The 57,671-nt window shown below is 30.2% G+C and carries 56 protein-coding genes and 3 pseudogenes (2 of these 59 cut by a window edge); 50 read left to right on the forward strand and 9 right to left on the reverse strand.

What is annotated here, in order from left to right:
• Positions 1-377 carry the start of a branched-chain-amino-acid transaminase gene (gene ilvE, locus L8V85_RS05445; protein ID WP_133319507.1) on the reverse strand. 538 nt of this gene lie to the left of the window's left edge, so 377 of the gene's 915 nt are visible here — the first part of the coding sequence; the start codon lies at positions 375-377; the stop codon falls past the left edge of the window.
• A gap of 100 nt (positions 378-477) precedes the next feature.
• On the opposite strand from ilvE, the gene L8V85_RS05450 reads away from it, so the two are divergent.
• The 11 genes from L8V85_RS05450 (at position 478) to L8V85_RS05500 (ending at position 11,345) form a co-directional block, all read left to right on the forward strand.
• Positions 478-684: a tautomerase family protein gene (locus L8V85_RS05450; protein ID WP_133319508.1), complete on the forward strand. Its 207-nt coding sequence runs from the start codon at positions 478-480 to the stop codon at positions 682-684.
• Complete coding sequence (gene bcp, locus L8V85_RS05455) at positions 681-1,142, forward strand: thioredoxin-dependent thiol peroxidase (protein WP_263659520.1); 462 nt, start codon at positions 681-683, stop codon at positions 1,140-1,142. Before L8V85_RS05450 ends, bcp begins: the two co-directional genes overlap by 4 nt.
• Positions 1,136-2,209 carry an epoxyqueuosine reductase QueH gene (locus L8V85_RS05460; protein WP_263737622.1) on the forward strand — a complete coding sequence of 358 codons (1,074 nt, stop codon included), beginning with the start codon at positions 1,136-1,138 and terminating at the stop codon, positions 2,207-2,209. Before bcp ends, L8V85_RS05460 begins: the two co-directional genes overlap by 7 nt.
• 68 nt (positions 2,210-2,277) lie before the next feature.
• Entirely contained in the window at positions 2,278-2,718 is a 441-nt protein-coding gene (fabZ, locus tag L8V85_RS05465) for a 3-hydroxyacyl-ACP dehydratase FabZ (protein WP_039619275.1), read from the forward strand.
• On the forward strand, positions 2,718-3,509 hold the full coding sequence (gene lpxA, locus L8V85_RS05470) for an acyl-ACP--UDP-N-acetylglucosamine O-acyltransferase (RefSeq protein ID WP_263737647.1): 792 nt from the start codon (positions 2,718-2,720) through the stop codon (positions 3,507-3,509). The genes fabZ and lpxA overlap by 1 nt, the downstream gene beginning before the upstream one ends.
• Positions 3,502-4,731 (forward strand): ATP-dependent Clp protease ATP-binding subunit ClpX, encoded by a 1,230-nt coding sequence (gene clpX / locus L8V85_RS05475; RefSeq protein WP_263737623.1) that lies wholly within the window; start codon positions 3,502-3,504, stop codon positions 4,729-4,731. Before lpxA ends, clpX begins: the two co-directional genes overlap by 8 nt.
• A gap of 2 nt (positions 4,732-4,733) precedes the next feature.
• On the forward strand, positions 4,734-5,771 hold the full coding sequence (locus L8V85_RS05480) for a rod shape-determining protein (protein WP_012662095.1): 1,038 nt from the start codon (positions 4,734-4,736) through the stop codon (positions 5,769-5,771).
• Entirely contained in the window at positions 5,761-6,504 is a 744-nt protein-coding gene (gene mreC, locus L8V85_RS05485; protein WP_133319511.1) for a rod shape-determining protein MreC, read from the forward strand. The genes L8V85_RS05480 and mreC overlap by 11 nt, the downstream gene beginning before the upstream one ends.
• A gap of 89 nt (positions 6,505-6,593) precedes the next feature.
• Entirely contained in the window at positions 6,594-7,565 is a 972-nt protein-coding gene (locus L8V85_RS05490) for a catalase (protein WP_263660462.1), read from the forward strand.
• Between the two features lie 97 nt (positions 7,566-7,662).
• Positions 7,663-10,926, forward strand: coding sequence for a carbamoyl-phosphate synthase large subunit (gene carB / locus L8V85_RS05495; RefSeq protein WP_263737624.1), 3,264 nt, complete (start codon positions 7,663-7,665; stop codon positions 10,924-10,926).
• Positions 10,923-11,345: a Sua5 YciO YrdC YwlC family protein gene (locus L8V85_RS05500; protein ID WP_133319514.1), complete on the forward strand. Its 423-nt coding sequence runs from the start codon at positions 10,923-10,925 to the stop codon at positions 11,343-11,345. Before carB ends, L8V85_RS05500 begins: the two co-directional genes overlap by 4 nt.
• Here L8V85_RS05500 and L8V85_RS05505 read toward each other — a convergent pair.
• Positions 11,342-12,376, reverse strand: a complete 1,035-nt coding sequence (locus L8V85_RS05505; RefSeq protein WP_263659513.1) for an isoaspartyl peptidase/L-asparaginase family protein — start codon at positions 12,374-12,376, stop codon at positions 11,342-11,344. The two genes, L8V85_RS05500 and L8V85_RS05505, sit on opposite strands and share 4 nt — an antisense overlap.
• Before the next feature lie 462 nt (positions 12,377-12,838).
• Between L8V85_RS05505 and L8V85_RS08425 the strand changes: the two are divergent.
• From L8V85_RS08425 to bioD, 5 genes and pseudogenes are all read left to right on the forward strand, one after another.
• Positions 12,839-13,342 (forward strand): annotated as a pseudogene (locus L8V85_RS08425) (cache domain-containing protein); the annotation flags it as partial.
• Positions 13,343-14,032: 690 nt separating this feature from the next.
• Positions 14,033-14,557, forward strand: a complete 525-nt coding sequence (locus tag L8V85_RS08430) for a methyl-accepting chemotaxis protein (protein ID WP_375154850.1) — start codon at positions 14,033-14,035, stop codon at positions 14,555-14,557.
• 61 nt (positions 14,558-14,618) lie between these two features.
• Positions 14,619-14,966: a DMT family transporter gene (locus L8V85_RS05520; protein ID WP_087699708.1), complete on the forward strand. Its 348-nt coding sequence runs from the start codon at positions 14,619-14,621 to the stop codon at positions 14,964-14,966.
• The gene (locus L8V85_RS05525) at positions 14,966-15,280 is read left to right on the forward strand and encodes a DMT family transporter (RefSeq protein WP_087699706.1); all 315 of its coding nucleotides are present in this window, start codon (positions 14,966-14,968) and stop codon (positions 15,278-15,280) included. The genes L8V85_RS05520 and L8V85_RS05525 overlap by 1 nt, the downstream gene beginning before the upstream one ends.
• A 7-nt stretch (positions 15,281-15,287) precedes the next feature.
• Positions 15,288-15,860 (forward strand): dethiobiotin synthase, encoded by a 573-nt coding sequence (gene bioD / locus L8V85_RS05530; RefSeq protein WP_263737625.1) that lies wholly within the window; start codon positions 15,288-15,290, stop codon positions 15,858-15,860.
• Here bioD and L8V85_RS05535 read toward each other — a convergent pair.
• Positions 15,834-17,102, reverse strand: a complete 1,269-nt coding sequence (locus L8V85_RS05535) for an adenosylmethionine--8-amino-7-oxononanoate transaminase (RefSeq protein ID WP_263737626.1) — start codon at positions 17,100-17,102, stop codon at positions 15,834-15,836. The two genes, bioD and L8V85_RS05535, sit on opposite strands and share 27 nt — an antisense overlap.
• A gap of 130 nt (positions 17,103-17,232) precedes the next feature.
• Here L8V85_RS05535 and L8V85_RS05540 point away from each other — a divergent pair, with 130 nt between their 5' ends.
• Genes L8V85_RS05540 through L8V85_RS05550 form a run of 3 tightly spaced genes read left to right on the forward strand, consistent with a single transcriptional unit; the run spans position 17,233 to position 19,663 of the window.
• Positions 17,233-18,357 (forward strand): aminotransferase class I/II-fold pyridoxal phosphate-dependent enzyme, encoded by a 1,125-nt coding sequence (locus tag L8V85_RS05540; RefSeq protein WP_263737627.1) that lies wholly within the window; start codon positions 17,233-17,235, stop codon positions 18,355-18,357.
• Complete coding sequence (locus L8V85_RS05545; protein ID WP_263737628.1) at positions 18,354-18,980, forward strand: pimeloyl-ACP methyl esterase BioG family protein; 627 nt, start codon at positions 18,354-18,356, stop codon at positions 18,978-18,980. The genes L8V85_RS05540 and L8V85_RS05545 overlap by 4 nt, the downstream gene beginning before the upstream one ends.
• The gene (locus tag L8V85_RS05550) at positions 18,965-19,663 is read left to right on the forward strand and encodes a methyltransferase domain-containing protein (RefSeq protein WP_263737629.1); all 699 of its coding nucleotides are present in this window, start codon (positions 18,965-18,967) and stop codon (positions 19,661-19,663) included. Before L8V85_RS05545 ends, L8V85_RS05550 begins: the two co-directional genes overlap by 16 nt.
• A gap of 3 nt (positions 19,664-19,666) precedes the next feature.
• Here the strand turns inward: L8V85_RS05550 and L8V85_RS05555 are convergent, their stop codons facing one another.
• The 5 genes and pseudogenes from L8V85_RS05555 to surE all read right to left on the reverse strand — a co-directional run bounded on the left by L8V85_RS05555 (position 19,667) and on the right by surE (position 22,657).
• The gene (locus L8V85_RS05555; RefSeq protein WP_263728636.1) at positions 19,667-20,488 is read right to left on the reverse strand and encodes a CPBP family intramembrane glutamic endopeptidase; all 822 of its coding nucleotides are present in this window, start codon (positions 20,486-20,488) and stop codon (positions 19,667-19,669) included.
• Between the two features lie 13 nt (positions 20,489-20,501).
• A pseudogene (locus tag L8V85_RS05560) lies at positions 20,502-20,809 on the reverse strand (hypothetical protein); the annotation flags it as partial.
• Positions 20,799-21,254, reverse strand: a pseudogene (locus L8V85_RS05565) (GNAT family N-acetyltransferase). The pseudogenes L8V85_RS05560 and L8V85_RS05565, both read right to left, overlap by 11 nt.
• Entirely contained in the window at positions 21,238-21,891 is a 654-nt protein-coding gene (locus tag L8V85_RS05570; protein WP_220566570.1) for a ThiF family adenylyltransferase, read from the reverse strand. The pseudogene L8V85_RS05565 and the gene L8V85_RS05570 overlap by 17 nt, the downstream one beginning before the upstream one ends.
• On the reverse strand, positions 21,884-22,657 hold the full coding sequence (gene surE, locus L8V85_RS05575) for a 5'/3'-nucleotidase SurE (RefSeq protein WP_133319525.1): 774 nt from the start codon (positions 22,655-22,657) through the stop codon (positions 21,884-21,886). Before surE ends, L8V85_RS05570 begins: the two co-directional genes overlap by 8 nt.
• A 121-nt stretch (positions 22,658-22,778) precedes the next feature.
• On the opposite strand from surE, the gene pepE reads away from it, so the two are divergent.
• Both pepE and dcuC read left to right on the forward strand, forming a co-directional pair.
• A complete protein-coding gene (gene pepE, locus L8V85_RS05580) occupies positions 22,779-23,483 on the forward strand; it encodes a dipeptidase PepE (protein WP_263737630.1) in 705 nt (234 codons plus the stop codon).
• Between the two features lie 9 nt (positions 23,484-23,492).
• Positions 23,493-24,785, forward strand: coding sequence for a C4-dicarboxylate transporter DcuC (dcuC, locus tag L8V85_RS05585; protein WP_220566573.1), 1,293 nt, complete (start codon positions 23,493-23,495; stop codon positions 24,783-24,785).
• A 24-nt stretch (positions 24,786-24,809) separates the two neighbouring features.
• On the opposite strand, the gene pepT is transcribed toward dcuC, so the two are convergent.
• Positions 24,810-26,036 carry a peptidase T gene (pepT, locus tag L8V85_RS05590; RefSeq protein ID WP_133319528.1) on the reverse strand — a complete coding sequence of 409 codons (1,227 nt, stop codon included), beginning with the start codon at positions 26,034-26,036 and terminating at the stop codon, positions 24,810-24,812.
• A gap of 156 nt (positions 26,037-26,192) precedes the next feature.
• Here pepT and L8V85_RS05595 point away from each other — a divergent pair, with 156 nt between their 5' ends.
• From L8V85_RS05595 to xseA, 29 genes are all read left to right on the forward strand, one after another.
• The gene (locus L8V85_RS05595; protein WP_133319529.1) at positions 26,193-26,999 is read left to right on the forward strand and encodes a cytolethal distending toxin subunit A/C; all 807 of its coding nucleotides are present in this window, start codon (positions 26,193-26,195) and stop codon (positions 26,997-26,999) included.
• Between the two features lie 2 nt (positions 27,000-27,001).
• Positions 27,002-27,805: a cytolethal distending toxin subunit B family protein gene (locus tag L8V85_RS05600; RefSeq protein WP_133319572.1), complete on the forward strand. Its 804-nt coding sequence runs from the start codon at positions 27,002-27,004 to the stop codon at positions 27,803-27,805.
• A 9-nt stretch (positions 27,806-27,814) separates the two neighbouring features.
• Entirely contained in the window at positions 27,815-28,387 is a 573-nt protein-coding gene (locus L8V85_RS05605) for a cytolethal distending toxin subunit A (protein ID WP_133319530.1), read from the forward strand.
• A 108-nt stretch (positions 28,388-28,495) separates the two neighbouring features.
• Complete coding sequence (locus L8V85_RS05610) at positions 28,496-30,796, forward strand: site-specific DNA-methyltransferase (protein ID WP_263737631.1); 2,301 nt, start codon at positions 28,496-28,498, stop codon at positions 30,794-30,796.
• Entirely contained in the window at positions 30,796-31,713 is a 918-nt protein-coding gene (locus L8V85_RS05615) for a hypothetical protein (protein WP_263737632.1), read from the forward strand. The genes L8V85_RS05610 and L8V85_RS05615 overlap by 1 nt, the downstream gene beginning before the upstream one ends.
• 267 nt (positions 31,714-31,980) lie before the next feature.
• Entirely contained in the window at positions 31,981-34,827 is a 2,847-nt protein-coding gene (locus L8V85_RS05620; RefSeq protein ID WP_263737633.1) for a DEAD/DEAH box helicase family protein, read from the forward strand.
• On the forward strand, positions 34,824-35,921 hold the full coding sequence (lpxB, locus tag L8V85_RS05625; RefSeq protein ID WP_263661980.1) for a lipid-A-disaccharide synthase: 1,098 nt from the start codon (positions 34,824-34,826) through the stop codon (positions 35,919-35,921). Before L8V85_RS05620 ends, lpxB begins: the two co-directional genes overlap by 4 nt.
• Positions 35,922-35,930: 9 nt before the next feature.
• Positions 35,931-36,416, forward strand: a complete 486-nt coding sequence (gene greA, locus L8V85_RS05630; protein WP_039619215.1) for a transcription elongation factor GreA — start codon at positions 35,931-35,933, stop codon at positions 36,414-36,416.
• A 3-nt stretch (positions 36,417-36,419) separates the two neighbouring features.
• Entirely contained in the window at positions 36,420-37,148 is a 729-nt protein-coding gene (locus tag L8V85_RS05635) for a UDP-2,3-diacylglucosamine diphosphatase (RefSeq protein WP_220566581.1), read from the forward strand.
• Entirely contained in the window at positions 37,148-38,101 is a 954-nt protein-coding gene (locus L8V85_RS05640) for a chemotaxis protein (RefSeq protein WP_133319535.1), read from the forward strand. The genes L8V85_RS05635 and L8V85_RS05640 overlap by 1 nt, the downstream gene beginning before the upstream one ends.
• A gap of 2 nt (positions 38,102-38,103) precedes the next feature.
• On the forward strand, positions 38,104-40,410 hold the full coding sequence (locus tag L8V85_RS05645; protein WP_220566582.1) for a chemotaxis protein CheW: 2,307 nt from the start codon (positions 38,104-38,106) through the stop codon (positions 40,408-40,410).
• Positions 40,411-40,414: 4 nt separating this feature from the next.
• Positions 40,415-40,933, forward strand: coding sequence for a chemotaxis protein CheW (locus L8V85_RS05650; protein WP_133319537.1), 519 nt, complete (start codon positions 40,415-40,417; stop codon positions 40,931-40,933).
• On the forward strand, positions 40,933-41,559 hold the full coding sequence (gene serB, locus L8V85_RS05655) for a phosphoserine phosphatase SerB (RefSeq protein WP_263676223.1): 627 nt from the start codon (positions 40,933-40,935) through the stop codon (positions 41,557-41,559). Before L8V85_RS05650 ends, serB begins: the two co-directional genes overlap by 1 nt.
• On the forward strand, positions 41,556-42,527 hold the full coding sequence (locus L8V85_RS05660) for a transaldolase (protein WP_263737634.1): 972 nt from the start codon (positions 41,556-41,558) through the stop codon (positions 42,525-42,527). The genes serB and L8V85_RS05660 overlap by 4 nt, the downstream gene beginning before the upstream one ends.
• A gap of 46 nt (positions 42,528-42,573) precedes the next feature.
• The gene (locus L8V85_RS05665) at positions 42,574-43,110 is read left to right on the forward strand and encodes a 50S ribosomal protein L25/general stress protein Ctc (protein ID WP_133319540.1); all 537 of its coding nucleotides are present in this window, start codon (positions 42,574-42,576) and stop codon (positions 43,108-43,110) included.
• A 1-nt stretch (position 43,111) separates the two neighbouring features.
• Positions 43,112-43,651 (forward strand): aminoacyl-tRNA hydrolase, encoded by a 540-nt coding sequence (gene pth / locus L8V85_RS05670; protein ID WP_263737635.1) that lies wholly within the window; start codon positions 43,112-43,114, stop codon positions 43,649-43,651.
• Positions 43,652-43,654: 3 nt separating this feature from the next.
• Positions 43,655-44,716: an LptF/LptG family permease gene (locus tag L8V85_RS05675; RefSeq protein WP_220566586.1), complete on the forward strand. Its 1,062-nt coding sequence runs from the start codon at positions 43,655-43,657 to the stop codon at positions 44,714-44,716.
• A gap of 17 nt (positions 44,717-44,733) precedes the next feature.
• Positions 44,734-45,939 (forward strand): diaminopimelate decarboxylase, encoded by a 1,206-nt coding sequence (gene lysA, locus L8V85_RS05680; protein ID WP_263737636.1) that lies wholly within the window; start codon positions 44,734-44,736, stop codon positions 45,937-45,939.
• Between the two features lies 1 nt (position 45,940).
• A complete protein-coding gene (locus tag L8V85_RS05685) occupies positions 45,941-46,702 on the forward strand; it encodes an HAD-IIA family hydrolase (RefSeq protein ID WP_263737637.1) in 762 nt (253 codons plus the stop codon).
• A complete protein-coding gene (gene pheA / locus L8V85_RS05690; protein ID WP_070255253.1) occupies positions 46,699-47,772 on the forward strand; it encodes a prephenate dehydratase in 1,074 nt (357 codons plus the stop codon). Before L8V85_RS05685 ends, pheA begins: the two co-directional genes overlap by 4 nt.
• Positions 47,762-48,853 (forward strand): histidinol-phosphate transaminase, encoded by a 1,092-nt coding sequence (gene hisC / locus L8V85_RS05695; RefSeq protein ID WP_263664590.1) that lies wholly within the window; start codon positions 47,762-47,764, stop codon positions 48,851-48,853. The genes pheA and hisC overlap by 11 nt, the downstream gene beginning before the upstream one ends.
• A 14-nt stretch (positions 48,854-48,867) precedes the next feature.
• Positions 48,868-50,553 (forward strand): flagellar basal-body MS-ring/collar protein FliF, encoded by a 1,686-nt coding sequence (gene fliF / locus L8V85_RS05700; RefSeq protein ID WP_133319547.1) that lies wholly within the window; start codon positions 48,868-48,870, stop codon positions 50,551-50,553.
• The gene (gene fliG, locus L8V85_RS05705; protein ID WP_039619192.1) at positions 50,553-51,581 is read left to right on the forward strand and encodes a flagellar motor switch protein FliG; all 1,029 of its coding nucleotides are present in this window, start codon (positions 50,553-50,555) and stop codon (positions 51,579-51,581) included. Before fliF ends, fliG begins: the two co-directional genes overlap by 1 nt.
• Before the next feature lie 4 nt (positions 51,582-51,585).
• Positions 51,586-52,398 carry a flagellar assembly protein FliH gene (fliH, locus tag L8V85_RS05710; RefSeq protein ID WP_263737638.1) on the forward strand — a complete coding sequence of 271 codons (813 nt, stop codon included), beginning with the start codon at positions 51,586-51,588 and terminating at the stop codon, positions 52,396-52,398.
• On the forward strand, positions 52,395-54,224 hold the full coding sequence (gene dxs, locus L8V85_RS05715; protein WP_263737639.1) for a 1-deoxy-D-xylulose-5-phosphate synthase: 1,830 nt from the start codon (positions 52,395-52,397) through the stop codon (positions 54,222-54,224). Before fliH ends, dxs begins: the two co-directional genes overlap by 4 nt.
• Before the next feature lie 81 nt (positions 54,225-54,305).
• Entirely contained in the window at positions 54,306-54,719 is a 414-nt protein-coding gene (gene perR / locus L8V85_RS05720; RefSeq protein WP_133319550.1) for a peroxide-responsive transcriptional repressor PerR, read from the forward strand.
• Positions 54,720-54,747: 28 nt separating this feature from the next.
• Positions 54,748-55,905 carry a hypothetical protein gene (locus tag L8V85_RS05725; RefSeq protein WP_263737640.1) on the forward strand — a complete coding sequence of 386 codons (1,158 nt, stop codon included), beginning with the start codon at positions 54,748-54,750 and terminating at the stop codon, positions 55,903-55,905.
• Between the two features lie 7 nt (positions 55,906-55,912).
• Positions 55,913-56,614, forward strand: a complete 702-nt coding sequence (gene ubiE / locus L8V85_RS05730; protein ID WP_263659776.1) for a bifunctional demethylmenaquinone methyltransferase/2-methoxy-6-polyprenyl-1,4-benzoquinol methylase UbiE — start codon at positions 55,913-55,915, stop codon at positions 56,612-56,614.
• On the forward strand, positions 56,611-57,671 hold the 5' portion of the coding sequence (xseA, locus tag L8V85_RS05735) for an exodeoxyribonuclease VII large subunit (protein ID WP_263659777.1). 103 nt of this gene lie beyond the right edge of the window; the window shows 1,061 of its 1,164 coding nt (coding positions 1-1,061); the start codon lies at positions 56,611-56,613; its stop codon lies beyond the right edge, outside the window. The genes ubiE and xseA overlap by 4 nt, the downstream gene beginning before the upstream one ends.

Raw genomic sequence — 57,671 nt, forward strand, 5'->3', positions numbered from 1 at the left:
CCCCATTCCCAAGCAGCAATAGCTACCCTAACAGGAGCTTTAGCATGATAAACTCCCATAGTACCATCACCTAAAAAGATTAATGGTCGCAAATAGGTGTTATTTTGAAAATCATTTGCTCTTAAAAGTTCAACTTGTGCATTTTCAAGTTCTTCTTGAGAAAAAGGAGAATTAATTAAAGTAATTTTTGCAGACTCTAAAAGTCTTTTGGTGTGTTCTTTTAATCTAAAAATTGCTAAACCATTTTGTGTTTTATAAGCTCTTGTTCCTTCAAAAACTGCATTTGCATAATGTAATGAATGTGTTAAAACATGAATTTTTGCATCATCAAAATCAATGATTTTTCCATCCATCCAAATTTTTTTTGCCCTAATCATAACTAAGCCTTTTTGTTGAAAATAAAACTAATTTTATCAAAAATATACTAATAATTACTAGAATATAGTAAAATTATTATATTTGAAACAAGGAAAAATCATGCCAATTATAAATATCAAATTAGCTAAACCAGAATTTAGCAAAACACAAAAAGAAGAGCTAATAGCAGATATTACAGAACTTTTACATACAAAATACAACAAGCCAAAGCAAAATATAGTGATTATGTTAGAAGATATTGAGCCATATAATATTGCTTTTGGTGGCGAAAGTGTAGAAAAATTAAGATTGAAAGATAAAAAATGAAAGAATTGCAAATTGGTGATAAAGCTCCTGTGTTTGAACTTTTAAATCAAGATGGAGTTAAAATTTCTTTAAGTGATTTCTTGGGTAAAAAAATTATTTTGTATTTTTATCCAAAAGATAACACCCCAGGTTGTACCACACAAGCTTGTGAATTTAGTCAAAGTTATGAGGATTTTTTAGAGCAAAATGCTGTGATTATAGGTATTAGTCCAGATAGTGTTAAATCGCATGAAAATTTCATAAAAAAATATGATTTAAAACACACTTTATTAAGCGATAGTGAAAAAGAAATTTGTAAACTTTATGGTGCTTGGGGTTTAAAGAAAAATTATGGTAAAGAGTATGAGGGGCTTATAAGATCTACTTTTGTGATTGATGAAAATGGAAAAATCTCAAAAATTTATAAAAATGTAAAAGCTAAAGATCATGCTTTTAAGGTATTAAAAGAATTATGCTAGTGCATATTTGCTGTAGTGTGGATAGTCATTATTTTATACAAGAATTAAGCAAAACTTATCCTGATGAGAAAATTATAGGTTTTTTTTATGATCCAAATATTCATCCTTATAGTGAGCATGAACTTAGATTTTTAGATGTTAAGCGTAGTTGTGATAAATTGGGTGTTAAGCTTTATAAAGGTGAATATGAGTATGAAAAATGGCTTGAGAGTGTAAAGGGTTATGAAGACGAGCCTGAAAAAGGTGCAAGATGTCAAATTTGTTTTGATTTTAGAATGCATAAAAGTGTTGAATTTGCTCAAAAAATTGGTGAAAAAAAACTTACAACAACCCTTTTAACATCCCCTAAAAAAGACTTAGAGCAGCTAAAATTAGCTTTACAAAAAGAATGCGATAAATTTGGTATAGAGTTTTTGGCACCTGATTTTAGAAAAAATGGAGGCACGCAAAGACAATTTGCCTTAGCTAAGCAAGATATGCTTTATCATCAAAATTATTGTGGGTGTATTTATGCACTTTCTAAACAAAAAGGCCAAAAAGCTTTTATAGATGAGCTTATGAGTCCTGTAAATAAACAAATATTACCTTCAAGCATAGAAGAAAAGATAAAATTTTACAATCAAGTAAAAAAATTAGAAAAAAAGGGTGTTAAATTTGAAATTCAAAGAGAGAAATTTTTAAATTATCGCTTACTAAGAGCTTTGATAAAAGAAAACAAAAAAGCCATAAAAACTCATGTTTTATTTTATTCTCATTTTAAAAATTCTTACACTAAATTTAGTATTTTAGAAGAGGATTTAAAGTACTATAAAAGTGCAAAGGATGAGATTAATTTATGGAGTTTTGATTATTTAAATAGTTTGTGCAAAATGCGATTTAAAAATTTTGAAGATTTTTTACAAAATCCTTTAAAAATAGAGCAAGAAATCAAAATAAGGCAAAAGCATTTTGGTGCTTATGATCTTTCGCCGGTGGTTATTGTTGAAAATATTATTAAAGGCGCTTATGAATTTATAGCAAAAAGTGAAATTTATTTTGATAGTAAAGAAAAGATTGTGAAGTTATAAAACTTAACTAGTTTGTTAATATTTTTTTTGTAAAATCTGAATTTTGAATATATTTTAAGGCTAAATTTATGATAGATGTAATGCAAATTCAAAAAATTTTACCACATAGGTATCCATTTTTACTTGTAGATAAAATCGTAGAATTAAAAAATAAAGAAGTTGTTAGAGGTTATAAAAATATTAGTATAAGCGACCATGTTTTTATGGGACATTTTCCAGATCATCCAATTTACCCGGGTGTGTTAATTTTAGAAGGTATGGCACAAACTGGAGGGGTTTTAGCATTTGAAAGCATGGATGATAAGGTAGATCCAAGCACTAAAGTAGTGTATTTTACAGGTATTGATAATGCTAAATTTAGAAATCCAGTGCGTCCAGGTGATAGGCTTGATTATGAGATGAGTGTGGTGAAAAATCGTGGAAATATGTGGATTTTTCAAGGAAAAGCTTTTGTTGATGGACAATTGGTTGCAGAAGCTGAACTTAAAGCTATGATAGTAGATAAATGATGAGCAAAATTCATCCAAGTGCTGTTATAGAAGATGGAGCTATTATAGCAGATGGTGTTGTAGTAGAGGCCTATGCCTATGTTGGAAAAAATGCCAATATAGGTGCAAATACTATCATCAAACAAGGTGCAAGAATTTTACCTAATGTAAGCATAGGTGAAAATTCTAAAGTTTTTTCTTATGCCATAGTTGGAGATATCCCACAAGATATATCTTATAAAGATGAGATAAATTCAGGTGTTATTATAGGAAAAAATGCAGTTATTAGAGAATTTGTTACTATAAATTCAGGTACAGCTAAGGGCGATGGTTTTACAAGAATAGGTGATAATGCTTTTATAATGGCTTATTCTCATATTGCACATGATTGTTTGCTTGGAGATAATATTATTTTAGCAAATAATGCTACTTTAGCAGGTCATGTGGAACTTGGAGATTATACTGTGGTAGGTGGACTTACTCCAATACATCAGTTTGTTAAGGTAGGTGAGGGGTGTATGATAGCAGGTGCTAGTGCGCTTTCTCAAGATGTGGTGCCATTTTGCTTAGCTGAAGGAAATCGAGCAAGCATTAGAAGTTTAAATTTAGTAGGCATTAGAAGACGCTTTGATAAAGAAGAAGTGGATGTTTTAAGCAAGGCTTTTAAATTTTTATTCAGACAAGGAAGTTTAAAAGATAATGCTTTAAGTTTGCTAGAAAATACTTCTAGTGAAAATGTGAAAAAAATGTGTAATTTTATCTTAGAAACAAAAAGAGGAATTCCTATATATAAGGAAAAAAATCATGGTTAAAAGATGTAGTTTTTGCAGTGAAATAGAAACAAGTGAAAGAAGAATTTTAGTAAATGATTATAATAATGCCTTTATATGTGAGTATTGTGCCGAAAGTGCTTGCAATATTTTCTTTGGAGAGGAAAAAGAATTAAAAAATAAAGAAGTTGATAAAGAAAATTTTAAAGATATTACTCCTAAGGAATTAAAAGCATATTTAGATAAATATGTTATCGGGCAAGATAGAGCTAAAAAAATCTTTAGTGTAGGGGTGTATAATCACTACAAAAGGCTTTTTAGATCTGACTTAGAAGATGATGATACAGAATTAGCAAAATCAAATATTTTATTAGTAGGCCCAACGGGAAGTGGAAAAACTTTACTAGCACAGACTTTAGCTAGATTTTTAGATGTTCCTATCGCAATTTGTGATGCGACTTCTTTAACTGAAGCAGGTTATGTGGGAGAAGATGTTGAAAATATCCTTACTCGTCTTTTGCAAGCTGCTGATGGAGATGTGCAAAGAGCACAAAAAGGGATTATATTTATCGATGAGATAGACAAAATCGCAAGAATGGGTGAAAATCGCTCCATTACAAGAGATGTAAGTGGTGAGGGCGTGCAACAAGCCTTACTCAAAATTATCGAAGGATCTTTGGTAAATATCCCACCAAAAGGCGGTAGAAAACACCCAAATCAAGACTTCATACAAATAGATACAACTAATATTTTATTTGTGTGTGGCGGGGCTTTTGATGGTATTAGTGATATTATTAAAAGAAAATTAGGCGATAATGTCATGGGCTTTTTTACTGATGATAAAAAAGATGAAAAAGAAGCTTTACTTCAAAGACTAGAGCCTGATGATTTGGTGCATTTTGGGCTTATTCCTGAACTTATAGGAAGATTACATGTGCTTGCTTCTTTAGAAGAGCTTGATGAGGAAAGCATGGTACGTATTTTAACTGAGCCAAAAAATGCCATTATTAAGCAATATCAAAAACTTTTTGCTATTGACAATGTGGAATTAAAATTTGAAGATGAAGCGCTAAGAGAGATTGCTAAGCTTTCGCTAGAGCGTAAAACAGGTGCTAGAGGTTTAAGAAGTATTATTGAAGAAATGATGGTAGATTTGATGTTTGATTTGCCAGAGTATAATGGATATAGCATAGTAATTACTAAAGAAGTGATCAAAGAAGGTGCAAAACCTTTATTTATAAAAAATAAAAAAGTTAAAGGCTGAGAATGATTTTAGATCAAATAATTGGATTTTTTTCAAGCGATATGGGGATTGACTTAGGTACTGCAAATACTTTAGTTTTGGTAAAAGATAAAGGTATAGTGATTGATGAACCTTCGGTTGTTGCAGTAGAGCGTGAAAGATATGGTAGGGTTAAAATTTTAGCTGTTGGAAAAGAAGCTAAGGAAATGGTAGGAAAAACCCCAGGTAATATCGAAGCAATCCGTCCTATGAAAGATGGTGTGATTGCTGATTTTGATATGACTGAAAAAATGATCCGTTATTTTATAGAAAAAACTCATAGAAGAAAATCTTTTTTAAGACCTAGAATTATCATTTCAGTTCCTTATGGATTAACCCAAGTAGAAAGAAAAGCGGTTAGAGAAAGTGCGTTAAGTGCGGGTGCTAGAGAAGTATTTTTGATAGAAGAACCTATGGCAGCAGCTATTGGTGCAAATTTACCAATTAGAGAGCCTCAAGGGAGTTTGGTGGTAGATATTGGCGGTGGTACTACTGAAATTGGTGTTACTTCTTTAGGCGGTCTTGTGATTTCAAAATCTATCCGAACAGCTGGTGATAAGCTTGATACTAGTATAGTAAATTATGTAAAAGAAAAATACAATCTTGTCATAGGTGAAAGAACGGGCGAGGAAATCAAAATTGCAATAGGCTCAGCAGTTCAGCTTCCAAAAGAGCTTTCTATGGTAGTTAAAGGACGCGATCAAGTAACAGGATTGTTAAATAGAATAGAGTTAACAAGTGAAGATGTAAGAGAGGCTATGCGTGAGCATTTAAAAGAAATTGCTGATGCATTAAAAATCGTTCTTGAAATGATGCCGCCTGATCTTGCAGCTGATATTGTTGAAAATGGTGTTGTTTTAACAGGAGGCGGAGCTTTAATACGCGGTCTTGATAAATATTTATCTGAAATTGTAAAACTTCCAGTATATGTAGCTGATGAGCCACTTTTAGCAGTGGCAAAAGGCACAGGTAAAGCTTTGGAAGAAATTTCTTTATTGCACCAACTAACGAATGAAGAGTAAAATTCTTAGTGTTTTAATTTTATCTTTTTTAGTGTTTGTTTCGTTTTATTATGGAGATATAATAAAACGAAATGTTTTAGATTTAAATATTGCTATTGTTAATCAGTTTTCTCAAAGCATTAATCTTTTAAAAGATAAATTTAATGAGCATTTTAATCAAGCTCAAGAAATTAAAAAATTAAGAGAAAGAAATGCTGAACTTGAAAAAAACAATATCTATATGAAAAACTTTGCCAATGAATTAAACAATATTTTAAGTGATAAAAATTCAAGTTTTTATTATCCTAATGTTAGTTTAGTTAAGGCAACTTCTTATGCTCAAATTAGCGATTATCATAAGGTTTGGCTTGATGTGGATTATAAAGGAAAAATTAAAGGCTTAATTTATAATGGCTATACAGCAGGCATAGTTATAGAAAAAAATGGTAGAGCTTTGGGACTTTTACAAGGTGATGAAGAGTGTATTTTTTCCGTATATATAGGTAAGGAACAAGCACCAGGTATAGCTCATGGTAGAAATGATTATGTTTTAGTTAAATATATTCCTAAATGGCTTGAACTTAAAATGGGCGATAAGGTTTATACAAGTGGCTTAGATGAGATTTTCTTTTCAGGAATTCCAGTGGGCGAAATTTTTAAAATAGAAGAAGAAGGCGCCTATCAAAATGCATATGTTAAACCTTATGTAAAAATGAAAGTACCAAGTTATTTTTATATGGTAGAAAATTTTTAATAAAAAGTTATTTATTTTAGTTGATATAAATTATTATTTACTATTAAATATTAGAATTATCTCCGAATTTTAAAAATTTAGGAGATTAAATGAAAAAATATATCAGTAGTTGTTTAGCTTTTTGCTGTTTAAGTGGTGCTATTTATGCAAATGAAGTGGAATATGATGCACAAAAAATAGCAGATATTTTTTATCAACTTAATGCTGATCCTAAAAATCCAAAAGCAAAAGTTAATCATGCAAAAGGCTTTTGTGCTATGGGAACTTTTGAGCCAGCTTTGTCTATTAATAAAGAAGTTGATGTGCCTTTGTTAACACAAAAAAGTTTGCCAATCCAAGTAAGATATTCTTTGGGCGGAGCTTTTAAAGATGATAAAAGCAAAACAAGAGGTATGGCTATTAGAATTACTGATCCTAAAGATTCTGCTTCTTGGACTATGGTTATGCTAAATACAGAAATAAATTTCGCAAAAAATCCTAAAGAATTCGGTCAGTTTTTTGAAATGAGACTTCCTGTAAATGGTAAAGTCGATCAAGAAAAAATAAGCAAGATGATGCAAGAGGTTGATTCTTATAGAAATTTTGCTGCATATACTGATAAAATTGGCATTAGTAAAAGTGTAGCAAATACTCCATTTTTTAGTATTCATACTTTTTATTTTAAACAAGCAAACGGAGAAAACTATTTACCAGCAAGATGGAAATTAGTTCCAAGTGAAGGTGTGGCATATTTAAATGAAGCACAAATGAAAAGTGCGAGTAGTGATTTTTTAAAAGAAGATTTCCAAAATCGTGTAAAAGCTAATAAGCCGGTTGAGTATAAAATGTATTTAGTATATGCAAATAAAAATGATATTACCAATGAAACAACGGCCTTATGGAGTGGTAAGCATAAAGAAAGTCTAGTTGGGACTTTTAAGGTTAATGCCTTGAGCGATGAAGATTGTAATTTTGATGTATATTTTCCTTCGGATGTACCTCAAGGGGTTAATCCACCACAAGATCCTTTATTTGATGTAAGAAATGAAGCTTATGCTATAACTTTTGGTAAGCGTCAATAAAATTTAGCTCTTTAAGAGCTAAATTCTTTGTTAAATTCAACTTCTAAAAAACTTATATTTGTTATAATTTGGCTAAAAATTTAGCTTAGGAAAATACATGCCAAAAAGAACAGATATAAAAAATATATTATTAATAGGCAGTGGGCCTATCATTATAGGTCAAGCTTGTGAGTTTGATTACTCAGGAACTCAAGCGGCAAAAACTTTAAAAGAGCTAGGTTATAGAGTAGTTTTGATCAATTCTAATCCGGCTACGATTATGACAGATCCTGAATTTGCTGATGCAACTTATATAGAACCAATTACCAAAGAAAGTATTCTAAGTATTATCAAAAAAGAAAAAATCGATGCGATTTTACCTACTATGGGTGGCCAAGTTGCTTTGAATGTTGCTATGGAAGTTTATGAAAGTGGCGAGCTTGCAGATGTAAAATTTTTAGGTGCAAATCCTGAAGCGATTAAAAAAGGCGAAGACAGACAAGTTTTTAAAGAATGTATGAAAAAAATCGGCATGGATTTGCCAAAATCTATGTATGCGTATAATTATGAAGAAGCTTTAAAAGCTGTTGATGAGATTGGTTTTCCTTTGATGATTAGAGCTTCTTTTACCTTAGGTGGTGCAGGAAGTGGCGTGGTGTATAATATGGATGAGTTTGCAGAACTTGCAAATACTGCTTTAGCGCTAAGCCCTATCCATGAAATTTTAATCGAAGAAAGCTTACTTGGTTGGAAAGAATACGAAATGGAGGTCATTAGAGATAAAAATGACAATTGTATTATCGTTTGCTCTATTGAAAATGTCGATCCTATGGGGGTTCATACAGGCGATTCTATTACTATAGCTCCTGCTTTAACTTTGACTGATAAAGAATACCAAGCGATGCGTAATGCTTCTTTTGCTATTTTAAGAGAAATTGGAGTAGATACAGGTGGATCAAATGTGCAATTTGCTATCAATCCAACTAATGGTAGAATGATAGTTATTGAAATGAATCCTAGGGTTTCAAGATCTTCAGCCCTAGCTAGTAAAGCTACGGGCTATCCTATAGCTAAGGTAGCTACACTTTTAGCAGTTGGATTTAGTTTAGATGAGATTAAAAATGATATCACAGGAACTCCTGCTTCATTTGAACCGGTAATTGATTATATCGTAACTAAAATTCCTCGTTTTACTTTTGAAAAATTCCCAAATGCAAGCACAGAGCTTGGCACTGCTATGAAAAGCGTGGGTGAGGTTATGGCTATAGGGAGAACTTTTAAAGAAAGCATTCAAAAAGCACTTTGCTCACTTGAGAGAAATTTAAGTGGGTTTGATACTATAGAATGTGATAAAAATGAGCTTTTAACAAAAATTCGCCAAGCTAATGAAAAACGCTTGCTTTATATAGCACAAGCTTTTAGAGAAGGTTTTAGCACACAAGAGCTTTTTGAGCTTTGCAAAATAGATCCTTGGTTTTTAAACCAAATCAAAGAAATAGTGGAATTTGAAAATCAAATAGATATGGATATTTTAAGTAATAAGCAACTATTAAGAAAAGCCAAAACCTTAGGTTTTTCAGATAAAAAAATCGCTAGCTTGATTAATCAAAAAGATAATCTTGAGTTAAGTCAAAATGATATTTATTATGCAAGAATTAAACATAAAATCATCGCTCAATATAGTGAAGTAGATACTTGTGCAGGAGAATTTGAAGCACTGACCCCGTATTTATACTCAAGTATTAATACAAATGAAGCTACGCAAGTAAAAGAAAGTAAAGATAAAAAAGATAAAAAAGTGATGATTATAGGTGGTGGACCAAACCGCATAGGACAAGGCATTGAGTTTGATTATGCTTGCGTGCACGCTTCTTTTGCTCTAAAAGATATGGGTGTAAAAACTATAATGTATAATTGTAACCCAGAAACGGTTTCAACAGATTATGATACAAGCGATATTTTGTATTTTGAGCCAATTGATTTTGAGCATTTAAGAGCGGTTATTGATAGAGAAAGACCCGATGGAGTGATAGTGCATTTTGGTGGTCAAACTCCGCTTAAATTTGCAAAACGCCTTAGCGCTTTTGGGGCAAAGATTATAGGAACAAGTGCAAGGGTAATAGATTTAGCTGAAGATAGAAAGAAATTTGCTAAATTTATTGAAGATCTAGGTATAAATCAACCTAAAAATGGCACAGCCATAAGTGTAGAAGAAGCGATTATAAAAGCAAATGAGATAGGTTATCCTGTGCTTGTTAGACCAAGTTATGTTTTGGGTGGTCGTGCAATGCGTGTAGTGCATGATGAGAGTGAGCTTAGACTTTATATGCAAGAAGCAGTAGATGTGAGTGATAAATCTCCGGTATTAATCGATCAATTTTTAGATAATGCAACTGAGCTTGATGTAGATGCAATAAGTGATGGAAAAGAAGTTTATGTAGCAGGTATTATGGAGCATATTGAAGAAGCAGGAATTCACTCAGGCGATAGCGCTTGCTCTTTACCTGCTGTAAATATTGATGAAGCTATGCTTGAAATGATTGAGCAAAAAACAAAAGATATTGCTTTAAATTTAGGTGTAGTAGGACTTTTAAATATACAATTTGCTATTTATGATAATAAACTTTATATGATAGAAGTAAATCCAAGAGCTAGTAGAACCGTGCCTTTTGTGAGCAAAGCCACAGGAATTCCTTTAGCTAAGGTTGCAACACGCGTGATGTGGCAAGGAAATTTAAGAGAAAGCTTGAAATTTTATGATACCTTTAAAGTGGTAGAGGAAAAAAACGGAATTTTAAGAGCTAAAAAGCCAAAACATATTAGTGTAAAATCAGTGGTATTTCCTTTTGCTAAACTTAGCGGAAGCGATCTTGAGCTTGGACCTGAAATGCGCTCAACCGGTGAAGTTATGGGGGTAAGTAAAGATTTTGATAACTCTTATGCAAAAAGCCAACTTGCTTCTTCAAATTTCTTACCAGAAAGTGGTAATGTATTTTTATCACTAAGAGAGCAAGATAAAAAATATGCAGTAGATTTAGCTAATGAGTATATTAAGCTAGGATTTAAAATCATTGCTACGAGTGGAACTTATAAAGTTTTACAAGAAGCGGGCTTGGAGTGTGAGTTTGTGCATAAAATTTCTGAAGGACGCCCGAATGTAGAGGATAAATTAAAAAATTCTCAAATTCAACTTGCTATAAATACTAGCGATGAGCATAGTTTTAAAGGCGACACTAAAAAAATTAGAGCAAATATTTTACGCTTTAAAATCCCATATTTTACAAATCTAAGAGCAGCTTATGCGGGGATTAAAGCTATCAAAGCTATACAAAATAAATCATGTCTTGAAGTAAAGAGCTTACAAGAATACTTAAAAACATGATTTATCTTGCTCAAACTGATACAACAGCAGGGTTTTTAAGTAAGGACTTAAAAGCCCTTAATACTTTAAAAAAAAGGCCCTTAAAGCAAGATTGTTTAATTACTACGGCTAAATTTAGTGAGCTTAAAAAACTTACAAGAGTGCCAAATTATTTTAAAAATACTATTAGAAAATCCAAAAAAACTACTTTTTTATATCCTAATTCTAAAGCAATACGCGTTGTGAAAGATTGCACTCATGAGGAATTTTTAAAAAAGTTTGATTGGCTTTATTCTACTTCTGCAAACATTCATGGAAAAAAATTTGATCTAAATTGGGCTATGCAAAATGCAGATAAAATAGTAGATGAAAAGTTTTTTGAAAGTGGAGCCTCAAAGATTTTTAAACTTCGAGGCATTAAAAAAGTTAAACTGCGTTAATTTCCAAGCGGCCAAAATACTTTTGGCTCTTCGCCGATTTTTGCTTGTCCATGATACATTCCAAGTTTATCTTTAGTCCAAGCATAACCAACTTTTCCATTTTTATCTATTGAAATAATTCCGCCTGTACCACCAAGTTTTGCAACTTGTTTGATGGTTTCTTGGGCTGCTTTTTGCACTGAAAGTTTTTTGTATTTATACAAAGACGCAACTTCATGAGCTGCAGCTACTCTTATGTAAATATCACCTGTTCCTGTGCAAGAAATTGCTACTGAGTCATTATTTGCATAATTTCCTGCTCCTATGATAGGAGAATCCCCAATGCGTCCTGTCATTTTATTTGTAGTGCCACCTGTGCTTGTACCTGCTGCTAGGTTGCCGTTTTTATCTAAAGCTATTGCACCTACTGTGCCTAAATATGGCTCGGTGCTTACACCAAGATGAGCTTTTGCCTTATCACTATCTAATAAAACTTCCTTGCTTTTTTTAGCTTCTTGAAGTTGTTTGTATCTGTGCTCTGTAAAGAAGTATTTTTGTCCTACTATTTCTAAGCCATGTTTTTTGGCTAATTTATCAGCACCCTCGCCCGCTATTAAAGTATGGGGTGTTTTTTCCATAACAAGTCTTGCTGCTTCTATAGGGTTTTTAATCGTCCTAGCCATAGCAACTGCACCTGCTTTTAAATTTTTTCCATCCATTATAGATGCATCAAGCTCATTAAATCCATCAGAGGTAAAAACAGCACCTTTCCCAGCATTAAATTCAGGACTATCTTCCATTACTTTAATAGCGGCTATAACTGCATCAACCGAGCTTCCTCCTTTTTCAAGTATGCTTTGACCTGCTTTTAAAGATTCTTTCATTACCTTTTCTCTTTTGGCAAATTCTTCTTTGGTAAGTCCTAAGCCACTTGTTCCACCATGTATAACGATGATAGGTTCAAAATCTTTTGCAAAGACATTATTGCTTAGTAAAAATATTAAACTAGTTAATGTCAATAAAATTCTTTTACTACAGGTTAAAAATTTCATTATTTACTCCTTTTTTAAAATTATTTATTATATTTAATAAAAATTAAATATAACTAAAATTTAATTAATAAATGAGTATTTTTAGGACAAAAATTCTACTTTTTATTTTTATAGGTGTTATTTTTGAAAAATTTTTTAGAAATTAATTAAAATGTTTTTATATTTATTGCAAAATTAGGAGGTATTTTAATGTTTAAAACTATTGTAGCTAAGAAAATATCATTTTTCACAGCTTTGATTTTGGTTGTTGGATTTGGTATTTTTGTTGGACTAAATTATTATTCGTCTAAAACGGATATTCTTCAAAGTATTGTAAGTGGAAAGCAAGAAAGTGTTAAAAATGGAAAAAATTTTTCAGATTTATACTTCAATACCAAGATAGAGAATATTAAAAAAATCGCTGCAAGTATTATTGAACATAAAAATGTAAGTGAGGAATATATTGGTTCTTTTTTAGAAAAGATGTTTGGTTTTTATTCTTTTAATGCTATTTATGTTGGGTATGAAAAAGATGGTAGCTTAATTGATGTAGATATTAATTCTAAAGGAAAACATTTTATTTTAAATCAAGAAAAAGATGGTTTTGATGCTAGAGAACGCGTGTGGTATCAAAATGCAAAAAATAAAAATAAGGTAAGCATTTCAGAACCTTTTTTAGATGTCGTAACTAAAAAAATAGCTTTGTCAGTGTCAATTCCGATTGTTATTGATGGGAAATTTTATGGAGTTTTAGCAGGTGAGTTTTTTCTAGATGATATACGCAATGCTTTTGGAAGATTAAAAACTACTGCAAGTAATAATGTGTTTTTAATCAATGAAAGAAAGGAAATGATAGCTCATTCTTCTGCTAATATAGATTTTTATGAAGACAATGAAGTTAAAGAAGTGTTAAAAAATTTTGTTAATGTTGCAAGTGTAACTCCAAATGAAACTACTGATTTGATTTTATATAAACTTAAAGGTCAAGAACGCTTAGCTGTGTGTATTATGGGAGAAAATTCTTTAACTTTGTGTTCTTCTAATGCTTTGAGTGATTATGATGAGGTTTTAAACGGACTTTTAATTACCCAAGTTATATTTGGTGTGATTTTTGTCCTTGTTATTATCGTTATTTTGGGTGGTATGATAGAGCATTTTCTTAAGAAAATTATATTTATTAAAGAAGCTTTAGAAGATTTTTTTGAAAGTTTAAACTACAAAGGCGATATGAAGGATATAGATTTAAATATCAAAGGAAATGATGAATTTGCTATTATTGGTAAAGAAATCAATAATGGTATAAAAAATATCCAAAAGAATTTAAAGCAAGATAAGAAGGCTGTGTTTGAAAGTGTTCAAAAGTTGAAAGAGATAGAGCTTGGAGATTTATCTGTTAGAATTGATAATAATCCTATAAATCCTCAACTAATAGAGTTAAAAAATGTATTAAATGAATTGCTTGATATTTTAGAAGAGAAAATAGGATCAAACATCAACGAGCTTGATAGAGTGCTTGAAAGTTATAAGGCTTTAGATTTTTCAACACAGGTTGAAAATGCAAAAGGAAGTGTAGAAATAACAACAAATGTTTTAGGTTCAGAAATCAAAAAGATGTTGATTTCTTCTTCTAAATTTGCACATAAACTAACTATACAATGTGAAAAACTAGAAGAATTTATGCAAAAACTTGTTGATGGAACTTATTCTCAATCAAATTCTTTGGAAAAATCCATAAAAGCAGTAGAGCAAATAAACATTTCTATGCAAAATGTTGGAGGTAAAACTACAGAGGTTGTTTCTCAAGCTGAAAATATTAAAGAAGTAGTAAATGTGATCAAGGACATAGCAGAACAAACAAATTTATTAGCATTAAATGCTGCCATAGAAGCTGCTCGTGCGGGCGAACATGGCAGAGGTTTTGCTGTGGTTGCTGATGAGGTGCGTCATTTGGCTGAAAAGACAGAAAGAAGTTTAGGTGAGATAGAAGCTAATGTAAATATTTTAGTTCAAAGTGTTAATGATGTTTCTATATCAATGCATGAACAAACTCAAAGTATTTCACAAATCAATGATGCGATAATTCAACTAGAAGATGTCACAAAAGAAAATGTAAAAATAGCTAATTTTACTAATGAAACTACTAAAGAAGTAGGGGATATTTCTCAAGATATATTAAAAGAGGTAGAAAGTAAGAAAATTTAATACCAAGGAGCTTATTATTTTGTAATTTTGGTTATAATTTGCACTTTTAAAAAGGTAGATTATGATTGAAAGAACAAAAATAAGCTCTAATTTTGGTTGGTTTATGGTAATTTTAGGTGGTTTGGTTGAGTGTTTTTGGGTAAGTGGTTTAAAATACTCTACTGAAATTTGGCATTATGCTTTAACAGCCATTGGAGTTTGTATATCTTTTACATGTTTTTTAAAAGCTTGTGAAAGACTTGAAGTAAGTATTGCTTATAGTGTTTTTGTAGGTATTGGCACGGTTGGAGTGGTGCTTAATGAGATGTTTATTTTCAATGAGCCAAGCTCTATTACCAAGCTTACTTTAATAGCCATTTTGCTTTTAAGTATCATAGGCCTTAAAATCATTAGCAAGGAAGCTAAGTAATGGAATGGTTTTTTTTATTTTTAGCGACCGCTTTTGAAATTTTTGGCGTGATTATTATGAAACAACTTGTAAGCACTAAAAATAAGCTTTATCTTTTAGCTTTGATAGTGTGTTTTGCTTTTTCATTTGGATTTTTAAGCCTTAGTATGCAAAGCATTGCTATGAGTGTGGCTTATTCTATATGGACAGGAGCTGGAACTGCAGGCGGGGTTATCATAGGGGTACTTTTTTATAAAGAAAGTAAAAGCTTTTTAAAGCTTTTTTTAATTGCCCTTATTATTGCTTGCACTGTGGGTTTAAAAATACTTTCATAGGTTTAAAATGAAAATATACATTAGTGGTATAGACACAGATGTTGGTAAAACTTATCTAAGTGCTAGAATTTGTAAAGAATTGGGTTTTGATTATTTTAAGCTTATCCAAGCAGGTATGCCAAAAGATAGCGAGGTAGTAGCTGAGTTTAGCCCAAAAACTAAGATTTTCAAAGAAGGTGTGTTTTTAAAAACCCCTGCTTCCCCGCACAAAGGTAGGATTTTAGAAAATTTAAACTATAAAGCTTTTGATATACAAATTCCACAAAGTGATAAACTCATCATCGAGCTAGCTGGTGGGCTTTTTTCGCCCCTTGATGATGAAAAAACAATGATTGATTATATGAGTGCGTTTAAGCACCCTACGATTTTAGTCGCAAAAGACTATCTAGGAAGTATCAATCACACGCTTTTAAGCATAGAAGCACTAAAACAAAGAGATATTAAAATCCTTGCTTTAATCTTAAAAACTCAAGATACTTTTAGCAAGGATTTTATAAGCAATTACGCTAAAATTCCTATCATAGAATTTGACGATAAAGTGTGTGAAAAACTTTCAAAAATCCTTGAAAATCTCTCTTAAAGACTGCACTACATAAACAATTTCATCTTCATTTATAACATATGGTGGCATGAAGTAAATTGTATTTCCAAGTGGTCTTAAAAGCAAGCCTTTTTCTAAGGCTCTTTGAAAGACTTCAAGTCCTGCTCTTTGGTATTTGCTTTTTTGTATATCAAATGCACTTACCATGCCTAAATTTCTAAAATTTCCTAAAAAGTCAAATTCTTTTAAACTCTCCCATTGAGTTTTTATAAAAGCACTTTTGATTTTATTTTTTGTGATGATATTTTCTTTTTCAAAAATATCCAAAGTCGCATTAGCCGCTGCACAAGCTAGGGCATTACCCGTGTAAGAGTGAGAGTGTAAAAAGGCCTTTTGGCTCTCATAGCTATCATAAAATTTCTCATAAATTTCATCTTTAGTAAGCACCACTGAAAGTGGTAAATACCCACCCGTGATAGCTTTAGAAAGACATATATAATCAATACTTTGTGAGCAATAATCAAACGCAAACATCTCCCCTGTGCGTCCAAAACCTGTGGCTATTTCATCAAATATCACTTGCACACCATAATCTTTAGCAAGTTTAACTGCCTCATCTAAATACCCAAGCTCGTACATATGCATATTGCCCGCACATTGAAGTAAAGGCTCAAGTATAAAAGCACAAATTTCATGATGATGATTTTTTAAAATGCTTTCTAGAATTTCGAGTTCTTTTGTATAGTCCTTGCTTGTTGGCACAGGCGTTGTGATACTTTTTAAAAGTAAAGGATCATAGGTTTTTTTATAAAGTGCTACATCGCCAACGCTTAATGCACCTAAGGTTTCTCCATGGTAAGAATTGCTAAGCGATAAGAATTTATCCTTTTTAGAGCCATTGTTTAAGTGGTATTGAAAACTCATTTTTAAAGCCACTTCTATGGCCGAACTACCATTGTCTGCAAAAAAACATTTATCAAAAGGTAAAAGCTCACAAAGCCTTTGTGATAGCTTTATGATAGGCTCATGTGAAAAGCCTGCAAGCAAGACATGTTCTAAATTTTGAAGTTGATCTTTGATTTTTTCATTGATATATTCATTACAATGACCAAAGATATTTACCCACCAAGAGCTAATGCAGTCTATGTATGATTTTTCATCAAAATCATACAAATACACTCCCTTAGCCTTTTTTATAGGTATTAAAGGTAAAAACTCATGATCGCTCATTTGCGTGCAAGGGTGCCAAATGTGTTTTAAGTCTAGTTCTTTTAAATTCATTTTTACTTCTTTGATTTTTATTACTAATAATACTACAATTAAGCTTATGTGCTATCTTAAAAATAACAATCACTTCTTTTAACATTTTTTGTATAATTAAATATTTAAATAGTATAACAATAGGTTGAGTATGCAAATTGCACAAATTTTAGATGAGTTAAAACAACAAGATAATTTTAGAATTCTACGCTCATTAGGGCATGAGGGAAAATATGTCGTTTATAATGGGCAAAAATTGCTAAATTTAGCAAGCAATGATTATTTAAATTTAAGTAATGAAAAAGCATTAAAGCAAGATTTTTTAACACATTTAAAAGAATTTGAATTTTCTAGTTCAAGTTCAAGAAGCTTGAGTGGAAATTATGCGATTTTTGATGAATTTGAAAGCTTTTTAGAAGCTAAGTTAGGCAGAAAAATCTTGCATTTTAACAATGGCTATGCCTTAAATGTTAGCTGTTTGCAAGCTTTAGCAAGCATTAAAAATACTTTATTTTTGGCAGATAAGCAAGTACATGCAAGTATTATTGATGGTTTAAGGCTTGGCGGGGCTAAATTTATAAGATTTAAACACAATGATATAAAGCATTTGCAAAGCTTAGTGCAAAAGCATTATAAAGAATTTGAAAATATCATCATTGTAAGTGAAGCGCTATTTAGTATGGATGGAGATTTTGCGCCTATAAAAGAATTCATAAATTTGAAAAAAGAATTTAAAAATATTAAAATTTACATCGATGAAGCTCATAGCATAGGGTGTTTTAATGATGATGGTTTGGGTTATGTGAGATTTTTGGGCTTGGAAAAGGAAGTGGATTTTTTAGTTTTTACCTTTGGTAAGGCCATAGCTTCCATGGGAGCTTGCATGATAAGTGATGAAAAAGATTTTTTTATCAACAAAGCAAGGGCCTTTATATACTCAACTGCCATTGCACCTATCAATGTAACTTGGACTTTGCATGTTTTTAAGCATTTGCATGAATTTAATGCTCAAAGAAAAGAGCTTTTAGAGTTAAGCACTTGGTTTAAAAATGCTTTAGCAAGTAAAGGTGCAGTTTTAGGCGAGGCTTATGTGATATCTTTTATTTTAGGGCAAAATGCACTAGCTAGTGAAATTTCACAAAAGCTTTTAGAAAATGGTATTTTTGCACCTGCTATTAAAGAGCCAACCGTAGCTAAAAATACAGCTAGAATTCGCTTTTCTTTGCATACTGGTTTAGTGAAAAAAGACTTAGAAAAGGTTTTGGAGGTACTTTGAAAACTCATTTTTTACATGAAAATGCAAATTCATCTGAGTTGATTTTATTTTTTTCAGGTTTTTGCTCACATTTTAGCCATTTTACGCATTTAAAAAGTGATGTAAATGTTTTAATGGCGTATGATTATACGAGTTTTGATTGGGAATTTGATCTTAATAAATTTGAAAAAATCACCCTTGTTGGCTTTTCTATGGGAGTTTGCGTGGCGAGTAAAATTTTAAAAGATATAAAATTTGATAAAAAAATAGCCATAAATGGCACAAATTTACCTATAAATGATGAATTTGGGATTAAAGAAGCTATTTTTAAGCTAACGATGAAAAGATTTGCTTTGGAATATTTTAAAACAAATTTGCTTGAAAAAAGAATGAATTTAAGTGATGAATTTTACTTTGAAAAAGATGAGTATTTAAAAGAAGAACTTTTAAGCTTATATGAGTTTTGCACTAAGGATTTAAATGAAAATTTCACTTGGGATAAAGCGATAATTAGCAAAGATGATAAGATCTTTCCACCAAAACATGTTTTAAATTTTTTTAAAGAAAAGGCAATGTTTATCGATGAGCCACATTTTGCATTTTTTAAATACCACACTTGGGAAGCACTTTGCAAACTTTCATAAGAGCAAAAAACACATATAGTGCTAACTCGCCAGTGCAAAAAGCCATGGCTAAAGAGCTTTGTAAAATGCTTAGTGAGAATGATTTGAGCGATTTTAAAGCGGTATTTGAATTTGGCTGTGGGGTAGGGGTTTTTAGTAAGACTTTGCAAGAGTGTATTAAATTTAAGCATTATTTTTTAAATGATATTTATCCTTTTGAAAATCCTTGTAAGTTTGATGAATTTGGTGTTTTTGATATGAATGAGCTTAAAAATCATCATTTTTATACGAAAAAATTTGATCTTATAGCTTCAAATGCTTGTATGCAGTGGCTAAAGATAGATGAGCTTTTAGAAAATTTTGCAAGCATGCTAAATAAAAATGGGATTTTGCTTTTTTCTACTTTTGGAGAAAAAAATTTCACTCAAATAAAACAAAGCACTAATTTATCACTTGAATATTTAACTTTAGAGCAAATTAGGCAAAAGCTTTCTAAAAATTTTAAGATCATAAAAGCAAAAGAAGAATTAAAAGAGTTAAAATTTGATCATACTTTAGAGCTTTTTAGGCATTTTAAATTAAGCGGAGTAAATGCTTTGAGTGAAAAATTTTTCATAGGCAAGGCATTTTTAAAAAACTATGAAAAAGAATTTCAAAATACCTTGACTTATCATCCTTTATTTTTTCTAGTTAGAAAACTATAATCGCTAATGTTTTAAGTAAAATGGATAGGTAAAAAATATCAAATGGATTAAATTTAATCCATAGTGAAACAATACGCTCATCCATAAGCTTTTTGAGTATTTATAAGCTAAGCCATAAATCACACCTGCAACACTAGCAAATACAATCATCAAAACACCGCTTTTATAATGCACTAATCCAAAAGCTATGCTTGCGATTAATAAAGCAAGATTGGGGTGAATAAATTGTGTAAGTCTTTGTTGGAGATAACCTCTAAAAAAAGCTTCTTCTACTAAAGCAACTAACAAAAGATTTGAAAATAAAAAATATAAAATCCATGATGGTATGCTTATTTCTAGTTTGATAACACCCAAATACCAAGGCACGCACAGCAAAAGAATAGGAGATAAAAGCAATAAGCTCCATTTTAGCACTGAAGCTTTGGTGTAGTTTGTGTTTTTAAATAAAATAGGAAAAAGTATAAAAAGTATAAAAACCCCTAGTGGCTTGTCAATACTAAAGTAAAGATTAAAAGGTGCGCTATTTGTGCTTGCATAAACTTGATCTAAAACTTTGATGTTATTTACACCAGGGATAAAATGAAGAAATAAAGCTAAAGCATAGATAAATAATGCTATTTCTAATATGAAAATTTTTTTATACTGATACAATATAGCCGTTATAAAAACTAATACATTAATCACTATAAAAGTTATATCTATAATTTTAAATACATATCCCAACAAGACTGAAAAGAGTAAAAAAATATACGAAATTTTGACTTTATCAAATGAAAGCAATATCAAAGAAATAGCCAAAAAAAGATGAGTGCTTAAAGCTAACATATAAAATCCTTGTTTATAATTGATCTAGATATAGTTTTACTACTTCTTCTCTTAGGTAAAGCTTTTTTAAATCATTTACATTTATATATTTAAGACAAAAGCGTAAATTTTGTTACTTTTTATAAAACTTACAATTTGTCTATATTGTTTTAAATTCCAGTTTGTGTTTTCACTTAGCTTGATGATATTTATAATTTTTACCTTTGTAGTGAAAAATTTATTATTATCTTTTATAATACCTTTATTGAGTGTAATTAAGACATTGAAAATTTTAAAGTAGAAGCAGATAAAATGCATTTTGTTTGCTTTTTTAAAATTGTTTTATTTTCTTTTTCATGAAAAAATTTTTTAATTCTTGTTGATCTCTTATAGCAATATTTTCTTTGATAATTTTAAATCCTGCTTTTAAAAAGAAATTTTTAGCGCTAAGACTAGCAAAAGTATAAATTTCACTATAAGGGTAGTTTTTAAGAGCAAATTCTAATAAAGCTTTACCATAACCTTGATGAGCATAGTTTGCATGAGTAAAGCAAAGATCGAGTGTTTTTTCTTCTGAATTTATACTTATAAAAGATATAATTTGGCCTTTTTCTTCATAAATAAAACCTAGTTGATTTTGGAATTTTTATTCCCAAGCTTTTTGGTTTATATTAATCCAAGCACGAATTTGTTCTTTTGTATAATCGTTTTTACAAAGAGTGGATACGCTTTGCTTAAAAAGCTTGATACAAGGAGCTAAGTCTTTTATATCAAGCTTTCTTATCAAGCACTTTCCTTAAAGCCAAAGAAGCTAGAGCAAGTCCAAAAGAAGCTGTTACACCCATAAATGAGCCAAGATCTTTACAATGGGCTTCTTCATCTGAAAATACCACATCAAAATCCCCTTTAAAGCCTGATTTTCTAAGCTCATAACGGAATTTTTTAGCTAGGGCATCGCCATGTGTTTTAAATATGCTTGTCGTTTTAATACGCGTTGGATCAAGCTTTCTAGCTCCACCGGTTGATGAGATAAAAATTTGCTTTTTTAAATCAAGTAAATTAGCCAAAGCAACCTTAGCAGGTATATCATCAATCGCATCAATGATTAAATCAAATTCACTCAAATTAAAACTTTTCAAAAACTCATCATCGATTTTACTGACTATACCTTTAGCATTGTAAATACGCTCAAAAACCTTAGCTTTTTCTTCGCCTATATTTTCACTATGAAGCTGGCGGTTTTGATTAGTAGTTTCAAATTTATCCGCATCAATTAAAGTTAGATTACTAAAGCCACTTCTAAAAAGCGCATCAACACAAATTCCACCAACTCCACCAAGCCCACAAACTAAAACTTTAGTGTTTTGAATTTTGATAAAATTTTCTTCATTAATAAGCCATTTTATACGCGTGTATCTATCCATTTTTCATCCATTTTTTGAGATTTTTCATTTGTTTATAAGCTGTTAGATCAAGCATTATAGGGGTTATTGTGGCATAGCCTTGTTTTAAAAGTGCTATGTCTGAGTCTTTTTCATTTTCATGATCAAGATTAGCAGCAGCTAGCCAATAGTATTCTACACCTCTTGGGTTTGTATTAGAATGTGCTTTATAGCTATAAATTCTTTTACCTGCTTTGCAAATTTTTAAGCCTTGAAAGGCTGTTTTGCTAGAAGGAAAGTTGATATTTAAAAATTCTTTTTTATCTAAAGGAAAGCCCTTTTCAAAGATATTTTTGACTATTTTTTTAGTAAGTTTTAAAGCAAGTTTATAATCAAGCTCTTTTTGATTATCTTTGTAAAATTGCGATAAAGCAATGGCGGGAATTCCATGAAGCACAGCCTCCATAGCACCTGCGCAAGTTCCTGAGTAGGTTATATCCTCGCCTACATTAGCACCTTTGTTAATTCCACTTATGACAAGATCAGGCAAACGCTTTTTATATAAAGCATGTAAAGCTAGATAAATACAATCTGCAGGCGTGCCATCATCAAGCTTGTAAAATCTTTTACCAACCTTATGAAATCTCAAAGGCTTAGTTAGTGTTATGGAGTGTGAGCATGCTGATTTTTCACTAGCAGGAGCTACTATGGTAATTTTAGCTTTAAAATGCTTTCTTAGCATTTTTATAAGCTTTTTTAAACCCTCACTTTCATAGCCATCATCGTTTGTTATTAAAATTTCTTTCATATTTTTTCCTTTTTTTAAATTTTAACACAAGTAATACAATATTTTTTTATTACTAAATTGTTTTTTCATTTTTTAAATATTAAAATTATAGTTTTGATTAATTTTTTTAAAGGAAAGAATGATGTCAAAACTTTTACTTTTTAGCGCTTCTGGCTATAAAGATAGTGCTTATTTAAGTCATACTAGAGAATTTATAGATGATTTTTTAAAAGAAAATTCCATGAAAGATGAAGAAATTCTTTTTATACCTTATGCGGGTGTTAGAAGGACTTATGATGCTTATGAAGCTAGAGTAAAAGAAGGCTTGAAAAAAGATAATATCAAATCATTACACCATTTTGAAAATTTAAAAGAAGCGATTTTAAATGCAAGGGTTTTTTTAGTAGGTGGTGGCAATAGTTTTATGCTTTTGCATAAATTATATAAAAATGATTTGCTTGAAGTGTTAAAAGAGCGTATTGAAAAAGGGGCTTGTTATATAGGTTGGAGTGCAGGCTCAAACATAGCAGGTCTTAGCATAAAAACAACTAATGATATGCCTATTGTTATGCCAAAAAGTTTTGATAGTTTAGGGGTTTTTCCTTATCAAATCAACCCACATTTTATTGGCGGGAAAATTCCTGGACACAACGGAGAAAGTAGAGAAGAGCGTTTGGAAGAGTTTTTATTAACTAATCCAAAAGACATTGTTTATGCTATACCGGAGGGTTCTGCATTAAAAGTGCAAGATGATAGCTTAAAAATCATAGGTCATCATGATGTGTTAAAGCTAAGTCATCCTTTTAATGTAGAATATTTAAAAGTCAATCAAACAACTAAAATCTAAAGGAGAAAAATGCAAACTTTTTATCTTTTAGCTGCGATTTTTGGTATTGTGGCTGTGGTTTATTTGCTTATTAAAAAAGTGGAAACAAAAACAGCTTTAATTAGTGTTGGTTTTATCTTGTGCTTGATTTCACTTAAGCCCATTGAAGCTTTGAGTGCTTTTACGCATGCTATGGTGCAACCTGCCTTGATTAAGGCAATTTGTGCGAGTATGGGTTTTGCTTTTGTGATGAAAGTGACTAAATGCGATAAACATTTGGTTAGATTACTTACAACACCTTTGAAAAATGTAGGATTTTTCTTAATCCCACTTGCTTTTATGGTAACTTTTTTTATTGCTATAGCTATACCTTCAGCGGCAGGATGTTCAGCTGCAGTTGGTGCGACTTTAATACCGCTTTTAATGGCTTCAGGTATAAAACCTGCCATGGCAGCAGCAACAGTGCTTTGTGGAACTATAGGAGGAATTTTAAGTCCAGGTGTTTCTCATACGGCTTTGATTTCTGAAATTTCAGGGAAAAATATACAAGAAATTGTTTTAACTCAAACTCCAAATGCATTAACAGCAGGAGTGATAGTGATGATTTCTTTGATGATTATGGCAGTGATTTTTAAAGATTATCAAAAAGGGCAAGTTTTTGAAGTGGCTAATCAAAACAAGACTGAAGATAATATTGAAAAAGTAAATGTATTTTATGCGCTTATGCCTTTAGTGCCTTTGATTGTACTAATCATAGGCGCAAGTCCTTTAAATGATTATGAGTTTTTAACATGGACAAAACAAGTTGGAGTTGCTGAAGCCATGCTTTTAGGGGCGATTATAGCTTTGGTGGTAACTATGAGTAAGCCTGATAATATTTTTAAAGAGTTTTTCAATGGCATGGGAAAATCTTATGCAGAGATTATAGGGATTATCATAGCTGCTAGTGTTTTTGTTGCGGGTTTAAAAGCATGCGGTGTAATTGATATTATCATAGAATGGCTTAAAAATGAACAGCATTATGTGCGTTTTGGTGGAACTTTTATACCATTTTTAATGGCTATGATTACAGGTAGCGGTGATGCTGCTGCTATGGCATTTAACAAGGCTGTAACTATTCATGCTCAAGATCTTGGTTTTGATCAAGTTAAACTTGGTACTGCAGTGGCAATGTCAGCAGTGCTTGGAAGATACCTTTCGCCTATTTTAGGAGCTTGTATCATCGTTTCAGCTATAGCCGGGGTTAGTCCTTTAGAAATTGTTAAAAGAACTGCTTTAGGTTGTGTTGTTTCGGTGGTTGTAATTGCTTTTGTGTTATTATAATTTTAAGCCTTAAAAGGCTTAAATTTATTTTGCGGCTAGGATGATGATTTCTTGTATAACTTTGCTCGCTGCTTTTAAAGATTTAACAGGTAAATACTCATAAATAGAATGAAAATTATGTGCTCCAGTAAAGATATTTGGACAAGGTAGGCCTTTTTCTGAAAGCACCGCTCCATCGTATCCTCCACGCATAGGAATGATTTTAGTTTTGATATTTAAATTTTCATAAGCTTGTAAAGCAAGTTTAATAGGCAAAGATTTGGTTGTTTTTAGACTATTAAAGACATTTTTATAACGATCGTTAAGCTTAATGTTAATTCTTTCTTCTCCATATAGCTTTTTAAAACTATCGTTTAAATCTTGTAAAAATTGCATTCTTTGTTTGTATTTTTCATCATCAAATTCTCTAATATCTATTTTTAAAATAGTTTTAGCGCTATTTCCCTTGAGTTCTTTAACCCAAAAATATCCTTCTTTATTTTCTGTGTATTCAGGTGCTTCGCCATTTGGAAGCATAGAGATAAATTTATGTGCTAAAAGTAAAGAATTAACTAATTTTCCTTTAGCACTCATAGGATGAGCAGATTTTCCTATAAATTCTACTTCACAATCTCCTGCATTCCAATTTTCATAAATAAATTCTCCTATCTCACAACAATCTAAACAATATCCAAAATCAGCATTAATTTCTTTTATATCAAAAGCTTTTGCTCCTCTTAAACCTTGTTCTTCATCAGGTAAAAAGCAAGCATAAATATCACCATGCTTAATATCAGGATTTTTAACAAAAAATTCAAGCATATCCATAATAGCTGCAATGGCTGCTTTATCATCAGCTCCAAGCAAGCTTGTGCCATCAGTGTGGATAATATCATCTCCTATGTAGTTTTTAAGCTCTTTAAATTCACTTTCTTTCAAATAAAGATCTAAGTTTTTATTTAAGCATATATCTCCACCTTGATACTTAGTGATTTGTGCTTTGGTGTCATTAGTTTGTTCCATACTTGTATCTAAATGCGCAAAAAAGGCTATTTTAGGAGCATTTGGAGTGTTTGCTGGTAAAAGAGCTGTGGTGATGGTGTTTTCTCTTCTTTTGATGTCTTTTAAACCTAGTTCTTGTAATTCTTTTTCAAGTAATTTTGCAAGCTCCATTTGATTAGGGCTTGATGGCATAATGCCTTTGGCGCCATTTTCTCTACTTGTAGTGGTATTAATCTTAGTGTAATTTATAAATCTTTGTACAATATCCATAATTTTTCCTTTTTAGATTAAAATTAATAAAATTATAACAATTCATTTTTAAAATATTTGATTAATCTAAGAAGATTTTATTAAATGATATTTTCTATCAAAATTTATTTAAAATTATGATAATATATTTAAATTTATATTTTTTAAGGAGAGAATATGCAAAAACTTAGATTTATGATGATATTGAGCGTATTTATAACTTTTTTTGTTGGATGTTCTTCTAAAGAAATCAATCCTTTAGGGCGTTCTTTTGGAGAATTTAGCGATGGAGATCCTTTGAAAATAGGTAAAAATCCAACTCCACCGGCTAAACAAAAAACACCAACTTTAGTGGAAGGTAAGAAAATCCCAGCTATACCACTTGAGCCACCTCTTATGAAAGTCAATACTTTTAAAGGAGATAATGCTGTAAAAGGACCATTACCAAGACTTACATCAAGCAATGGATTTACTTCAAATGCTTTGTATGAAAATATAGGATTTGTAAGCGATTTTGTAACTATTATGAACCCAAATGGAGCTGCACTAACGGTTTGGGCTTTAAATCCAGGCAATTGGATATGGGGGTATAATTTATTTGATAGTAAATCTTTTGGTGATGCAAGAGTGTGGCAACTCATTGAATTTCCAAATAATACTGTGATGATTAAAAATGCAAAAACTTTAACTTGCTTAAATGCTTATGGTAATGGTATAGTGCATTATCCTTGCGATCAGACAAATTTTGCACAATTTTGGAGATTATATCCTATGAGTAATGGTGCTTATCAAATTCAAAATTTTGCAACACAACAATGTATACAAACGACAGTTGGAAATGTAATGGAGGAATTTTATTTTGACTATTATAGTATTTATTTGACACCTTGTTTGAAATCAAAAGAAAAAAATTTAGATAGACAATGGAGCATTAGTGCGCCTGCTTTTCAAACAAGATCGCCTTATGCTTATACGGGAGAGTGATGATGAAAAAGATAGTATTTTTGATTTTTAGTTTTAATTTATTATTTGCTGCTTTGGAAAATTATAATAGCGGTACTTGGAATTTACAAGGTGCATCAGCTTCTACCGAAAGTAAGTGGAATATTAGTATAAGACAGCTTGTAACCGGTGCTAATCCTATGGATATTTTGGCTGTTCAAGAAGCAGGAGTTTTACCAAGCACTGCTATAATGACGCCAAGACAAGTTCAACCCGTGGGAGTTGGCATTCCTATTCATGAGTATGAGTGGAATTTGGGCTCATCAAGTCGTCCAAATTCAGTTTATATATACTACTCAAGAGTTGATGTTGGGGCAAATCGCGTAAATATGGCTATCGTGAGTAGAACGCGAGCTGATGAGGTGATAGTTTTACCGCCTCCAACCGTTGCTTCAAGGCCTATTATAGGAATTCGTATAGGAAATGATGCGTTTTTTAGCATACACGCTTTATCAAGAGGTGGTAATGATGCAGGGGCTATTATAAGTGCTGTGGATATGCACTTTAGGAATATGCCACAGGTTAATTGGATGATTTTAGGGGATTTTAACAGACCTCCTGGGACTATTGTAAATTTAATTGATCCGGATTTAAGATCTCGCATTAATATAGTCGCACCTCCTTCTTTTACACAAACAGGTGGCAATACAATTGATTATGCAATTACGGGAAATTCAAGCACTACATCTTTATATAGTCCGCCTAGAATTCTTGCAATCTTAGCTGTAGCAGGACTTAGGACTTTTTTAGCTTCGGATCATTTTCCTGTAAATTTTAGAAGACCTTAGGAGAAGATGATGAGAAAAATTTGTATTTTATTTTGCTTTATTTTAAGTTTTTTAAAAGCTGAAGTTTTATTTGATGATTTAGAAGATTTTACACCTATGTTCGCGATAAGATCTTTAGAAACGGGAATTTCACTTAGTCCTTTTAGATATAGCTCTGAAAAACTAGAAGAGCAAAATTGGTTTTTAAAAGAGATAATTCTTAGCGATGCGTTAAAACAAAAAGATAGATATGCCGTGCAACGCCCTTTTGGCTATGTGCAGTTTATAAACCCTAGAGGTGCTGATGTGTGTTTAGCTGTCTTAAGTGAAAAATCTTTTGGAGTGAAATCTTGCAAGCAAGATTTACAAGATGGGCAAATGCAAACGGTTTTTTCTATCATGCCTACTACAAGTTCAGCTGTGCAAATTAGATCTTTAACTCATGGCGGGGTAAAATGCATGAGTACCTTTTATGAAGCGCGCGTACCTATAGAAAATCGTTTTGGCTTAGATGATTGCACTGTAAATCCTTCTGTGCCGATAGAGTTAAAAGAGTTATTTTTCTTTGCTCCTGCTATTGTTGAAGCAACTCCGATTTATTAAATTTACTTGCTATTTTAGCAAGTAAATTTTACTTTTCTACGCAATATCTATTCATTTTTTTAAGTCAAAAAAAGATATTATTTTAACTTATAAATTTAAAGGTAAAGTATGGATTATAAAAAAGCATTTTATTCAAAATTAGAAGATTGTTATTTAGGTGCGAAAATCAAAAACTCGCAAAATCAAGCTAAAAATGGTTTTACAAATTTACTCGTTATAAAAGAAAAATATTTTCAAAAAATCAAAGACTATTTAGACACACAAAATCTTTATACAGATACTTATAATAAACTTTATAATTTTTTTAGCACTTATTTAAACGAAACAGGAACGCCGTTTTTTTACGATACACCTATGTATAAAAATATCTATGCAAGGGTATATTCAAACTCAAAAGACACAAGTCTTTTTTATAAAACACAAAATTTATACTATGTAAAATCAGATACTATTTACAATCCTTTAAGCTTGCAAAGTGAAGATAAAAAATATACTTTAAATTTTCTTACCGATGAGTATGAGCAAAATGCTGATAATAATAAAAGTAAAATCAATTTTTATTTGCAAAATATACAAGATGATAATATAAATATAAAAGTGATAAATTCTAAAAATAATGATGGCGCAAATGTATTTAAACAAAACTCAAGTGAATTTAGCGATGTTTTTTTAAAGACTTTAAAAAATGCACAAATAAACATAAAAGAAGAAGAGCTAAAAAAGCTTTTTAAAACTTATAAAAAACAAAATGAAGTAGATTTTTTTATCCATAAAAATGCGAAAGAATTTCTAAAAGAACAATTTGATTTGTGGTTGTTTTCTTATATGAATGATAATATTACCGAATGGACTAAAGAAAAGATAGATGAGATCAACGATCTAAAACAAATCGCTTTTGCTATCATTGACATGATAGCTGACTTTGAAAACGAGTTAAAAGCTATATGGTTAAAGCCAAAATTTGCTAAAAACGCTCACTATGTATTTAGCTTAGATACCATTAAATCACATTCAAACAACGCTGATGAAATTTTAAAATCCATCTGCAAAGATGTAAAATTTAATGAGCAAATCACAGAATGGAAAGAATTAAATTTCATAAATGATGAGTTTGATATAAAGGCTATAAATGATGAAAAATACAAATTCTTACCGCTTGATACAAAGTATTTAAGCGAGGAAAATTATTATAAACTTTTGCAAAGTTTTGAAAATTTAGATGAAATTTTAAATGGAGAACTTATAAAAGCAGATAATTTTCAAGCACTTAATTCTCTAATGCCAAAATATCAAGGTAAAATAGATCTAATTTACATAGATCCGCCATTTAATACAGGAAGTGACTTTGATTACAAAGATAAATTTCAAGATAGCACTTGGCTTTCTTTGATGCATAATCGCTTGGAATTGGCAAAAGAATTTTTAAGCGATAAAGGAAGTTTTTATTTACATTTGGATCACAATGCAAATTATCGTGGCAGAGAACTTTTAAATGAAGTTTTTGGGGAAGAGAATTTTAGAAACGAGATTACTTGGTATTATTCAAATAAAATGGCAAATAGTGGAAATAGCTTTGCAAAAAATACAGAAACTATTCTAAATACATCAAAAACTTGCGATTTTATTTTTTATCGGCAAAAAGAATTAAGAGACAAGCCTGTTTTGTTAAGTAAAAGAGAAGGTAGAGATGGAAAAAACATGAGAGCAAGAGATGATGAGGGAAAGATTATTTATAAAATTTCTAATGATAGATATGTTGATACAATGTGGAATATTCCAATAATAGGTTCTACTTCATCAGAACGCATAAATTCAGAATCTAATCTAACTCAAAAACCCGAAGCTTTACTTCAAAGAATAATAAAAGCAAGTAGTAATGAAAATTCCATAGTTTTTGATTATCATTTAGGAAGTGGCACAACAATAGCTACTGCACATAAGCTAAAACGCAAATGGCTTGGAGTGGAAATGGGAGAGCATTTTTACAAAGTCATTATCCCAAGAATGAAAAAAGTTTTAAATGGTTTTGTTTGTGGTATAAGCAAAGAAGTAGAATTTAAAGGTGGTGGCGCTTTTAGATACTATGAATTTGAAAGCTATGAAGAGAGCTTGGAAAATTGTGAGTATGAGCTTGATAAAAACTCACTTATAGATTACAGAAAATCACGTAAACTTATAAAAGCGCTTAAAAAAGGCGAAAATATATGTCTTGATATGAATGCCTATGATAAAGAATTTGATATATTTTTGACTATATCAAATCTTTTAGGACTTAAAATCAAAAATATTTTTATAGATGAAAATGGCATAAAATCTTGCAAATTTGAAAACGATGAGATTATAAATTTAGAAAATATAGACTTAATTAAATATCCAAAACTAAAAAATCTAATTTGGTGGGAGAAATGATGAACGAGAGTGAATTATATATTTATTTAGGACAAGATGAGCATTATATTACTCTTGATGAAATGAATTCGATTGTAAATACTATTAATACAATTAGCAATGATTTGTGTGTAAAGTTGTTATCAAATTATCAAGATATTTCATTGGTTATATATCCATGTGAACAAGGTTCGTTTAAATTAAAAATTAAACATATGTTGTTAACAGGTGTTTGTATTTTGACTTGGCTTAATGAAAGCGAAGCTGGTAGAGCTTTTGTTGAAGGCTTAACAGGACACGAAACACCATATTATTATAAGAGGGCTGGACAAATTTTAGGAGATGCAATAAAAGGTGTGTTAGAAAAAGATATATTTACACTTGAAAAAATAAATAACAAATTAGGTAATTGCGGGTATATTTTAGATAAATCTATAAAAGAAAAAAGTGTGTTGTATGAAGCAATCAATAAGAGCAAAACGATAAAATCAATAAGTTTTAACAATGAGAATAGCAATGCAATACCAAAAAAAGATTTTATTAATCATATTAAAAAAGGTGATATTATCCGTCAATTAGAACCTAATTATGAAATATTAGATTTAATAATTTCAAAATCGATCAACACTAAGCAACAAGGAAAATGGACATTTGAATTATTAGAGACTAAAAAAAAGTTTAATGCAAAAATACTAGATAATGTATTTATGTCAAAATTTTTAGATGGTTTTTATCCGCTTAAAGAAGGTAATCAGGATGATATTATCAAGGCTTTATTACGCATAGATACAAAAATAAAAAATGGAAATAAGGAAACGGAGGAATACTTTATTCAAGAAATTTTTAATTTCAATGAAAATAAAATTAAAGTTATTCCTCAAGAATTTGAAAAATATCTGCAAACAAAGTATGATTATAAAATGCCAAGCCTTTTTTAATTGAGATCAGAGGTAATAAGCTAATGCAAATAACATTATTTTTTACACTATGCAAGTTAAAAAGTTCAAAGCAGGGCTTTATGAACTTGGCGATAGTGTGTATTTAAATCAAGAAAGTTTAGTAAAAACTTTTACATCCTAAGAGAAAATATTGATATGTATATTAAAAACATATTGCAAGATGAGTAGTTACAAGAAATTTCAGTATGTAAAAAATTCTTACATACTGCAAATGATAAAAATAATTAAAGCTTTAAAGGAAAAATAATGGCTAAAGCAAAACAAAACACAAGAAAACATTTATTGTTAAATAAATTTATCCATGATAAATCACTAGTGCAAAAGCTTGATGAAAGTTATGATTTTAGTAATTTTTCTCAAGCTATAAATTTACAATTTTATCAGCAAGAAAGTGTTAAAAATGCTTTAGCCATACTTTCTTTTTATATGAAAGATGAGTTAAATTTACATGAATATAATCAAGAACGCAGAAAGCTTTTAGAATTTTATCAAGATGAAAACGAGAATTTAAAATTACAAAAAGAACATATCGCAAGAGCTTCATTTTGGATGGCTACGGGAAGTGGTAAAACTATAGTTATGATCAAACTTATAGCTTTGATACATGAATTCATTAAAAATAATCAATTACCTAAAAAGCCTATCATGCTTTTAGCACCAAATGATAAGATTTTAAATCAATTCAAAGCAAATATAGCTAAATACAACAATCATCACAGCAATTTTATCAAAATAAAAGATTTAAAAGATTTTGAAAGCATAGAAAAAGAAGCTAGTTTGTTAAATGAAGCGGTGGTGTATTTTGCAAGAAGTGATTTACTTGAGAGTGAAGAAAATGTAGGCAAAGATAAAAAAGCAAAAAGATTAAACTATAAAAATTATCTTAATAAAGATGGTTGGTATATATTGTTAGACGAAGCTCATAGAGGCGATAGTAAAACATCACTAAGAAAAAACTATTATCATGAGCTTGCTAGAGGTTTTATCAAAGAAGATGAATTTCCAAAAGGCTTTGTTTTTAATTTTTCTGCTACTTTTGAAGATGAAATAGATTTTATAACTTGTGCTTATAATTATAATCTTCAAAAATTCAATCAAGAAGGATATGGTAAAAATATAGCAGTTTTAAATGAGAATTTAGATTTTAAAAGTGAAAATAACGAAGAAGCAAAAATTAAAACGATTTTAGAAAGTTTTATAATATTCAATGCTATTGTAAAATCAAAAGAAGAGTTATTTTTAAAAAGACAAGATTTTATATATCACAATCCTTTAATCATAGCAGTTTCTGATAAAGTAAATACTCAAGATGCGGGTATAAAAGCGTATTTTAAGGCAGTGTATAATGTATTAAAAAATAAAGTAGATATAGGCAATATAGCTTTAGAGCTTTATGAAAAACTTCAAAATCAAAATTTGTATTTTGGTATAAATACCCTAAGTGATGATTTTTTAAAATATATAAAAAATGCAAATAATGATGAACTTAGAGAAAATATTTTTTATGCAAACGCAAACGCAAATTTAGAATGTTATAGCATTAAAGGGAATGATAAAGAATTAGCTTTTAAGAGTAAAAATTCAAACAAACCTTTCATGCTTTTAAATATTTCAAATGCAAAAGAATGGGAAAAAGATTTTTTACTTGAGCTTGGAGTAGAAAGTATAAGCGATATATCACAAAGTCATTTTGAAAATATCAATAGCTCACAATCTTCTATCAATATAATGCTAGGAAGTAAGGTTTTTTCAGAAGGTTGGGATAGCAACCGCGTAAATTTAATTTCTTTTATCAATATAGGAAGCATTAATGCTAAAAAATATGTTTTGCAAACTATAGGAAGAGGTGTCAGAATAGAACCTTTTTTAAATATAAGAAAGAGATTAAATGCTTTAAAAGAGATGTTTAAAATCGATGAGCGATGTGTAAATTTAGCATGCGGTTTAGAAACTCTTTTTGTAATGGCAAGTGATAATGAAGCCATAAAAGCTATCATAGATGGTATAGAATGTGAATTTATGGAAAGTAGGCATTTAAAAGGATTTAAAGATATTAATTCAAAATTGTCGTTTAATTTACCTGTGCCAAAATATAAAAATGAAAATAAACTAAATAGTATCTATAGAATTTCAGAAAAAGAAGCAAAATCCTTAAAAGAATTTATAAATTCTTATGATGAAGATGTTTTGATTTTAGAGCAGTGTTTGTATAAAAATTTTAAATATTCCACATTAGAAGAATTTTATAAATTTAGCGAAGGAAAAGAAAGTAAAATTCAATTACTAAGAAACAATGTAGAATTTAATGAAAAAACAACATTAAAAACAATCAATAGCGTGTTAAATTCTAATGCCAAAGTTTTGGATAAATTTGTAAAGTTAGAAGAAGAAATAACGCACTATAAAAATATACAAGCAAAGTTAGATTTTGAAACCGTTCAAAAAATTAATAAGACTATAAAAGATGTTTTAAACGCAAAAAGTGAAGATGAATTAAAAGCAGACTTTGAAAATAAAAAAATAAATTTAGATGAGCTAATGCAAGGTATAAAAGAAAGTCAAAAAAGCAAGGAGGTGCAAAACTATATAATTAGTGCAAAACTTAGCAAGCATTATTATAGCCCTTTAATCATTTACAATAAAAATGATAAAGAAAATAAGATTAATTTTGCCATTTCTAATAAAAGTGAAAAAGAATTTTTAGAAGATTTAGAAAGTAATTTAAATTTGTCTTTTTTTGAACAATATGAATGGTATTTTTCTAAATTGGTAGAAAATCAAGATGAAATTTATATCCCTTATTTTGATGAAGAACAGCAAAAAGAAAGAAAATTTTATCCTGATTTTATATTTTGGTTAAAAAATAAACAAAGTGGAGATTTTTTTATATATTTTATAGATCCAAAAGGCTTAAAAATAGAAGATAATCCTAGATTTAAATTAAAAGGCTTTAAAGCAATATTTGAAAATAAAAATTTAAGTTATGAAGATAAAAGTATAAAAGTTAATTTGTTTTTTTATAATAAAAATTATACTTTTTCAGATGAATTAAAAGACTTTGTTAAATCTACAATAGAGGATATTTTCAAATGAAAACCTTTTTAGTTTGTGCCTTAGAGCCTTCAGCAAATTTGCATTTAAAAGAAGTTTTAAAAGCTTATAAAAATGAGTATAAAGAATTTGATTTAATGGGAATTTATGATGAGAATTTATGTGAAGAATTTAGTTTAAATTCCAAGCCACTTTATAGCTCACATGAGTTTAGTGCTATGGGTTTTATAGAGGTTTTGCCGCTCATTTTAAAAGCTAAAAGAGCCATAAAAGAGCTAGTGAGTTTAAGTTTTGCTCAAAAAATTGATGCGATTTTATGTATAGATTCTCCTGCCTTTAACTTACCTTTTGCAAAGGCTTTAAAAAAAGCAAATTCCAAAGTAAAAAGAATTTATTATATTTTACCTCAAGTTTGGGCATGGAAAAAAGGACGCATTCCTATCATAGAAAGTCATTTTGATGTGTTAGCTTCTATTTTACCTTTTGATAGTGAGTTTTTTAGTAAAAGCACTTATGTGGGACATCCGCTTTTAGATGAGATAAAAGAATTTAAAAATCAAGAAGATATAAATTCTATACTTTCAAAAAAAGATGATGAAAAAATCATCGCTTTCTTACCGGGCTCAAGAAAAAGTGAAATAAAGCGTTTGATGCCTATTTTTAGAGAGTTAAGCACTAAATTTAAAGGTAAAAAAATCCTTTGCGTACCCGAGTTTAATTTAAAAAGATTAGAAATTTACGGAGAAATGAGTAATTTTGAAATTCAAACTAACACCCCAAAGGTGCTAAAAAATGCTGATTTTGCTTTTATTTGTAGTGGCACAGCTACACTTGAAGCAGCTTTGGTTGGCACGCCTTTTGTGCTTGCTTATAAAGCTAAAGCTATTGATGTATTTATCGCAAGATGTTTTGTAAAACTCAAACATATAGGCCTTGCAAATATCTTTTTAGATTTTGCAGGAAAAAGCGAGCTTAATCCTGAATTTTTACAAGAGCAAGTGAATGTGGAAAATTTATATCAAGCTTATCTTAAATACGATTATAAGGCATTTTTTGATAAAGTAGATTTTTTAAAAGAATATTTGCAATTTGCAAGTGCAAAAAATTTAGCTAAAATACTTTATGAAATCAAATAAGGATAAATCATGCAAAAAGAACCTATGAGTAAATACGGCTATGAGAAATTAGAAAAAGAATTAGAGCATTTAAAAAAAGTTGAACGCCCAAAAGTAGTAGAAGAAATAGACATAGCAAGAAGCCATGGAGATTTAAAAGAAAATGCAGAATATCACGCGGCTAGAGAAAAACAAGCTTTTATAGAAGGAAAGATTGCTGAACTTGGAGATTTGATCTCAAGAGCACAAATCATCGATCCATCTTCTTATGAGCATGATAGTGTGAAATTTGGCTCAACTGTTGTTGTAGAGGATTTAGAAAGTGAAAAACAAAGCACTTATACTTTGGTAGGGGTAAATGAAGGAAATTTAGAAAAAGGCTATATTTCCATTAGTTCGCCTATTGCTAAAGCAATGCTTGGTAAAAAAGAAGGGGATGATTTTAAAGTGCGTTTGCCAAAAGGCGAGAGTGAATTTGAAATCATTTCTATAGAATACAAAGCTTTGGAATTTTAATTTTTGCAAAAAATAATTATAAAAGAAAATGCTATTTTTATTGCCGATGCGCATGAAAATAAAAATAGGCGTGGTTTTTGGGAGTTTTTGCAAGCCTTAAAAAATAAAAAAATTCAAACTCCACAGCTTTTTTTAATGGGTGATATATTTGATCTTTTAATTTATGAAGTAAAGGCCACGCATGATTTTGCAAAAGCTTATATAGACTTACTTGAAGAACTTGCGTATGAAATTGAAATCATTTATTTAGAAGGCAATCATGATTTTAATTTAGCTAAATTTTTTAAAAAAGTGAAAGTTTTTAGTATAAAACAACAACCCTTGCTTTGCGAATTTCAAGATAAAACCTTAGTAAAATTAGCCCATGGGGATATTTTTTTAAAACCTTTTTTGCAATTTTGCTTAAAAAGTTTAAGAAATCATTATTTGCTACTTTTTTTAAATTTTTTAAATGTTATTAGTAAAGAAAGAATTACTCAAAAAATTCTAAAAAATCAAAACAAAAAACAACTTATTAGAAAAATTCCCCATTTTTCTGCTTTAGTAAAAGAGCGTTTAAAGCACTATAATATAGGCTTTGTAATAGAAGGTCATTATCATCAAGATGTATTTTTAAAAAATGAAGATATAAAATATCTAAATTTAGCTACTTTTGCATACAAGGAAAGTTTTTTTATAGTAAAATATGAGCCAGAAATCAGATTTCACAAAATAGAACTTAAGGAGGCATAATGTTTGATGAGAATGTCGTTAAAACAGGTTCAAATGAAATGGAACTTGTTGATTTTCGCATCTTTAAGCAAGGCCACGATAAAGTCTATGAGGGAATTTATGGTGTAAATGTTTCTAAGGTTAGAGAAATCATTAAAATTCCTTTTTTGACTGAAATTCCAGGAGTACCTGAATATGTAGAAGGTATTTTTGATCTTCGTGGCGTGGTGATTCCTGTAATCAACCTAGCAAAATGGATGCAAATTCAAGAACCAGAAATGACAAATATAAAACCTAGAGTTATCATTACTGAATTTAGTAATGTTTTAATCGGTTTTATTGTCCATGAGGCGAAAAGAATTCGTAGAATTAATTGGAAAAATATTGAACCAGCTACTTTTGCAACAAGTGCGGGTAGTTTAGATAAAGGTAAAATTACTGGTGTAACTAAGATCGAAGGAGATGAGGTTTTACTTATCCTAGATTTAGAAAGTATAGTGCAAGAACTTGGAATTTATACCCCGCAAACTGATATTGACGATGATAAAATTCAAAAAATCGAAGGTATGGCTTTAGCACTTGATGATAGTTCAACTGCAAGAAAACTTGTTAAAGATTTACTAAATAAAATCGGTCTTAAAGTAATTGAAGCTAAAGATGGTGTTGAAGGTTTACATAAACTAGAAGAGCTTTATAGTACTTATGGCAGCGATTTAAATAAACATTTAAAAATTATTGTAAGTGATGTTGAAATGCCACAAATGGATGGATTCCATTTTGCAGCAAAAGTTAGAGATGATGAGAGATTTAAAAATATTCCTATCGTATTTAACTCTTCTTTATCAAATGAATTTATGAGTGATAAAGGTGTTAAAGAAGCAGGTGGAGATGGGTATTTAGTTAAATTTAATGCAAGTGATTTCTTTGCTGAAATTTCTCGTATCATAGCAAAACATGAAAAAGGTGAGGAGTAAAAATGGAAGATATTCAAGAAATACTTGAGGATTTTTTAGTTGAAGCCTTTGAATTAGTCGAGCAAATTGATCATGATTTGGTTGAATTAGAAGCAAATCCTGAAGATTTAGAATTATTAAATAGAATTTTCCGCGTTGCGCATACTGTTAAAGGATCATCAAGCTTTTTAAATTTTGATGTTTTAACAAAACTTACTCATCATATGGAAGATGTTTTAAATAAAGCAAGACATAATGAGCTTAAAATTACTCCTGAAGTAATGGATGTAGTTTTAGAATCTATTGATATGATGAAAACTTTATTAAATTCTATTAGAGATAATGGAAATGATACAGCAATCGGACTTGATATAGCTCCAATTTGTGCAAGATTAACCGCAATTTCAGAAGGAGAAAGTTTAGAATCAATTACTCCGGCTAAGGCTGAAGAGCCAAAAGAAGAAGTTAAAGAAGAGCCAAAAGCTGAAGAACCTGAAGTTGATGTAAATAAACTTAGTGATGATGAAGTTGAAGCTGAAATTGAAAGACTTTTAAAAGTAAGAAAAGCTGAAGATCAAGCAAGACGCGCTGAAAAGAAAAAAACTCAAGAATCAACTCCAACCCCAAGTAAGCCAGCTCCACAGGCACAAAATGCAGCAGCTGAGAAAAAGGTCCCTGCAGCAGGTGGTGGAAGCAGCGGTGCAAATATGGATCAAACAATTAGGGTTGAAGTTAAAAGACTTGATCATTTAATGAACTTAATTGGTGAGCTTGTATTAGGTAAAAACCGCTTGTTAAAAATTTATGATGATGTTGAAGAAAGATATGATGGAGAAAAATTCTTAGAAGAATTAAATCAAGTTGTTTCTCAACTTAGCATTGTCACTACAGATATTCAACTTGCGGTTATGAAAACAAGAATGCAACCTATTGCGAAAGTATTTAATAAATTCCCAAGAGTTGTGCGTGATTTAGGCCGTGAACTTGGTAAACAAATGGAGCTTGAAATTTCAGGGGAAGAAACTGAACTTGATAAGTCTATTGTAGAAGAAATTGGCGATCCTATTATGCATATGATTAGAAATTCTTGTGATCATGGTATAGAAGATCCAGCAACGCGTATAGCTAATGGTAAACCAGAAAAAGGAACGGTTAATCTTAAAGCATATAATGAAGGAAATCATATCGTTGTTGAAATTGCCGATGATGGTAAAGGTTTAGATGCTGATGTGTTAAAATCAAAAGCAATAGAGAAAAACTTAATCACAGAGCGTGAAGCTGATCAAATGAGTGATAAAGAAGCATTTGCATTGATTTTCAAACCAGGTTTTTCAACCGCTGCAAAAATCACCAATGTTTCAGGGCGTGGTGTTGGAATGGATGTTGTTAAAACTAATATTGAAAAATTAAATGGTGTGATTGAAATCGATAGTGAGCTTGGAAAAGGCACTGTGATGAAGCTTAAAATTCCACTTACTTTGGCGATTATTCAATCTTTACTTGTGGGAACTCAAGAAGAATTTTATGCTATTCCACTTGCAAGTGTTCTTGAAACAGTTAGAGTGCCAATTGATGATATTTATACCATTGAAGGTAAAAATGTACTTCGCTTAAGAGATGAGGTTTTATCTTTAGTAAGACTTTCAGATGTATTTGGCGTAAAACAAGTGCTTGAAAATACTGATCAAACTTATGTAGTTGTTATAGGTGTGGCAGAAAGTAAGCTTGGTATTATAGTAGATACTTTAGTAGGTCAAGAAGAAATTGTTATCAAGTCTATGGGTGAGTATTTGCAAAATATCCAAGGTATAGCAGGAGCAACTATCCGTGGTGATGGTAGAGTAACTTTGATTATCGATGTTGCTGCTATGATGGATATAGCTAAAGAAATTAAAGTTGATATTAAAGCACAAATTGAATCGCAATCTAAAAAAACAACTAAAGAAAAACCAAGTGATTATACAGTGCTTATAGTGGATGATTCTAAAATGGATAGAAATATCATGCAAAAATCATTAGAGCCACTAGGTGTAAGTATTATAGAAGCAACTAATGGTGTTGAAGCATTAAATACAATTAAATCAGGCGAGCATGATATTGATGCTGTGTTGATTGATATTGAAATGCCAAGAATGGATGGTTATACCTTAGCAGGTGAAATTAGAAAATATTCTAAATATAAAAACCTCCCACTTGTTGCAGTAACTTCAAGAACTAGTAAATCAGACCGCTTAAGAGGTGTGGAAGTAGGAATGACTGAGTATATTACTAAGCCTTACTCTCCAGAGTACTTAGAAAATGTAGTTAGAAAAAATTTAAAACTAGGATAAGAAGATGAATGATAAATTAAACCAGGTTTTGCAAAAACAACAAGCGCAAATTGCAGAACCTGATGTAGATAAAGAAGAGGATATTATTCAGCTTGTTGGTTTCGTGGTAGGAGATGAGGAATACGCTATTCCAATTCTTAATATCCAAGAAATTATTAAACCTATAGAATATACTAGGGTTCCAAGTGTACCTGATTATGTTTTAGGTGTGTTTAATATGAGGGGTAATGTTATGCCTTTGATTGATCTTGCTAAAAGATTTAATCAAGGTAGTTCTAAAATGACTCCTCAAACAAGATATATTGTTTTAAAAGGTATAGCAAATGGCAATCAAACTCCTGCAGGTAATGCAGGCTTTGTGATAGATAGATTAACAGAAGCTATTAAAATTCACAGAAGCAGGATTGATCCGCCACCTGAAACTTTACTAAAAGAAAAAGGTATGATTTTTGGTATAGGCAAAAGAGAAGAAAATATCTTGACTATATTAAAAGCTGAAGCTTTATTAAAGCGTGAGTTTTAATGATAAAGCTTTGTGCCTTTGACTTTGATTCTACGCTAATGGATGGGGAAACTATCGATATTTTAGCGCAAGAATATAATGTTGGTGATGCTGTAAAAGCAATCACCAACAAAGCAATGAATGGTGAGCTTGATTTTTTTGAAAGCTTAAGTGCTAGAGTAGCTTTGCTTGAAGGTATGCCTATAGAGCAGGTAAAGAAATGCTGTGAAAATTTACCTTTGATGAATGGCGCTAAAGAATTATGTGAATATTTAAAAAGTAAGAATATAAAAATAATCGTTTTTAGTGGTGGATTTCATGAAGGAATTGATTTAATACAAAATAAACTTCATTTTGATTTTGGTTTTGCTAACTTTTTACATAGTAAAAATGGTTTTTTAACAGGAAAAGTTGGCGGAGAAATTATGTTTAATAACTCAAAAGGTATTATACTACAAAGACTTAAGAAATTTTTAAATTTAAAAACAGAAGAAATTATGTGTGTAGGCGATGGAGCTAATGATATTTCTATGTTTAAAGAATGTGGATTAAAAATAGCTTTTTGTGCCAAAGAAATTTTAAAATCTCATGCAGATATTTGTATAGATAAGAAAGATTTAAAAGAAATAATAAAGGCAATACAATGAAAAAATTTTCGCTATGGTGTGATTTTATAGAAAATGAATTTTTAGATCATGAATTTTTAGATTTAATTTACTCAAAAACAATTAATGGTGCTACCTCAAATCCTGCTATTTTTAAAAATGCGATTTTAAACTCAGCTATTTATAAAGAAAAAATCAAAAAATCAAATCTTAAAGATAAAAAAGCTTTATATGAGTATCTTGCGATAGAAGATATAGCTAAGGCTGCGGATAAATTAGCTATTAATTATTATGAAAATAATGATGGTTTTATTAGTATTGAAATTGACCCAAGATTAAAAGATAATACTAGCCTATCTTTGGCCGAAGCAAAAAGATTATACACGCAAATTGCAAAAGAAAATGTGATGATGAAAATTCCTGCTACAGAAGCTTCTTATGAAGTAATGCAAGAATTAATGAAAAATGGTATTAATGTTAACGCTACTTTGATTTTTGATTTTGAGCAAACTAAAAAATGCTTTGAAGCTTTAAATTTAGGTTTAAAAGAATTTAGAAAAAATAATACCACAGCTAAAAAAGAGCCTCGAGCAGTTATTAGTATTTTTGTAAGCCGTTTTGATAGATTATTAAATAATCAAGTTTTAGATAAAAATTATATAGGAATTCTTACTGCAACAAAGGCTTATAATTATATCATTAAACAAAATGAAACAAATATTAGAGCTTTATTTGCAAGTACAGGTGTTAAGGGTGATGATTTAGAAAAAGATTATTATATTAAAGAATTACTCTATGATAAAGCTATTAATACTGCACCACTAGATGCTATTAAGGCTTTTAAAGGTAAGAAAATTATATTTAAAGAGCCTTTAAAAGATGAGTGTATAGAGAAAAAATTAAATGCAAATATTTCAAAAGATGCTTTAAGTAAAGCTTGTAAAGATTTGCTTGATGATGGTTTGGAGCAATTTTGCATAGCTTATGAAGATATTTTAAAATCTTTATAAACTTATTTGGCTATAATTAGCGTTTATTTTTTTAGAAAGGAAACAGATGTTAGAAGGTATCGTTAGAGAGAGTATCGGTAGAAAAGCTGCTAAAGCTTTAAAAAGAGATGGTTATCTAATCGCAAACATCTACGGAAAAGGATTAGAAAACATCAATGCTGCTTTTAAAGTAAATGAATTTATTAAAGAAGTACGCAAAAAAACTACTTTAGCTTTTGATGTAAAAGTAGCAGATAAAGTATTAAATGTTGTGGTAGTTGATTATCAAAAAGATCCTGTAACTGCAGAATTAAAACACGTAGATTTAAAAGTAGCACAAAAAGGTGTTATTTCTAAATATATGGTTCCTGTAAAGATCGTAGGAACAGCTATGGGTCTTAAAAATAAAGGTGTTTTAATCCAATCAAAAAGAAGATTGAAAGTAAAATGTGCAGCTGAAAACTTACCAAATTATTTTGAATTAGATGTAACTAAACTTGATGTTGGTGATGCACTTTTAATCCGCGATGTAGTTGTACCTGAGGGTGTAACTATGGTTGATGCTGATAGAGTAGCTGTAGTTGGCGTAGAAAAAGCAAGATAAAATGACCTTAGTCGTAGGACTTGGTAATATAGGAGAACAATACGCCCAAACCCGTCACAATGTAGGGTTTATGCTAATTGACTTAATTTTGAAAGATTTGCAAACAACAAAGCTTTCAAATCCCAAATTTAAAGGAGAGCTTTTTAAAGGCTCTTCTACTTTTTTTTTAAAACCTTCCACTTATATGAATTTATCAGGAGAAAGTGTAAAAGCTGTTAGTGAATATTATAAATGTGATAGAATCATTGTAATCCATGATGATATAGATTTAAATTTGGGTGCATTGAAATTTAAAATGGGTGGATCAAGCGGTGGACATAATGGGCTTAAAAGTATAGATAATCTTTGTGGCAATGCTTATGAGAGGGTACGCATAGGAGTAGGAAAAGGACAAGATGTAATTTCTCATGTTTTGGGAAAATTTAAACAAGAAGAACAAGAAAGTTTAACTAAGGTTTTAGAACATAGCAAAAAAGCTTTACTTGAGCTTTTAAATTCTGATATAGAAAAAATCGCTTCAAAATATTCTTTAAAAAGTTAAACGATGAGTATATTTTTTCGCTATATTTCATCTTTGTATTTAAAATCATTTTTTATTTTATTTTTTTCTTTGACTTTTTTCTTCGTAGCGATTGATTTTTTACTCAATTTCAATAGACTGCCAAAAAGTGCAAATTTAGAGCTTTTGTATATATTTTTCTTAACATGTTCAGCAGCTTCTTATATACTACCTTTAGCTATAGTCCTTGCTTTGGTTTTATGTATTTTTAATATGATACGCTCGAATGAATTTGTTAGCTTGTATGCTTTGGGTTTAAGTAAAAATCAAGTGATTTTTTATCCTTTTTTATGGGCTATGTTTTTTTGTTGTGTTTATGTAGGACTTAATTTTAGCGCCTTTGCTTATGCAGATGAATATAAAAGTAATATTCTCAAGCGTGGCGTTGTAGATAGAGAGGGTGGGGAAGTTTTGATTAAATATAATGATAAATTTATTTATATACAAAAAACAAGTTCTCAAACCTTATATAATATAAAAATCTTTGATGTAAAAAATTTAGACATTCAAAGCACAATCCATGCAAAAACTGCTAAATTTGATGGAGATTCTTGGAACTTAAATGACGCTAAAGCTACTAATGTACCACAAAATTTGATTGTTTCAAAAGAGGGTTTAAGCGTAGAAGAATTTAAAAATATCAAAGGCTTAGAAGACTTTTCTCCAAAAATCTTAGAAAGAATTTCTTTAGTAGAGAGCAATCCTTCTTATTCTATTTTAGACGCGCTAGAAAGTATGGCAATTTTTGCAAAACAAAATATTTCTACTAATACACTTAGAACAAGTTTATATTCTTTAGTTCTTACACCATTTTTTGCGCCATTTTTAATGCTTATTGTGTATTATTATTTTCCTTTAACAGCAAGATTTTTTAATCTCGCACTTTTAGCTTTTGTGTTTTTTGTGTGCATACTTTTAGTTTGGGGTTTGTTGTTTTTATTAACAAGATTGAGTGAAAATGAAATTTTACTTCCAGAGCTTGGTATAATGCTACCAGTATTTATTTTAATAAGTATAGGAAGTTTTTATTATTTTAAACACAAATAACTACAAGTGAGGTTTTTATGGATTATTTAAAACTAGCAAAAGAATACAACACACCATTTTATATTTATGATTTTGATAAAATTAAAGAGCGTTTTACAATGTTAAAAGATGCTTTTAAGGCAAGAAAATCACAAATTTTTTATGCAGTCAAAGCAAATTCTAATTTAAGTGTTTTAAAGCTTTTAGCTTCTTTGGATAGTGGGTTTGATTGTGTTAGTGCGGGTGAGATTTATAGAGCTTTAAAAGCAGGAGCTAAAAATTATAAAATTATTTTTAGCGGGGTTGGAAAAAGTGCTGATGAATTAAAATATGCTTTAGAGCAAAACATACTTTATGTAAATTTAGAAAGTTATGAAGAAATGCTTCTTTTGGAGCAAATTGCTAAAGAAGGTCAAAAGATAGCTCGTATAAGCATAAGGGTAAATCCAAATGTAGATGCTAAAACACATCCTTATATTTCTACAGGTTTGCATGAAAATAAATTTGGTGTAGATATAGAAAGTGCTAAAAAAATGTATCTTTATGCTAAAAACTCACAATTTTTAGAGTCAGTTGGAGTGCATTTTCACATAGGTTCACAAATTCTTGATATAAGTAGTATCCATGAGGCCTCAGCGATTGTTGCAAAATTAGTAAAAGAACTTTTAGCTTTGAAAATTAATATTAAATTCTTTGATATAGGCGGGGGTTTAGGAGTTTGTTATAAAGATGAACAAGAGCCAAATTTATATGATTATGCTCAAGGAATTTTAGCAAGTTTGCAAGGTCTTGATGTGTGTATAGGTATGGAACCTGGCAGGTTTTTGGTAGCAAATGCAGGCGAGTTTGTTACTAAAGTTTTATATGAAAAATTTAATGATAAAAAGCGTTTTGTGATTATTGATGGGGCGATGAATGATTTATTGCGTCCAAGTTTATATAGTGCTTATCATGAAATCAAGCTTTTGAGTGAAAATAAAGAAGAAAGCCTTTGTGATATTGTTGGTGGGGTTTGTGAGAGTGGAGATTTTTTAGCTAAAGATAGAAAACTAGCTAAAACAAAAGCAGGAGATTTGATCATAGTTAAAAGCGCAGGTGCGTATGGTTTTAGCATGAGTAGTAATTACAATACTCGCAATAGAGTATGTGAGCTAGCTTGTGAAAATGGCAAGGTAAGAATGATTAGAAAAAGAGAAAGTTATGAGGATCAAATTGCTTTAGAGCTTGATTTTTTAAAGGATTGAAATGTTGTTTTTAGATGTGCAAGGAACTTTGATTTCAGATTATGATAAAAGTCCTATAAATGGTGCTTTAGAACTCATTAAATCTTTAAATAAAGAAAAAATTCCTTATGTAATTATTACTAATAATACCAAAAAATTAGATTTTTTAAATTATTTGCAAAATTTGGGTTTTGAAATTAATGAAAAAGTTTATATTGATCCTTTTTGTGTTTTAAAAGATTATTTAAAACCTTGTAAAATAGCAGCTTTTGGGGCAAAAGAATTTTTAGATTCACTTCAAGAGTTAGGTTATGAGCTTGATTATAAAAATCCAAAAGCATTTTTACTAGCAAGTTATGATGATTTTAATTTTCAAGATTTTGCTAATATGATAGAGTATATTAAAGATGGCGTGCAAGCTATAGCAATGCATGAGGGTAGTATTTATAAGAAAAACTCAAGGCTTTATCCAGGTGTTGGAAGTATCATGTCTATGCTTAAAAATGCATGCGAGTTTGATTATAAAGTGATAGGAAAACCTAGTAAGGCTTTTTATGAAAGTGCTTTAAATTTATTAAAACAGCAAGATTGTAATGTGAGTTTTGAAAAGACTTTAATCATCAGTGATGATTTTAAAGGTGATTTGCTTGATGCCTATGGGCTTGGCATGCAAACAGCCTTAGTTTTAAGCGGTAAAATTTCTAACACTCAAGGTCTTGATACAACTAAACTTAATTTTGTATATGATAGTATTAAGGATTACTACATATCGAGGTTTAAATGAAAGAGATAGAAAAATTACGCAATAAAATCGATACTATCGATGATAAAATTTTGGCTTTACTTAATGAAAGAATGCTTCATGTTAAAGATATAGGAGTTATTAAGCAAAATTTAGGTGGGAGTATTTATAGACCTGAGCGCGAAAGGGCTATTATAAATAGACTTAAAAATTATAATCATGGTTTATTAGATCAAAATGCAATCGAAGCAATTTATCAAGAAATCTTTGCTGTATCAAGAAATTTAGAAATGCCCCAAAGCATAGCTTATTTAGGACCTGAGGGAAGCTATACACATCAAGTAGCAAGAACGCGTTTTGGTGCTATGAGTCGTTATACTCCACTTGCAAATATAGAAGATGTTTTCAAAGAATTAGCTCACAAAGAAGCAAAATATGGAGTAGTGCCTATAGAAAATAATACAGCAGGTGCAGTGGGTGTGACGCTTGATTGTCTTGGAAAATATGAGGATGTAAAGATTTTTGCTGAAATTTATATGGACATTCATCATTCTTTTGTAAGTATGAGTGAAAATTTAAAAGATATTAAACGCATATATTCTCATCCACAAGGTTATAATCAATGTAGAAATTTTTTAGAAAGTCATGATTTAAGTGAAGTAGAATTTGTAGCAAGCAAATCCACAGCTCATGCGGCTTATTTAGCTTCGCAAGATGTTACTTCAGCTGCGATTTGCTCTAAAATTGCAGCAAAACTTTATAATGTACCTATATTATTTGAAACGATTGAGGATAATTTGGCAAATCGCACTAGGTTTTTGATTTTAAGTGATATAAAAATACCTCAAATGCCTCATTGTAAAACTTCTATCTTAGCACTTGCTGCACACAAACCAGGTGGGCTTAGCGATTTGTTATATGAGTTTAAAAAAGAGGGGATAAATTTAACAAAACTTGAATCGCGCCCTATAAAAACAAGAGAATTTGTGCATAGTTTTTATATAGATTTTGAAGGACATATTGATGATGAAAATGTCCAAAGAGTATTAAAAAAAGCTGAGCATATAAAATGGCTTGGATCATATTTATCAGGAGAAAGCAATGAAATTTAATCCTTTTTTAGAGGCTATTAAAACTTATGAAAGTGGCAAGGATATGGATTTAATTGCTAAAGAATATGGTTTAAAAGAAGTTATTAAACTAGCAAGTAATGAAAATCCTTATGGCACAAGTAAAAAAGCTAAAGAAGCCATCATAAATAATGCACATTTAGCTCATTTATATCCTGATGATACTATGAGTGAATTAAAACAAGCTCTAGCGCAAAAATATGATATTTTAAAAGAAAATCTCATCATAGGTAGTGGGAGTGATCAAATCATAGAATATATAGTACATGCAAAACTTGATCATTCTAAGGCTTATTTGCAATGTGGGGTTAGTTTTGCTATGTATGAAATTTATGCAAAACAACTAGGAGTTAAGATTTATAAAACTCCAAGTTTAACCCATGATTTAAATGAGTTATATGAGTTATATCAAAAGCATAAAAATGAAATTAAAGTAATCTTTTTATGCTTGCCAAATAATCCTTTGGGTGAGTGTTTAGACGCAAGTGAGGTTTTTGAATTTTTAGAGAAAATCGATGAGGATTGTTTGGTAGCCATTGATGGAGCTTATAATGAATTTGCTTCATTTAAAGATAGCAAAAAACATATTAATCCTAAAGAATTAATCCATAAATTTCAAAATGCAGTATATCTAGGAACCTTTTCTAAGCTTTATGGTTTGGGTGGCATGAGAGTGGGTTATGGTATAGCTTGCAAGGAAATTATCAATGCATTTTATAAATTACGAGCACCTTTTAATGTGACTAATTTGAGTTTAAAAGCTGCTGTTGCTGCATTAGATGATGATGAGTTTGTGCAAAAAACCTTAGAAAATAATTTTTCACAAATGAAACTTTATGAAGATTTTGCTAAAAATTATAAAATTCGATACATTCCAAGCTATACAAATTTTATTACCTATTTTTTTGATGAAAAAAATAGCACAGATTTATCTGAAAAACTGCTTAAAAACGGTATAATAATAAGAAATTTACAAAGTTATGGTTTAAATGCTGTGCGTATAAGTATAGGTACAGAGTATGAAAATTCAAGGTTTTTTGAAGAGTTTTCTAAAAATTTTTAGTTTGTAGGAAATAAATGGATTATAAAACTATACTGCACCAAGTAGGTCAGCTTTATCAAAATTTAAGTTTAAGACAGCGTATTATTATTGCTGCTTCTATTGTTGTTGTAGTTGGATTTTTAGTATTTTTAACCCTTTTTAGAAGTGGCTCTACAGTAGCTAGTGAAGCTGGATATTCAGTATTATTTGAAAATGCTAATACTAGTGATTCGGCGATGATAGTAACTCAGCTTGAAAAAAGTGGAGTTCCTTATATTTTGCGTAATGAAGGAACGATTTTAGTTCCTAATGAACAAGTATATAAACAGCGTTTAGCTATTGCCTCTGCAGGATTATTGCCAAAAGATAATAAAGTAGGCTTTGAGCTTTTTGATAAACAAGAATTTGGAGCCACAGAAGCTGAGCAAAAGGTAAAATACCAAAGAGCATTAGAAGGTGAGCTTGCTAGAACGATTGAAAGTTTAGAGCCTATTCATAGTGCTACGGTTCATATTGCTTTTGCTAAAGATACACTTTTTACCCAACAACAAGTTCCACCAACTGCTTCAGTAGCTTTGACTATAAAAGAAGGTTTAAAGCTTAATAAAAAGCAAATTATGGGGATTAAAAACCTAATCGCTTCTTCAGTAACAAAACTTACTCCAGAAAATGTAAAAATCATGGATCAAAAAGGTATTCCTTTAGATGATGAGGGTGCTTTTGAAAGTGATTTAATTGCTGCTCAAATTAAATATAAAAGAGATCAAGAATATGAATTAGAGCAAAAAATTGTTGCTTCTATTGCTCCATTTGCAGGTGGCTATGATAGGGTAGTAGCAAAGGTTAGTATTGATTATGATTTTTCTAAAGAAGAATCACAAAGTGAAGTATATGATCCAAATACCGTTGTGCGTAGTGAGCAAACCTTGGAAGAGCATAGAGAAGGCTATAAAGATAAAGAAATTCAAGGTGTACCAGGTGCTGTTTCAAACATCGGTCCTGTGGAAGGTTTGGATGATAAAGGTGCGCGCGAGGTTTATACTAAAAATCAAACTACAACTAATAATGAAATTTCTAAAAAAATTACCAACACCACTAAGCAATTTGCAACCATTAAAAGAATTTCTGCAGCTGTTGTGGTAGATGGAAAGTATAAAGTAATTACTGATGATCAGGGAAATATTACTAATGAATATATTCCTTTGAGTGATAAAGAAATTAAAGCGATTGAAAATCTTACTAAAGGTGCCATAGGATTTAATCTTGCTAGAGGCGATGCGGTTGAAGTAAATAATTTGGAATTTCATAGAACAGCTAAAGTTGAAAATAAGGTTCAAACTTTTTATTCAAGATTTGTTGAGCCTTTTATTCCACCTGTTAAGTATGTATTTGCCGCGATTTTGCTTTTTATCTTTTACAAAAAAGTTATTGTGCCATTTTCTCAAAAAATGCTTGCAGATATTAGACTTGAAGAAGAGATGGAAGGTAAGGATGGGCAGATTATTGATGAGGCTGAAGATGCTATTGAAAAATTCAATGCTGCTCGTAGAAAAGTTGAAGAACAGCTTGGTTTTGGAGATAGTTTTGATGAGGATGCATTACAATATGATGTTTTACTTGAAAAATTAAGAGCAGTAGCTAATGAAAAAGGCGAAGAAGTGGCATTATTGTTGCAAAAACTTGTTGAAAATGAAGCTGAATTTGGTGAGAAGGATATCTAATGATAAAGCTTAGCGAAGAACAAAAAATGGTCTATGATGACCTTTCTATGCCAGAAAAGGTTGCCATATTTTTAATCCAACTTGGAGAAGATGTAACGACAGTTTTATTTTCTCATATGGATATTAATGTCATCACTGAAATTTCTCGCTATATTGCTTTAGCAAAAAATGTTGATAAGCCAGTTGCTACTGCAGTGCTTGAGGAATTTTATACTTTACTGCAATCAAATCAATACTTAAAAAGTGGTGGTTTGGAATATGCAAAAGAAATTTTATTTAGAACTTTTGGTCCTGAAATTGCCAATAAAATTTTGGAAAAACTTACCAAAAGTATGGAAAATAATCAAAATTTTGCTTATCTTTCACAAATTAAACCACAACAACTTGCAGACTTTATCATTAAAGAACACCCGCAAACTATAGCTTTGATTTTAGCTCATATGGATACTACTCAAGCTGCTGAAACTTTGGAATATTTTAGCGATGAATTAAGAGCTGAAGTTGTAATAAGAATGGCAAATCTTGGAGATATATCTCCTTCAATTATCAAAAGAGTATCTGCTGTGCTTGAAAGTAAGCTTGAAAGTCTTACTTCTTATAAAGTTGAAGTGGGTGGTCCAAGAGCAGTTGCTGAAGTGCTTAATCGCTTGGGTCAAAAAGCCTCTAAAACAACACTTTCTTATATTGAGCAAAGTGATGAAAAACTTGCTACAACCATTAAAGATTTAATGTTTACCTTTGATGATATTTCTCAACTTAGCACTAATGCGATTAGAGAAGTTTTAAAAGCTGCTGACAAGCGTGATTTGATGATAGGTTTAAAGGGCGCAAGTGAGGATTTAAAACAAAAATTTATGTCCAATATGTCTACGCGCGCTGCTGAAGCTTTTGTAGAAGAAATGGGCTTTTTGGGTGCTGTGCGTGTTAAAGATGTAGAAGAAGCACAAAGAAAAGTTGTAGAAGTGGTGCAAAAACTTGCAGAACAAGGTCTTATCCAAGTGGGTGAGGCTGATGAGATGATAGAGTAAGATTATGGCAAAATTAACCAATGTAATTTCACCTGAAAATATTTCTGCTCATGTAGTTGAGGGTTATCATTTTAAAGTTATGAGTGAAATGCCCTCTAGTGAAGAACAAAAACAAGAAGAAATTCAAACTATAAATCAAGCCTCTCCTGTCCAAAACACACAACAAGCAGTAGAAAATCAAACAATAGAAGCTACTCCACAAGCCCCACAACCACAAATTCAACCTGATTTTGTTGAAGATTTACTTAAAAAAACTGATGAAATGTCAGGAAATATCATTAAGTTGCAAATGCAGATAGAAAGCCAAGAGGCTGAATTTAACAATCGTTTAAATACAGAATTAGAACATGCAAAGGAAAAATTTACTAAAGAAGGTTATGAACAAGCACAAAAGAATTTTGAAAGTGAATTAGAAGCCTTGAAGGAAAAATACTTAAAAAGCGTAGAAAAGCTTGAAAATACAGTGCAAAATTTAAATGAGTTTTTATCTAAAAATGAAAAAGAATTAGCCGATACAGCTGTAATTATTGCAAAAGAAGTGATTGCAAAAGAGCTCGAAGAAAATTCATCACTTATAGCATTAAATTTAGCAAAAGAACTTATGAGTGAACTTAAAAATGCTACTAAGATAGAATTAAAGTTAAGTCCTGATGATTTTGAATATGTAAAAGCACACTTGCAAGAACAAAGCAATATTAAATTTAGTCTTGATGATGCGATTAATAAGGGAAGTATTTTAATATTAAGTGATGCGGGTAATATAGAGTCAAACCTTAACAATCGTTTGCAAAAAATCAAAAACATGGTTAATGAATGATAGATTTAAATAACTTAAATATTAAAAATATGCAAATTAAAGAACTGGAAAATTTAGCTAGTAATTTGCGTGAAGTTATCATAGATACAGTGAGTAAAAATGGTGGACATTTAAGTTCAAATTTAGGTGTAGTTGAGCTTAGCATAGGAATGCATTATGTTTTTGATGTGCGAAAAGATCCTTTTATTTTTGATGTTTCACACCAATCTTATCCACATAAGCTTTTAAGTGGTAAGATAGATAATTTTCATACTTTAAGACAATTTAATGGTTTAAGTGGCTATACCAAGCCTGATGAGGGGGATTATTTTGTAGCAGGACATTCAAGCACTTCTATATCTTTAGCAGTTGGAGCTTGTAAGGCTATAAGATTAAAAAAAGAAGATCGCTTACCTGTTGTATTAATAGGCGATGGAGCGTTAAGTGCGGGTATGGCATATGAAGCTTTAAACGAGCTTGGCGATAGAGAATATCCTTGTGTGATTATTTTAAATGATAATGAAATGAGTATTTCAAGGCCAATTGGAGCTATTTCAAAATACCTTTCTCAAGCAATGGCAACGCAGTTTTATCAAAAGTTTAAAAAACGCATAGAAAATCTTTTAGAGTATTTTCCTCAAGGCGCATCTTATATGGCAAAGCGTTTTGAAGAGGGTTTAAGACTTATTACACCTGGACTCTTATTTGAAGAATTAGGACTTGAATATATAGGGCCTATTGATGGACATAATTTAAATGAAGTTATTAATGCGTTAAATCAAGCTAAAGCTATGAATAAACCTTGTGTAGTGCATGCGCAAACTATCAAAGGCAAAGGTTATACATTAGCTGAAGGTAAAAATGCTAAATGGCATGGAGTAGGTGCTTTTGATAGAAGTAGCGGAGAGAGTTTAAAGGCTAATATGAACAAAAAAAGTGCGACAGAAATTTTTTCAAATACACTTTTAAATTTAGCTCAAAAATATGAAAATATAGTAGGTGTAACTGCTGCTATGCCAAGTGGAACTGGAATAGATAAGCTAATGGAAAAATATCCTGAGCGTTTTTGGGATGTAGCAATTGCAGAACAACATGCAGTTACTTCTATGGCAGCTATGGCTAAAGAAGGTTTTAAGCCTTTTATAGCAATTTATAGCACTTTTATGCAAAGAGCTTATGATCAAGTTATCCATGATTGTGCTATTATGAATTTAAATGTAGTTATTGCTATGGATAGAGCTGGCATAGTAGGAGAAGATGGGGAAACTCATCAAGGTGCTTTTGATGTTAGTTTTTTAAGTACTATACCAAATATTACTTTAGCGGCTCCAAGAGATGAGGCTATGATGGAAAAAATTATGGAGTATGCTTATTTTCATCAAGGTGTTTTTGCTTTTCGTTATCCTAGAGGTAATTTTTTATTAGATGAAAATTTTAATCCATGTGAGATAAAACTTGCAAAAGCTCAAATTTTATCTAAAGTGCAAAGCGATAAAGTATTTTTAGGTTTTGGTCAGGGTGTGGCTAAGGCAAAACTAGCTTTAGATAAACTTGGTTTAGATTATGCAAGCTTAATAGATTTGATTTTTGCAAAACCTTTAGATGAAGAGCTTTTAAAAGAATTGGCAAAAGATACAAAAACTTGGTTTGTTTTTTCAGATAGTGCTAAGATAGGTGGAGTGGGAAGTTTGATTACAACTTTCTTGCAAAAAGAAAACCTTTATCATATAAAACTAGTAAGTTTTGAATTTGAAGATCAATTTATAACTCATGGTAAAACAAATGAAGTAGAAAAATTTCTAGAAATTGATGTTGAATCTTTGTGTAAAAAGATTAAAATTTATTAAAAGATAAAAAATATCCTTTAATATAATCATTTTTTTATAAAAAAAGCGTTATACTATATAAAAAATATCGGAGAATTAATAATGGAACTTATTCAATTGCTTAAAAATTGTGATTTAAAAGCTACTCCTCAAAGACTTTGTATTTTAAAAATTTTAAAACGCCATGAACATCCTAATATAGAATCTTTATACGAAAGCATTAAGGAAGAATATCCTTCTATCTCTTTAGCTACGGTGTATAAAAATTTAAATACTTTAAAAGAACAAGGTTTGGTTGTAGAAATCAACACTCCAAATCAAAAAACTTGTTATGATATTTATGAATATCCTCATATACATGTAATTTGTAGCAAATGCAATCATATAGAAGATGTATGTTATGAAGATAGTGGGATAAATAAATACCAAGAAGATCTTGAGAAAAAAATTGGCAATATCATTGATTATCTTGGCGTATTTGCTTATGTGAATGGTTGTAAAGCTTGTAAAAAATAAAATGGTTTGTGAAGTCCAAAGACGCTTTTTGCTCAAAAATGATGACTTTATAAAAATTTTAAAAGAAGAAAAAATTATATATTCTAAGGATAAAATACGCGTTTTCTTTACGCGTATAAGTCCTTTTTGTGATGTTAAATATAAAAAATTTAATAAAAATTATTATCGATTTTCACTTTATAAACTGCATGATATTTTAGATAAAAAAAATCATAAACTTTCTAAAAAAGAATTTAAACAGCAAAGTAAAAAAATTATAGGAAGTGTTATTAAGAAAACTAGAATTAGTTTTGAGATTAATAGTGCTCGATTTTTACTTTATAAGTTTAAAAATAATCTGCAAGATTTGGTCATTTTGAAAGTTGTTTTTCCTACTTTTGAAAAAGCAAAGCAATTTAATTTACCTCACTTTTTTAAAAGCTATAAAGAGATTTCAGATGATGAAAATTTCTACAGCAAAAATTTAGCATTATATGGAGATTTTTCTAAAATTTTTGATAGTGCTAGATGTATTAAAATTTTAGATAAGCAAGAAGATATTAGCTTACATTTTCCAAATCAAATTCAAAGTTTTGAAGCGGGTAAAATCTTACTTTTTGTGCTTTTAAAAAGATTAAAAAATGACAGATTGAATTTTTTACAAAAATTAAATTTTGAAAGTTTTGAGCAATTTTTTGCAAGTCTTAGGCAAATATGCATTTTCTTTGAGCTTTTTAGCACTCTTTTTGAAAAGAGTATTCAAAATAAACTTCAAGATTATATTTTGAATTTGGAAAAACAAATTTGTAATGATAAAATTTGTAAATTTGAATTAGAAAAGTATATTTTTATTTTAAGTGATGAAAAAATCAATGATATTTTTCTTGATATGGATTTTATTTTAAAGAATGATTGTAGTTTTTATCAAGGAGAGAAAAATCAAATTTTAAAGTCTTTAGTGGCTTTTAAACTAAGAAAAGAATTAGTTTTTTTAAAGAAAAAAATTGTAAAATCTCAAACAAATCATGAAGAAGAATTAGAAAGAATAAAATTTTTATTATGCTATTTTGTAACTATGTTTGAAGAAAAAAGTATTGAAAAACTAAAAAATTATTTTGAACATAATTATTTAGAACAAATTTCATATGATGAAAATACAATAAAACAAATTGAAAAAAGCATTAAAAAATTAAAAATATATAGTTAGGAAAAACATGCAAAAACAAGAAAAAATAGTCAAAATGTTTGATGATATAGCACCAACTTATGATAAGGCTAATAGAATTTTAAGTTTTGGAAGTGATGTGAGTTGGAGAAAAAAAGCTTGTTTAGATGTTTTTAAATTTTCTAACAATGAACTTGATATTATTGATGTGGCTTGTGGTACAGGCGATATGATTATAGAATGGCAAAATCAAGCCTTAAGGGCAAATAAAAATATCATTAGTATAAAAGGAGTTGATCCAAGTGCGGGTATGCTTGAAGTGGCTAAGAAAAAAATTCCTGATGCGACTTTTGTGCAAGCAAAAGCACAAGAACTTCCACTTGAAAGTGAAAGTGCAGACATCATAAGTATAAGTTATGGCATACGCAATGTGGTAGATAGGAAAGAAGCTATAAAAGAATTTGCAAGAGTGTTGAAAAAGGATGGGATTTTACTTGTGCTTGAATTTACTAAAAGAGAGCAGGGTGGTTTTATAGCTGCTTGTAGAGATTTTTACTTAAAAAATATTTTACCAAAAGTGGGTGGATTTATCAGTAAAAATTATAGTGCTTATGAGTATTTACCAAATTCGATAGAAGATTTTTTAAGCAAAGAAGAATTTATTAAAGAATTGAGTGAGTATTTTGAAATGCTAGAGTATAAAAGCTTTAGTTTTGGTGTTTGCTCTATGTTTATTGCAAGAAAAAAATGAAAGTTTCAGAACTTAATCTAAAAGCTAAAAGTTTATTAGAATTTCATCTTGATGATATAGAGCTTAGTGGAGAAATTTCTAAAATTACCATTCATAGTTCAGGACATTGGTATTTTGATTTAAAAGATGAAAAATCAAGCATAGCTTGTGTGATGTTTAAAGGCTTTAATCAATTTGTCCAAGCTAAACCTAAAGTTGGCGATATGCTTGAACTTAGAGGCTATGTGAGTTTATATGAAGCAAGTGGCAGGTATCAATTTATCGCCAAAAGTATGCAAAAAACAAGTCTTGGAGATTTAGAAGCTAAATTTTTAGCTCTAAAAGAAAAGCTTGAAAAAGAAGGTTTGTTTGATACAAATGCTAAAAAAAGCATTATTAAATTTCCTAAAAAAATAGGTATAATTACTTCTTTTACTTCAGCTGCTTTGCAAGATATGTTAAAGCTAATTTCACAAAAAGAATACAATCTTTGCAAAATAACTATTTTTAATGCCCTTACCCAAGGACAAAGTGCCCCAAATTCTTTAATAAATGCTTTAAAAAAAGCCAATGAGTATAATTTAGATGCGATTATTTTGGCAAGAGGTGGTGGAAGCAGAGAAGATTTGTTTTGTTTTAACGATGAAGAACTTGCAAGATGTATTTTTTCTTTAAAAACGCCTATTGTTTCTGCTATTGGACATGAGATTGATTATGTTATTAGTGATTTTGTAGCAGATTTAAGAGCACCAACTCCAAGTGCAGCTATTGATATGATTTTTCCAAATAAACTAAGCTTAGAACAAGGACTTGATGAGCTTGCTATGTGTTTTAAAAACCAAATGTTAAATCATCTTAAGTTTTATCAAAACAAAATCGATCACTTGCAAAATTTAGCCAAAGCTAAGTCTTTAGAAAATGCTTTTTTTCTTAGAAAACAAAAGCTTGATTTTTTACAAAGCCAACTAAAGAGTGTTTTAAATTTAAAATTATTAAATTATGAAAATAAGCTTGATAATTTTGAGGAACTTTTAACTCAGCATAAAAATTTCTTTGATAAAAGTAAAAATTTGATAAA

Origin of the sequence: Campylobacter sp. IFREMER_LSEM_CL2090, assembly GCF_025771865.1 — a bacterium.
GTDB lineage: Bacteria > Campylobacterota > Campylobacteria > Campylobacterales > Campylobacteraceae > Campylobacter_D > Campylobacter_D lari_D.

Excerpts from the sequence above, each read along its gene's own strand:
- L8V85_RS05450 (WP_133319508.1), top strand. The coding sequence starts at position 478 with ATGCCAATTATAAATATCAAATTAGCTAAACCAGAATTTAGCAAAACA.
- L8V85_RS05525 (WP_087699706.1), top strand. The coding sequence starts at position 14,966 with ATGGAATGGTTTTTTTTATTTTTAGCGACCGCTTTTGAAATTTTTGGC.
- L8V85_RS05570 (WP_220566570.1), bottom strand. The coding sequence starts at position 21,891 with ATGGATAGATACACGCGTATAAAATGGCTTATTAATGAAGAAAATTTT.
- pepE (WP_263737630.1), top strand. The coding sequence starts at position 22,779 with ATGTCAAAACTTTTACTTTTTAGCGCTTCTGGCTATAAAGATAGTGCT.
- L8V85_RS05600 (WP_133319572.1), top strand. The coding sequence starts at position 27,002 with ATGAAAAAGATAGTATTTTTGATTTTTAGTTTTAATTTATTATTTGCT.
- L8V85_RS05615 (WP_263737632.1), top strand. The coding sequence starts at position 30,796 with ATGAACGAGAGTGAATTATATATTTATTTAGGACAAGATGAGCATTAT.
- L8V85_RS05675 (WP_220566586.1), top strand. The coding sequence starts at position 43,655 with ATGAGTATATTTTTTCGCTATATTTCATCTTTGTATTTAAAATCATTT.
- L8V85_RS05640 (WP_133319535.1), top strand. The coding sequence starts at position 37,148 with ATGTTTGATGAGAATGTCGTTAAAACAGGTTCAAATGAAATGGAACTT.
- lpxA (WP_263737647.1), top strand. The coding sequence starts at position 2,718 with ATGAGCAAAATTCATCCAAGTGCTGTTATAGAAGATGGAGCTATTATA.
- L8V85_RS05555 (WP_263728636.1), bottom strand. The coding sequence starts at position 20,488 with ATGTTAGCTTTAAGCACTCATCTTTTTTTGGCTATTTCTTTGATATTG.
- clpX (WP_263737623.1), top strand. The coding sequence starts at position 3,502 with ATGGTTAAAAGATGTAGTTTTTGCAGTGAAATAGAAACAAGTGAAAGA.
- L8V85_RS05605 (WP_133319530.1), top strand. The coding sequence starts at position 27,815 with ATGAGAAAAATTTGTATTTTATTTTGCTTTATTTTAAGTTTTTTAAAA.
- L8V85_RS05660 (WP_263737634.1), top strand. The coding sequence starts at position 41,556 with ATGAAAAAATTTTCGCTATGGTGTGATTTTATAGAAAATGAATTTTTA.
- L8V85_RS08430 (WP_375154850.1), top strand. The coding sequence starts at position 14,033 with ATGCAAAAACTTGTTGATGGAACTTATTCTCAATCAAATTCTTTGGAA.
- L8V85_RS05535 (WP_263737626.1), bottom strand. The coding sequence starts at position 17,102 with ATGAATTTAAAAGAACTAGACTTAAAACACATTTGGCACCCTTGCACG.
- hisC (WP_263664590.1), top strand. The coding sequence starts at position 47,762 with ATGAAATTTAATCCTTTTTTAGAGGCTATTAAAACTTATGAAAGTGGC.
- bioD (WP_263737625.1), top strand. The coding sequence starts at position 15,288 with ATGAAAATATACATTAGTGGTATAGACACAGATGTTGGTAAAACTTAT.
- dxs (WP_263737639.1), top strand. The coding sequence starts at position 52,395 with ATGATAGATTTAAATAACTTAAATATTAAAAATATGCAAATTAAAGAA.
- L8V85_RS05610 (WP_263737631.1), top strand. The coding sequence starts at position 28,496 with ATGGATTATAAAAAAGCATTTTATTCAAAATTAGAAGATTGTTATTTA.
- bcp (WP_263659520.1), top strand. The coding sequence starts at position 681 with ATGAAAGAATTGCAAATTGGTGATAAAGCTCCTGTGTTTGAACTTTTA.
- L8V85_RS05460 (WP_263737622.1), top strand. The coding sequence starts at position 1,136 with ATGCTAGTGCATATTTGCTGTAGTGTGGATAGTCATTATTTTATACAA.
- L8V85_RS05500 (WP_133319514.1), top strand. The coding sequence starts at position 10,923 with ATGATTTATCTTGCTCAAACTGATACAACAGCAGGGTTTTTAAGTAAG.
- lpxB (WP_263661980.1), top strand. The coding sequence starts at position 34,824 with ATGAAAACCTTTTTAGTTTGTGCCTTAGAGCCTTCAGCAAATTTGCAT.
- L8V85_RS05490 (WP_263660462.1), top strand. The coding sequence starts at position 6,594 with ATGAAAAAATATATCAGTAGTTGTTTAGCTTTTTGCTGTTTAAGTGGT.
- L8V85_RS05665 (WP_133319540.1), top strand. The coding sequence starts at position 42,574 with ATGTTAGAAGGTATCGTTAGAGAGAGTATCGGTAGAAAAGCTGCTAAA.
- pth (WP_263737635.1), top strand. The coding sequence starts at position 43,112 with ATGACCTTAGTCGTAGGACTTGGTAATATAGGAGAACAATACGCCCAA.
- L8V85_RS05595 (WP_133319529.1), top strand. The coding sequence starts at position 26,193 with ATGCAAAAACTTAGATTTATGATGATATTGAGCGTATTTATAACTTTT.
- lysA (WP_263737636.1), top strand. The coding sequence starts at position 44,734 with ATGGATTATTTAAAACTAGCAAAAGAATACAACACACCATTTTATATT.
- serB (WP_263676223.1), top strand. The coding sequence starts at position 40,933 with ATGATAAAGCTTTGTGCCTTTGACTTTGATTCTACGCTAATGGATGGG.
- pheA (WP_070255253.1), top strand. The coding sequence starts at position 46,699 with ATGAAAGAGATAGAAAAATTACGCAATAAAATCGATACTATCGATGAT.
- L8V85_RS05650 (WP_133319537.1), top strand. The coding sequence starts at position 40,415 with ATGAATGATAAATTAAACCAGGTTTTGCAAAAACAACAAGCGCAAATT.
- L8V85_RS05480 (WP_012662095.1), top strand. The coding sequence starts at position 4,734 with ATGATTTTAGATCAAATAATTGGATTTTTTTCAAGCGATATGGGGATT.
- fliG (WP_039619192.1), top strand. The coding sequence starts at position 50,553 with ATGATAAAGCTTAGCGAAGAACAAAAAATGGTCTATGATGACCTTTCT.
- surE (WP_133319525.1), bottom strand. The coding sequence starts at position 22,657 with ATGAAAGAAATTTTAATAACAAACGATGATGGCTATGAAAGTGAGGGT.
- fliH (WP_263737638.1), top strand. The coding sequence starts at position 51,586 with ATGGCAAAATTAACCAATGTAATTTCACCTGAAAATATTTCTGCTCAT.
- L8V85_RS05620 (WP_263737633.1), top strand. The coding sequence starts at position 31,981 with ATGGCTAAAGCAAAACAAAACACAAGAAAACATTTATTGTTAAATAAA.
- L8V85_RS05540 (WP_263737627.1), top strand. The coding sequence starts at position 17,233 with ATGCAAATTGCACAAATTTTAGATGAGTTAAAACAACAAGATAATTTT.
- L8V85_RS05505 (WP_263659513.1), bottom strand. The coding sequence starts at position 12,376 with ATGAAATTTTTAACCTGTAGTAAAAGAATTTTATTGACATTAACTAGT.
- L8V85_RS05685 (WP_263737637.1), top strand. The coding sequence starts at position 45,941 with ATGTTGTTTTTAGATGTGCAAGGAACTTTGATTTCAGATTATGATAAA.
- mreC (WP_133319511.1), top strand. The coding sequence starts at position 5,761 with ATGAAGAGTAAAATTCTTAGTGTTTTAATTTTATCTTTTTTAGTGTTT.
- greA (WP_039619215.1), top strand. The coding sequence starts at position 35,931 with ATGCAAAAAGAACCTATGAGTAAATACGGCTATGAGAAATTAGAAAAA.
- fliF (WP_133319547.1), top strand. The coding sequence starts at position 48,868 with ATGGATTATAAAACTATACTGCACCAAGTAGGTCAGCTTTATCAAAAT.
- L8V85_RS05520 (WP_087699708.1), top strand. The coding sequence starts at position 14,619 with ATGATTGAAAGAACAAAAATAAGCTCTAATTTTGGTTGGTTTATGGTA.
- perR (WP_133319550.1), top strand. The coding sequence starts at position 54,306 with ATGGAACTTATTCAATTGCTTAAAAATTGTGATTTAAAAGCTACTCCT.
- pepT (WP_133319528.1), bottom strand. The coding sequence starts at position 26,036 with ATGGATATTGTACAAAGATTTATAAATTACACTAAGATTAATACCACT.
- carB (WP_263737624.1), top strand. The coding sequence starts at position 7,663 with ATGCCAAAAAGAACAGATATAAAAAATATATTATTAATAGGCAGTGGG.
- fabZ (WP_039619275.1), top strand. The coding sequence starts at position 2,278 with ATGATAGATGTAATGCAAATTCAAAAAATTTTACCACATAGGTATCCA.
- dcuC (WP_220566573.1), top strand. The coding sequence starts at position 23,493 with ATGCAAACTTTTTATCTTTTAGCTGCGATTTTTGGTATTGTGGCTGTG.
- L8V85_RS05645 (WP_220566582.1), top strand. The coding sequence starts at position 38,104 with ATGGAAGATATTCAAGAAATACTTGAGGATTTTTTAGTTGAAGCCTTT.
- ubiE (WP_263659776.1), top strand. The coding sequence starts at position 55,913 with ATGCAAAAACAAGAAAAAATAGTCAAAATGTTTGATGATATAGCACCA.